The 49,597-nt window shown below is 45.8% G+C and carries 61 protein-coding genes and 2 tRNA genes; 5 read left to right on the forward strand and 58 right to left on the reverse strand.

What is annotated here, in order from left to right; all coding sequences use genetic code 11:
- Positions 1-249: 249 nt before the first annotated feature.
- Positions 250-4,428 (reverse strand): ATP-dependent RNA helicase HrpA, encoded by a 4,179-nt coding sequence (gene hrpA / locus C7N83_RS02535; RefSeq protein ID WP_106740413.1) that lies wholly within the window; start codon positions 4,426-4,428, stop codon positions 250-252.
- 312 nt (positions 4,429-4,740) lie between these two features.
- Here hrpA and C7N83_RS02540 point away from each other — a divergent pair.
- Positions 4,741-4,817 (forward strand) — tRNA-Met (locus C7N83_RS02540).
- 444 nt (positions 4,818-5,261) lie between these two features.
- Here the strand turns inward: C7N83_RS02540 and C7N83_RS14495 are convergent.
- From C7N83_RS14495 to C7N83_RS02565, 6 genes are all read right to left on the reverse strand, one after another.
- Positions 5,262-5,438, reverse strand: coding sequence for a hypothetical protein (locus tag C7N83_RS14495; RefSeq protein ID WP_170064775.1), 177 nt, complete (start codon positions 5,436-5,438; stop codon positions 5,262-5,264).
- 177 nt (positions 5,439-5,615) lie between these two features.
- The gene (locus C7N83_RS02545; protein ID WP_106740415.1) at positions 5,616-6,125 is read right to left on the reverse strand and encodes a c-type cytochrome; all 510 of its coding nucleotides are present in this window, start codon (positions 6,123-6,125) and stop codon (positions 5,616-5,618) included.
- A 209-nt stretch (positions 6,126-6,334) separates the two neighbouring features.
- Positions 6,335-6,805, reverse strand: coding sequence for a 23S rRNA (pseudouridine(1915)-N(3))-methyltransferase RlmH (gene rlmH / locus C7N83_RS02550; RefSeq protein ID WP_106740417.1), 471 nt, complete (start codon positions 6,803-6,805; stop codon positions 6,335-6,337).
- Positions 6,806-7,091: 286 nt separating this feature from the next.
- Complete coding sequence (gene rsfS, locus C7N83_RS02555) at positions 7,092-7,478, reverse strand: ribosome silencing factor (protein ID WP_106740418.1); 387 nt, start codon at positions 7,476-7,478, stop codon at positions 7,092-7,094.
- A gap of 91 nt (positions 7,479-7,569) precedes the next feature.
- The gene (gene nadD, locus C7N83_RS02560; protein ID WP_106740420.1) at positions 7,570-8,178 is read right to left on the reverse strand and encodes a nicotinate-nucleotide adenylyltransferase; all 609 of its coding nucleotides are present in this window, start codon (positions 8,176-8,178) and stop codon (positions 7,570-7,572) included.
- A 265-nt stretch (positions 8,179-8,443) separates the two neighbouring features.
- A complete protein-coding gene (locus tag C7N83_RS02565; RefSeq protein ID WP_106740422.1) occupies positions 8,444-8,779 on the reverse strand; it encodes a transposase in 336 nt (111 codons plus the stop codon).
- A gap of 449 nt (positions 8,780-9,228) precedes the next feature.
- On the opposite strand from C7N83_RS02565, the gene C7N83_RS02575 reads away from it, so the two are divergent.
- The gene (locus C7N83_RS02575) at positions 9,229-10,107 is read left to right on the forward strand and encodes an NUDIX hydrolase (protein ID WP_106740425.1); all 879 of its coding nucleotides are present in this window, start codon (positions 9,229-9,231) and stop codon (positions 10,105-10,107) included.
- Between the two features lie 165 nt (positions 10,108-10,272).
- Here the strand turns inward: C7N83_RS02575 and rplQ are convergent, their stop codons facing one another.
- The 30 genes from rplQ to tuf (C7N83_RS02725) all read right to left on the reverse strand — a co-directional run bounded on the left by rplQ (position 10,273) and on the right by tuf (C7N83_RS02725) (position 25,467).
- A complete protein-coding gene (rplQ, locus tag C7N83_RS02580) occupies positions 10,273-10,647 on the reverse strand; it encodes a 50S ribosomal protein L17 (protein WP_106740427.1) in 375 nt (124 codons plus the stop codon).
- Positions 10,648-10,671: 24 nt separating this feature from the next.
- On the reverse strand, positions 10,672-11,658 hold the full coding sequence (locus tag C7N83_RS02585; RefSeq protein ID WP_106740429.1) for a DNA-directed RNA polymerase subunit alpha: 987 nt from the start codon (positions 11,656-11,658) through the stop codon (positions 10,672-10,674).
- Between the two features lie 25 nt (positions 11,659-11,683).
- Positions 11,684-12,304, reverse strand: coding sequence for a 30S ribosomal protein S4 (rpsD, locus tag C7N83_RS02590; protein WP_106740431.1), 621 nt, complete (start codon positions 12,302-12,304; stop codon positions 11,684-11,686).
- Between the two features lie 19 nt (positions 12,305-12,323).
- A complete protein-coding gene (gene rpsK, locus C7N83_RS02595) occupies positions 12,324-12,719 on the reverse strand; it encodes a 30S ribosomal protein S11 (RefSeq protein ID WP_002216249.1) in 396 nt (131 codons plus the stop codon).
- A gap of 19 nt (positions 12,720-12,738) precedes the next feature.
- Complete coding sequence (gene rpsM, locus C7N83_RS02600) at positions 12,739-13,101, reverse strand: 30S ribosomal protein S13 (protein ID WP_106740432.1); 363 nt, start codon at positions 13,099-13,101, stop codon at positions 12,739-12,741.
- A gap of 66 nt (positions 13,102-13,167) precedes the next feature.
- The gene (gene rpmJ / locus C7N83_RS02605; RefSeq protein ID WP_003697674.1) at positions 13,168-13,281 is read right to left on the reverse strand and encodes a 50S ribosomal protein L36; all 114 of its coding nucleotides are present in this window, start codon (positions 13,279-13,281) and stop codon (positions 13,168-13,170) included.
- 19 nt (positions 13,282-13,300) lie between these two features.
- Entirely contained in the window at positions 13,301-13,519 is a 219-nt protein-coding gene (gene infA / locus C7N83_RS02610) for a translation initiation factor IF-1 (protein WP_003684714.1), read from the reverse strand.
- Between the two features lie 4 nt (positions 13,520-13,523).
- Positions 13,524-14,834: a preprotein translocase subunit SecY gene (secY, locus tag C7N83_RS02615; RefSeq protein ID WP_106740434.1), complete on the reverse strand. Its 1,311-nt coding sequence runs from the start codon at positions 14,832-14,834 to the stop codon at positions 13,524-13,526.
- 13 nt (positions 14,835-14,847) lie between these two features.
- A complete protein-coding gene (rplO, locus tag C7N83_RS02620) occupies positions 14,848-15,282 on the reverse strand; it encodes a 50S ribosomal protein L15 (RefSeq protein WP_106740436.1) in 435 nt (144 codons plus the stop codon).
- 1 nt (position 15,283) lies between these two features.
- Positions 15,284-15,469, reverse strand: coding sequence for a 50S ribosomal protein L30 (rpmD, locus tag C7N83_RS02625; RefSeq protein WP_106740438.1), 186 nt, complete (start codon positions 15,467-15,469; stop codon positions 15,284-15,286).
- A complete protein-coding gene (gene rpsE / locus C7N83_RS02630) occupies positions 15,462-15,980 on the reverse strand; it encodes a 30S ribosomal protein S5 (RefSeq protein WP_095502538.1) in 519 nt (172 codons plus the stop codon). The genes rpmD and rpsE overlap by 8 nt, the downstream gene beginning before the upstream one ends.
- Before the next feature lie 18 nt (positions 15,981-15,998).
- Entirely contained in the window at positions 15,999-16,352 is a 354-nt protein-coding gene (rplR, locus tag C7N83_RS02635; RefSeq protein ID WP_106740439.1) for a 50S ribosomal protein L18, read from the reverse strand.
- 15 nt (positions 16,353-16,367) lie between these two features.
- Positions 16,368-16,901, reverse strand: coding sequence for a 50S ribosomal protein L6 (gene rplF / locus C7N83_RS02640; protein ID WP_106740441.1), 534 nt, complete (start codon positions 16,899-16,901; stop codon positions 16,368-16,370).
- Positions 16,902-16,914: 13 nt separating this feature from the next.
- The gene (gene rpsH, locus C7N83_RS02645; protein WP_106740443.1) at positions 16,915-17,307 is read right to left on the reverse strand and encodes a 30S ribosomal protein S8; all 393 of its coding nucleotides are present in this window, start codon (positions 17,305-17,307) and stop codon (positions 16,915-16,917) included.
- A gap of 14 nt (positions 17,308-17,321) precedes the next feature.
- Entirely contained in the window at positions 17,322-17,627 is a 306-nt protein-coding gene (rpsN, locus tag C7N83_RS02650) for a 30S ribosomal protein S14 (protein WP_106740444.1), read from the reverse strand.
- A gap of 2 nt (positions 17,628-17,629) precedes the next feature.
- On the reverse strand, positions 17,630-18,169 hold the full coding sequence (gene rplE / locus C7N83_RS02655; protein WP_106740446.1) for a 50S ribosomal protein L5: 540 nt from the start codon (positions 18,167-18,169) through the stop codon (positions 17,630-17,632).
- A gap of 9 nt (positions 18,170-18,178) precedes the next feature.
- Entirely contained in the window at positions 18,179-18,502 is a 324-nt protein-coding gene (gene rplX / locus C7N83_RS02660; protein WP_106740448.1) for a 50S ribosomal protein L24, read from the reverse strand.
- Positions 18,503-18,514: 12 nt separating this feature from the next.
- Positions 18,515-18,883: a 50S ribosomal protein L14 gene (rplN, locus tag C7N83_RS02665; protein WP_002215434.1), complete on the reverse strand. Its 369-nt coding sequence runs from the start codon at positions 18,881-18,883 to the stop codon at positions 18,515-18,517.
- 224 nt (positions 18,884-19,107) lie between these two features.
- Positions 19,108-19,371: a 30S ribosomal protein S17 gene (gene rpsQ, locus C7N83_RS02670; protein ID WP_106740450.1), complete on the reverse strand. Its 264-nt coding sequence runs from the start codon at positions 19,369-19,371 to the stop codon at positions 19,108-19,110.
- Positions 19,371-19,562 carry a 50S ribosomal protein L29 gene (rpmC, locus tag C7N83_RS02675; RefSeq protein WP_106740452.1) on the reverse strand — a complete coding sequence of 64 codons (192 nt, stop codon included), beginning with the start codon at positions 19,560-19,562 and terminating at the stop codon, positions 19,371-19,373. Before rpmC ends, rpsQ begins: the two co-directional genes overlap by 1 nt.
- Entirely contained in the window at positions 19,562-19,978 is a 417-nt protein-coding gene (gene rplP / locus C7N83_RS02680; RefSeq protein WP_106740453.1) for a 50S ribosomal protein L16, read from the reverse strand. The genes rpmC and rplP overlap by 1 nt, the downstream gene beginning before the upstream one ends.
- The gene (rpsC, locus tag C7N83_RS02685) at positions 19,962-20,657 is read right to left on the reverse strand and encodes a 30S ribosomal protein S3 (RefSeq protein ID WP_106740455.1); all 696 of its coding nucleotides are present in this window, start codon (positions 20,655-20,657) and stop codon (positions 19,962-19,964) included. Before rpsC ends, rplP begins: the two co-directional genes overlap by 17 nt.
- A gap of 9 nt (positions 20,658-20,666) precedes the next feature.
- A complete protein-coding gene (gene rplV, locus C7N83_RS02690) occupies positions 20,667-20,996 on the reverse strand; it encodes a 50S ribosomal protein L22 (RefSeq protein ID WP_003675877.1) in 330 nt (109 codons plus the stop codon).
- Positions 20,997-21,004: 8 nt separating this feature from the next.
- Positions 21,005-21,283, reverse strand: coding sequence for a 30S ribosomal protein S19 (gene rpsS, locus C7N83_RS02695; protein ID WP_002215422.1), 279 nt, complete (start codon positions 21,281-21,283; stop codon positions 21,005-21,007).
- 5 nt (positions 21,284-21,288) lie between these two features.
- On the reverse strand, positions 21,289-22,122 hold the full coding sequence (gene rplB / locus C7N83_RS02700; RefSeq protein WP_106740456.1) for a 50S ribosomal protein L2: 834 nt from the start codon (positions 22,120-22,122) through the stop codon (positions 21,289-21,291).
- A gap of 12 nt (positions 22,123-22,134) precedes the next feature.
- Positions 22,135-22,443 carry a 50S ribosomal protein L23 gene (gene rplW, locus C7N83_RS02705; RefSeq protein WP_211296560.1) on the reverse strand — a complete coding sequence of 103 codons (309 nt, stop codon included), beginning with the start codon at positions 22,441-22,443 and terminating at the stop codon, positions 22,135-22,137.
- Entirely contained in the window at positions 22,440-23,060 is a 621-nt protein-coding gene (gene rplD / locus C7N83_RS02710) for a 50S ribosomal protein L4 (protein WP_106740459.1), read from the reverse strand. Before rplD ends, rplW begins: the two co-directional genes overlap by 4 nt.
- The gene (gene rplC, locus C7N83_RS02715; protein ID WP_106740461.1) at positions 23,060-23,704 is read right to left on the reverse strand and encodes a 50S ribosomal protein L3; all 645 of its coding nucleotides are present in this window, start codon (positions 23,702-23,704) and stop codon (positions 23,060-23,062) included. The genes rplD and rplC overlap by 1 nt, the downstream gene beginning before the upstream one ends.
- Positions 23,705-23,954: 250 nt before the next feature.
- Complete coding sequence (gene rpsJ, locus C7N83_RS02720; protein WP_002642322.1) at positions 23,955-24,266, reverse strand: 30S ribosomal protein S10; 312 nt, start codon at positions 24,264-24,266, stop codon at positions 23,955-23,957.
- A gap of 16 nt (positions 24,267-24,282) precedes the next feature.
- Positions 24,283-25,467, reverse strand: a complete 1,185-nt coding sequence (gene tuf / locus C7N83_RS02725; RefSeq protein ID WP_096294484.1) for an elongation factor Tu — start codon at positions 25,465-25,467, stop codon at positions 24,283-24,285.
- Between the two features lie 194 nt (positions 25,468-25,661).
- Between tuf (C7N83_RS02725) and C7N83_RS02730 the strand changes: the two genes are divergently transcribed.
- Complete coding sequence (locus C7N83_RS02730) at positions 25,662-25,898, forward strand: hypothetical protein (RefSeq protein ID WP_106740463.1); 237 nt, start codon at positions 25,662-25,664, stop codon at positions 25,896-25,898.
- A 571-nt stretch (positions 25,899-26,469) separates the two neighbouring features.
- Here the strand turns inward: C7N83_RS02730 and C7N83_RS14500 are convergent.
- The 4 genes from C7N83_RS14500 to rpsL form a co-directional block, all read right to left on the reverse strand.
- On the reverse strand, positions 26,470-26,625 hold the full coding sequence (locus tag C7N83_RS14500) for a hypothetical protein (protein ID WP_170064776.1): 156 nt from the start codon (positions 26,623-26,625) through the stop codon (positions 26,470-26,472).
- 151 nt (positions 26,626-26,776) lie between these two features.
- The gene (fusA, locus tag C7N83_RS02735) at positions 26,777-28,882 is read right to left on the reverse strand and encodes an elongation factor G (RefSeq protein ID WP_106740464.1); all 2,106 of its coding nucleotides are present in this window, start codon (positions 28,880-28,882) and stop codon (positions 26,777-26,779) included.
- An 18-nt stretch (positions 28,883-28,900) separates the two neighbouring features.
- Positions 28,901-29,371, reverse strand: coding sequence for a 30S ribosomal protein S7 (gene rpsG, locus C7N83_RS02740; protein WP_106740466.1), 471 nt, complete (start codon positions 29,369-29,371; stop codon positions 28,901-28,903).
- Positions 29,372-29,489: 118 nt separating this feature from the next.
- Positions 29,490-29,861 carry a 30S ribosomal protein S12 gene (gene rpsL / locus C7N83_RS02745; RefSeq protein WP_002218431.1) on the reverse strand — a complete coding sequence of 124 codons (372 nt, stop codon included), beginning with the start codon at positions 29,859-29,861 and terminating at the stop codon, positions 29,490-29,492.
- 342 nt (positions 29,862-30,203) lie between these two features.
- Between rpsL and C7N83_RS02750 the strand changes: the two genes are divergently transcribed.
- Positions 30,204-30,740 carry a hypothetical protein gene (locus tag C7N83_RS02750; RefSeq protein WP_211296561.1) on the forward strand — a complete coding sequence of 179 codons (537 nt, stop codon included), beginning with the start codon at positions 30,204-30,206 and terminating at the stop codon, positions 30,738-30,740.
- Between the two features lie 89 nt (positions 30,741-30,829).
- Complete coding sequence (locus C7N83_RS15130) at positions 30,830-31,009, forward strand: hypothetical protein (protein WP_211296562.1); 180 nt, start codon at positions 30,830-30,832, stop codon at positions 31,007-31,009.
- A 171-nt stretch (positions 31,010-31,180) separates the two neighbouring features.
- Here the strand turns inward: C7N83_RS15130 and C7N83_RS14135 are convergent, their stop codons facing one another.
- From C7N83_RS14135 to tuf (C7N83_RS02850), 17 genes are all read right to left on the reverse strand, one after another.
- On the reverse strand, positions 31,181-31,837 hold the full coding sequence (locus tag C7N83_RS14135; RefSeq protein WP_146135076.1) for a DNA methyltransferase family protein: 657 nt from the start codon (positions 31,835-31,837) through the stop codon (positions 31,181-31,183).
- Positions 31,838-32,468: 631 nt separating this feature from the next.
- Entirely contained in the window at positions 32,469-32,717 is a 249-nt protein-coding gene (locus C7N83_RS02770; protein ID WP_245911100.1) for a zf-HC2 domain-containing protein, read from the reverse strand.
- Entirely contained in the window at positions 32,717-33,298 is a 582-nt protein-coding gene (locus tag C7N83_RS02775; RefSeq protein ID WP_106740473.1) for a sigma-70 family RNA polymerase sigma factor, read from the reverse strand. Before C7N83_RS02775 ends, C7N83_RS02770 begins: the two co-directional genes overlap by 1 nt.
- A 114-nt stretch (positions 33,299-33,412) precedes the next feature.
- Positions 33,413-34,132 (reverse strand): HvfC/BufC family peptide modification chaperone, encoded by a 720-nt coding sequence (locus tag C7N83_RS02780; protein ID WP_106740474.1) that lies wholly within the window; start codon positions 34,130-34,132, stop codon positions 33,413-33,415.
- Positions 34,122-34,961: an MbnB/TglH/ChrH family RiPP precursor modification enzyme gene (locus C7N83_RS02785; RefSeq protein WP_170064777.1), complete on the reverse strand. Its 840-nt coding sequence runs from the start codon at positions 34,959-34,961 to the stop codon at positions 34,122-34,124. Before C7N83_RS02785 ends, C7N83_RS02780 begins: the two co-directional genes overlap by 11 nt.
- Positions 34,962-35,165: 204 nt before the next feature.
- Positions 35,166-35,477 carry an HvfA family oxazolone/thioamide-modified RiPP metallophore gene (locus tag C7N83_RS02790; RefSeq protein ID WP_106740477.1) on the reverse strand — a complete coding sequence of 104 codons (312 nt, stop codon included), beginning with the start codon at positions 35,475-35,477 and terminating at the stop codon, positions 35,166-35,168.
- Between the two features lie 124 nt (positions 35,478-35,601).
- Positions 35,602-36,081, reverse strand: a complete 480-nt coding sequence (locus C7N83_RS02795; protein WP_106740479.1) for an HvfX family Cu-binding RiPP maturation protein — start codon at positions 36,079-36,081, stop codon at positions 35,602-35,604.
- 203 nt (positions 36,082-36,284) lie between these two features.
- A complete protein-coding gene (rpoC, locus tag C7N83_RS02800; protein WP_106740480.1) occupies positions 36,285-40,460 on the reverse strand; it encodes a DNA-directed RNA polymerase subunit beta' in 4,176 nt (1,391 codons plus the stop codon).
- Between the two features lie 168 nt (positions 40,461-40,628).
- The gene (gene rpoB / locus C7N83_RS02805) at positions 40,629-44,807 is read right to left on the reverse strand and encodes a DNA-directed RNA polymerase subunit beta (protein ID WP_106740482.1); all 4,179 of its coding nucleotides are present in this window, start codon (positions 44,805-44,807) and stop codon (positions 40,629-40,631) included.
- Positions 44,808-45,004: 197 nt separating this feature from the next.
- Positions 45,005-45,376, reverse strand: a complete 372-nt coding sequence (rplL, locus tag C7N83_RS02810) for a 50S ribosomal protein L7/L12 (protein WP_106740483.1) — start codon at positions 45,374-45,376, stop codon at positions 45,005-45,007.
- Between the two features lie 57 nt (positions 45,377-45,433).
- Entirely contained in the window at positions 45,434-45,934 is a 501-nt protein-coding gene (rplJ, locus tag C7N83_RS02815) for a 50S ribosomal protein L10 (RefSeq protein WP_106740485.1), read from the reverse strand.
- 221 nt (positions 45,935-46,155) lie between these two features.
- A complete protein-coding gene (gene rplA, locus C7N83_RS02825; RefSeq protein WP_106740487.1) occupies positions 46,156-46,851 on the reverse strand; it encodes a 50S ribosomal protein L1 in 696 nt (231 codons plus the stop codon).
- The gene (gene rplK / locus C7N83_RS02830; RefSeq protein ID WP_106740488.1) at positions 46,851-47,282 is read right to left on the reverse strand and encodes a 50S ribosomal protein L11; all 432 of its coding nucleotides are present in this window, start codon (positions 47,280-47,282) and stop codon (positions 46,851-46,853) included. The genes rplA and rplK overlap by 1 nt, the downstream gene beginning before the upstream one ends.
- Positions 47,283-47,388: 106 nt before the next feature.
- Positions 47,389-47,922: a transcription termination/antitermination protein NusG gene (gene nusG / locus C7N83_RS02835; protein WP_106740490.1), complete on the reverse strand. Its 534-nt coding sequence runs from the start codon at positions 47,920-47,922 to the stop codon at positions 47,389-47,391.
- 1 nt (position 47,923) lies between these two features.
- Positions 47,924-48,187: a preprotein translocase subunit SecE gene (gene secE / locus C7N83_RS02840; protein ID WP_106740493.1), complete on the reverse strand. Its 264-nt coding sequence runs from the start codon at positions 48,185-48,187 to the stop codon at positions 47,924-47,926.
- Positions 48,188-48,328: 141 nt separating this feature from the next.
- A tRNA-Trp gene (locus tag C7N83_RS02845) sits at positions 48,329-48,404 on the reverse strand.
- An 8-nt stretch (positions 48,405-48,412) separates the two neighbouring features.
- Entirely contained in the window at positions 48,413-49,597 is a 1,185-nt protein-coding gene (gene tuf, locus C7N83_RS02850; RefSeq protein WP_096294484.1) for an elongation factor Tu, read from the reverse strand.

Below are 49,597 nucleotides of genomic sequence, written 5' to 3' on the forward strand. Positions count from 1 at the left end.
TCAAGCACTTGCTTGAGTTTGATAAAAGGAAATCTGCCGGTGTGCTTGCCGTCATGATTTGGACTTGTTGGTGGAAGAAGCTGCCCATGGAAAATTCCGCTAAATTCTTTTTAGGTGGATTTAGAGGAGTTTTAGGGGTTTTGCGAAGGTTTCAGGCTGTCTGAAAAGTTTCAGACAGCCTTTGGAATTGTGTTGCGTACCCTGAAAAAATACTCCCCATCATCGGAGCAGCTTGAATCCTGTTTCGGTTTAAGCCCATGACGCCGATTCTTTCAACAGCCGTTTCACGGAAACGGGGTATGGCGTTTTCAATTCCTGCGCAAACAAAGATACGCGCAATTCTTCCATCATCCATTTAAATGCGGCAATTTCAGACGGCACGGGCAGGCCTTGTTTGGCCAGGGTATCGACTTTGGCCTGCCACATTTGTTCCAATTGCTGAATTTCGGCTTCGCGTGCCTGGTCGCGGGCAGGGTTGCTGCCATATTTGTCTATGCGCAGGGTCATGGCTTTGAGATAAATGGGCAGGCGCGGCCATTGTTGCCACGGGGTTTGGCTGGAGAAGCCGTCAGCCAGTAAGGCATTGGTGCGTTCGCGCAGCAGGCGGCTCAATGGGTGTTTGCCGAGTTTGCCGTTGAGCTCGGCATAAGCTGAGGCCACCTCCTGCAGATAGCGGCTGACGGCTTCTTTCACGGCAGGCAGGCGGCTGCGGGCGCGTTTGATTTGTTCTTTAAACGCTTTTTCATCGCGCGGCAATTCGTCATCACCTATAAAGGCGCGGTTGCACACGGCTTGGGTGAGGTCTTCGCGCAAAACATCGGCGTTGATGTGGCGCAGCAACATGGCGGCCCGGGTGAAGCCCGGCAAGCCTTTGTTAAGGTCTTTAACATGTTCTTTTAACTGCAGTTTCATCAATTCAATCACGCCTTGACGGTGGGCTTGCCCGGCTGCTTCGGCAGTATCAAACAGGCGCAGGGCGATGTTGCCGTTTTTCTCTTTTTGCAAACCGGGATAGCCGGTGAGCTGCTGCTTGCCGTGTGCAAATTTGATGGATTCGGGCAGCTTGCCGATGTTCCACGTTTTCACATCGTCGCGCTCGAATTCTTGGGTGTTGTCGCGGAATGTCACCGCCGCTGCTTGGCCGAGTTGCTGTTGCAATTCGTGCAATTTGCGCCCACTGGCCAATTCTTGGCCGCCGTCATCGACCACGCGCAGGTTGAAATAGTTGAAATCCGGCAGTACGTACAACGCCCATTCGTCAAGGTTGATTTGCTCCAGAATCCGCATATCACCGGCGGTTTTGGCAATAAAGTGGGCAAGCTGCGGAATAATCGGCTCGCGGCGATTCGGTTCGCTTTCTAAAAACTGGGTCACAAATTCAGGTATGGGCACGCACACGCGGCGGATTTGTTTCGGCAAGGCTTTGACTAGCAGCTGCAATTTCTCGCGCAACATGCCCGGCACCAGCCATTCAAGTTCGGCGGCGTTCAGGCGATTGAGCACAGTCAGCGGCATGGTCATGGTCACGCCGTCAAGCGGGTGATTCGGCTCGAAGCGGTAAGTGAGTTTGAATTTGCCGTCGCCGGTTTTCCAGAATTTGGGAAACTGCTCTTCGGTAATGTGTGCGGCGGCGTGTTGCATCAGGTCGTCGCGACTGAGATAAAGCAGCTTAGGCTCGGCTTCTTCGGCAGCTTTGAGCCATGTTTGGAAGGTGCGGATATCGGCAAGGGGCAATGTTTTCACGGCGTTGCCACTTGCTTGGTGCCGCATTTTCAGGCAGCTATTTTGCTGTAGGTCTTCCTCTGAAATATTTCCCGCATGTGCCGTTTGGCTTGTTTCAAGCCGGCTTTGTAATGGCGGGCGGGCATCCACGCTACCCGCTTGTTTTTTTGAATCCGTTTTTTCAGACGGCTTGCCGGTTTCTACCAACTGCGGCAGCCTTTGATTGTAAAACTCAAACAATACTTCATCATCCACCAACACATCCTGCTTGCGCGCTTTGTGTTCCAACTCGGCCACTTCGCGAATCAATTTTTTATTATGGATGAAGAAATCCGCTTTCAAATCAGTTTCCTGCGCCACCAGTGCACCGCGGATAAAGATTTCGCGCGCTTCTTCAGGGGCGACTTTGCCGTAGGCAGTCGGGCGGCGCGGCAGCACAGTCAGGCCGTAAAGGGTGACGCGTTCGCCGGCAACGACTTCGCCGCGCTTTTGCTCCCAATGCGGCTCAAAATAATGGTAGCGCACCAAATGCGGCGCTTCCTGCTCAATCCATTCAGGCTTGATTTCCGCCACATCACGCGCATACAGGCGCATGGTTTCGGTGAGTTCGGCAGCCATCACCCATTTCGGCCTGCTTTTAAACAAGGCTGATGCGGGAAACAGATGGAAACGGCTGCCGCGTGCGCCGGTATAGTCGTGTCCGTCAGGCGATTTCATGCCGACGTTGGCAATCAGGCCGGTAAGCAGGGCGCGGTGGATTTGTTCGTATCCTGCTTCTTTTTGAGCACGGATTTTGGCGTGGTGATATTTTTTATCCAGTTGTTTTTGTTTGAATTGTGCCGATAAATCTTGGTCGGCTTTGTTTTCAGACGGCCTTAAATGCATTTGCGCAGGAGGCCGTCTGAATGCGCGTTGTTTGTCGGTCAAACCCATTTCGATGGCGATTTCGGCCAGCTGTTTGTGCAGCTCGCGCCACTCGCGCATACGCAGGTGTGACAGAAAATATTGGCGGCACCATTGCACCAGCTGTTTATTGGGCAAACCTTTATCACGCTCGCGCTGGAAGCTGTCCCAAATGTTGAGATAGACGAGAAAATCAGATTGCTTGTCGGTAAAGCGTTCGTGCGCTTTGGCAGCCGCCTCACGCGCTTCTAAAGGGCGTTCGCGCGGGTCTTGAATCGATAAGGCCGACACGATGACCAGCATTTCCTGCACGCAATCGTGTTTTTTCGCGGCCAGCAACATGCGGCCGATTTTAGGGTCGACGGGCAAACGTGCCATTTGTTCGCCGAGTTTGCTCAATTCGTTGTTTTCATTGACCGCACCGAGTTCCAGCAACACTTGGAAACCGTCGTTGATATAACGCCGATCCGGCGCTTCGAGAAACGGAAACGCGGCCACATCACCCAGCTTCAACGCAGCCATGCGCAAAATCACCGCCGCCAGATTGCTGCGGATGATTTCGGGGTCGGTAAACTCAGGGCGTTGGTTGAAATCTTCTTCCGAATACAGGCGCACAGCGACACCGGCCGACACACGGCCGCATCGGCCGGAACGCTGGCTCGCTGCCGCTTGCGAGACTTTTTCCACATGAAGCTGCTCGACTTTGGCGCGTGCGGAATAGCGTTTCACTCGCGCCAAGCCGGTATCGATGACATATTTAATGCCCGGCACGGTGAGCGAGGTTTCGGCTACGTTGGTCGCCAGCACAATGCGGCGTTTGCTGCCGGAAGGATGAAAAATTTTGTGTTGCTCAGCGTTAGACAAACGTGCAAACAGCTGCAGGATTTCGTCATTGCGGCGCAATGGTGATTGACGTAAGGCTTCTGCAGCTTCGCGGATTTCGCGTTCTCCTGGTAAAAACACCAAAATATCGCCTGCGCCATAGTGCGCCAATTCATCGGCGGCATCGACAATGGCATCGGCCAACTCGATTTCAGCTTCATCGGCTTCGTTCAACGGGCGGTAAAGGATTTCCACAGGAAAGGTGCGGCCACTCACCTCCAATACCGGGGTGCCGTCAAAATGCTTGGAAAAACGCTCGGCATCAATCGTGGCCGAGGTGATGATGACTTTCAAATCAGCGCGGCGCGGCAACAGCTGCTTGAGGTAGCCGAGCAAAAAATCAATATTCAGACTGCGCTCGTGCGCTTCGTCGATGATGATGGTGTCGTAAGCGGTGAGAAAACGGTCAGTTTGCGTTTCGGCCAGCAAAATACCGTCGGTCATCAGCTTTACATAGGCATTGCGCGAGGTGTTGTCGTTGAAACGTACTTTGTAGCCGACAGTTTCGCCAAGCGGGCTGCCCAATTCTTCGGCAATACGTTCCGCCACCGAACGCGCAGCCAAGCGGCGCGGCTGGGTGTGACCGATTAAACCTGCCGTGCCACGACCGAGTTCCAAGCAGATTTTCGGCAGCTGCGTGGTTTTGCCTGAACCGGTCTCACCGCAGATAATCGTCACCTGATGGCTTTGAATAGCGGTTTTGATGTCCTCCAAACGCTCATGTACCGGCAGATTACCCGCATATTCCGGCTTAGGCAGTCCGGCTTGACGGCTGAGGTACCGTTGGTGCGATTGTTGGTATTTTTGCCGCACCGCTTCTTTACCGCCAAACCGCTTGGGATTTTTCACCGCTTGGCGCAGAAAATGGCGGTCTTTGGAAAGGGTTTGGGACAAATCAGGTTGAAACGTGGCTTGAGGCATGAATCGTTCGGCTTAATTATAGCAAAATAAGGGATCATTATAGCAAAAGACGATACACATGATTAAAGCCCCTTTTGTTAAAGAGACTTTACGTTGGTTAAAAATACCCCTTCATGGGGCACCATATATAAGGCCGTCTGAAAAAGGCAGAAAAGCAGAAAGAAGCCACCCTGCCTGCCCGCAATTCTACTTAGTTTTTAGTTTACAGACGGCCTGATTGCTCTAAATTATGCCGCACAAACACAGATTGGAATATTTTTACCCCAAATGCTTGACACACCCGACCTTTCCCTTTATAGTTACAACTTCTGACGCGGGATGGAGCAGCATGGTAGCTCGTCGGGCTCATAACCCGAAGGTCGTAGGTTCGAATCCTGCTCCCGCAACCAAATTTAAAAACTCCCTTAGTTTGACCTAAGGGAGTTTTTATTTCCACCACACACATAATGTAGCAACATTCTTTTCACACCGGCACAAGGCCGTCCGAAAACCCTTTATATTTTCAGACGGCCTTTAGAATCAGAACTTATGGTGCGCCATGATTTACACATTACTGTATCCGATTTTACCAGGGAGCGTTGCATTTGTCCCCCGTCACCAGATAACCGTGCGTTTACTCATGCAATAATCACCGCTAATTAAGATTTGGCCATATTTATCCACCAAAATATCTTTACTGTTGACCTCTTTTGCCGCCCAGCTGTATGCGCAAACCCATTATAGTCGCCTGTTGGCCGTTCGGCAGATTAAGACGATGGTAGCATCGGTTACTTTCACGGCTTTGGTTTTGCCGGCAAACTAAGCCTTGTCTGTCGAATGTTTTTTGTTACCGGTCAATAAGCTGGATATTGATTGCCAGTTTCGCTGCCTTTGGTATACTGCACGCCGGCACTGATTTTAACATTACTACAAGACGGGCGGCCGCCGAGGCGGGCAATGTAACCGTCTTCCAACTTACCGTTGTCGGCACACAGTTGGCTGTCAGAAACCTTGGCAAAGGCTTCTAGCATAAGCCGGGTATTAGTTCGTCTTTTGCCAGATCTTGGCAGGTGTAGCAGCCACCCGGATTTTTATTGTCGCGCCGTGCGTATTACTCAATACCTGATTACTGGGCAACTACGCAAACAGGCCGTCTGAAACAGATTAAATTTTGTTTCAGACGGCCTGTTTGCGTAGCTTTTAAATGATTAGTTTTTCACACGGAAAGAATCGTGACAGGCTTTACAGCTTTGACCCACATCACCAAACGGTTTTTTCACTGCCTCCAAATTGCCTTCGGCAGCCGCTGTTTTCAACGCAACAGTAGCCGCCACGAATTTTTCAGCAGCTTGTTTGAATTCTTCAGGCTTGCTCCACACTTCAGGTTTGGCATCAGATTCTTCTTTTGCGCTCTCTTCAGTGTAATGCTCCCAAGGTTTGTCGGCATTTTCTGCCATGCTGTCGGCTGCCGCTTGGAATGCTGCTGCGTCAAACGGGGTTTCGCCCTTAATCATTTTACCCATGATGCTGGCAGCGTCTTTAAAGATGTCCATCAAACGTTCGCGCTCTTCCACTGCTGCTTTGGCGCTGCCCACAGGGGCTTCCGAAGTCGCCGCAGGAACAGGTGCTGATTCAGCAGGTTTGGTTTCGTTTTGACCGCCGCACGCACTCAACAGTAATGCCGCCAGCGTACCCATTGTCAACAAGGTTTTATTCATGGTTGTATTCCTTATGTGTTTTGTTTATGTGTTTTGTTTATGTGTTTTGTTTATTTGTTTTGTTTATTTGTTTTGTCATTAAAATGTATCAGAAATTTTCTCAAAATCAAGCAATTGATATAAATTTATATTTTTTAACATAATTTTCCAATCAAAAAGACCGTTTGCATATTCGGACGGCCTTAAATATATTGCATCAAATATCAAGGCTATTCGCGGTGATATGGATGGTGATTCAGAATAGAAACGGCGCGATAAAGCTGCTCAGTCAGCAGCACGCGCACCATACCGTGGGGCATGGTCAGGCTGGACAGACGCATCATCAAGCGGGCTTGCTGCTTGAGACAGTCGGTCATGCCGTCGGCTCCGCCAATCACAAAACACACATGTTCGCCGTTTTGCTCCCATGTTTTGAAGTGTTCGGCCAACTCGACTGAAGTCGGTGCTTTACCGCGCTCATCCAAGACCACCAAAAACGCACCTTGTGGAATAGCCTCGAGTATGCGCTTCTCTTCCGCCACCATGCCTTGCACGGCATTCACGCCCGCCCCGCGCTTTTCGGGCTTGATTTCTTTCAGGGTATAGTTCACTTCGCGTCCGAAGCGTTTGGCGTATTCATTAACGGCTTCATTGACCCATTTGGGCATTTTGGTGCCGACAGCTAAAACAGTAATGTTCATCTTCAATGATCTGAAAATCGGAAAACACAGGCCGTCTGAACGGTTTCAGACGGCTTAATCTGTAGAAAATTCCGGTGTTGTTTACATTTTTTGTTTTTTACCTGAAGATCTGTTTTGGGATTGTTGCATGTTGCCGGAATACTGAAAGGTACGGCAACACCGGACAGTTCCTAATGATACTCAGAAATCCTAAACAATCGTTTCGACAAAAACAAAAACTACTTTACATAAAAATCGTAAACAACCCATCCAACACCTAACCAATGATACACGTCAGATTTAGGGGTTAGTCGGCCGCATGCCAGGGTTTTTGCATGCCGGCTTCAAAAACGGGTTTTTCACCACCCCACAAGGTATCGATATCATAATAATCGCGCACGGCAGGCAACATGACGTGTACCACCAAATCGCCGGCATCGACCAAGGTCCATTCTCCGGTATCGCCTTCTTGGCTCAAGATTTCGAAGCCGGCTTCTTTTAAATCAACAGCCACGTTGTTGGCCAAGGCTTTGACTTGGCGGGTGCTGTCGCCAGTGGCCACAATCATGCGGGCAAACAGCGCGGTTTTTTCTTGGGTTTCCAACACGGAAATATCTTTGGCTTTCACATCTTCCAGCGCGTTGACTGCAATTTCGACCATTTTTTGCAAATCGAGTAATTCTTGTTCGTTCATTTCATTCCTAAGTTGCGTTTTTCAGACGGCATTATAGCTTATCTGGCTGAATTTTTGTTCAGACGGCCTGCAATGGTTGAGCGCATTCTGTTTAACGGTATAAACCGTGCTGCCGGATATAACGTGCCACTGCCTGCGGAATCAGGCCGTCTGAAAGTGTTTGATTTTCTAATGTGGCACGGATTTGGGTGGAACTAATATTGTATAACGGTGCCTGCAATATGCGTACGCTGCCGTTTTGTAAAGCCGCTCCCAGCCAAGCATGTAATTCGCGCGGCGTTTGGTTCAAGTTGCCGTCTTTACGCATGGCAACGGCGATATTGACCTGCCGCACCAGTGTTTGCCATTTTTTCCATGTGTGCAGCTTCATCAGGCTGTCGCTGCCCAAAAGCCACCATATCTTGGCCGTTGGGAACTGCTGCCGGAAAATCTGCACAGTGTCGAAGGTATAAGTTGCGCCTTCTCTGACCATGTCGCAATCGCTGAGTGCAAAACGCGGATCATCGGCAATGGCCAATTCTGTCATGATGAAACGGTGTTTAGCCGGCGTTTGTGTGCGTTGGGGTTTATGATAAGGGTCGCCGGCGGGTAAAAAAACCACCGTATCCAAGCCGGTTTCATCGGCGAATGCTTGTGCGATGTGCAAGTGGCCATTATGAATAGGATCAAAAGTACCGCCGAAAAGTCCAATGTTTTCCATATTGTATCAAAATGAAATTAAGTTAAACACATGCGGCCAATAATTCAAAGGCCGTCTGAAAATTTTATAAAGGCAATATTAAGGCTTCCTGAAAATTATTCGTCATAAAGGCAGCCGCAGTATGAGACATATTGAGGTAACGGCGCTTTCATGGTGTTTTTCAAACCGTCATATCGGGCCACAATACCACGATAGTGTTTTAATTTTTCAAAGGTATTTGAAACCAAGTGCCTGATTTTATAAATGTACCGGCCCATTGACACATTCAAACATCCCCTATCTTTTTGTAAGGAATCTTCTGCCTGACACCCTTATCGACAATCAACTGTCTGAATGCATCCGAATCACCGCCTTTATCTGCACCCAGCATTCCGGTTGATGACAAATCAAGCTCATCATCCAATAATTCCGGTGCCGCCGTAATATCGTTTACTGTTTCCCGTGTTATCTTAAAAGCAACAGGATTACTACCGGCAACAGCCAAATGAATCTTGGCGGTGTTACTGCCACGGCTGTGACCGACCGCAGCTTCCTTTCCAACCCCAGCCCTTGCATACTGATGGACTTTAATATGGCTGCCATCGATAAACGGCCATTCTATATCAGAACATTTTGATAAGGTATCGGATTAGTGATAAAAACACCTTTTCCGCCCATCTGTAATAAGTGCGGAGTAAGGAGTCAGGCTGGCTAAAGGAAGAGAAAACATCTTCCCAAGTCATGCCTGCCCTCATCCGATAGCGCATACCCCCTGCCGTCAAATGCAGATTTTTCTTGTTACAGACGACACCTGAATCCAGCAAAATAGGCAACCGCTTTGACCGGTATTCCTGTCCGAGGCATAGCAGATAAGTAATTCTTTGTTTGGCAGCATTATCTGCTTTTCTCTTGCCGTCTCTGTTTAGATGACAAGTCATTGTCAGGAAGCCTTAGCACGGCTTGCCCAATCATATGCCGCGTATCAAAATGGGGAGACTGGTAACATAGCAGTTACAAATCGAAATAAACCCGTTACAATCCGAAACACAAATGATAATAAGGTGAAACAATATGTCTGCAGTTCCTCAATTTTCTCGTGCCCTAAACAATAAAATCCAAGACAAACTATGGCAATGGGTGCAAGCCAATTATGGCTTGCACGGCTCATGGCAGACTTTATGGCTGAATGATTTACCCTTAGGCCGTCTGAATGCACAATGGCAAGCACAAATTCAAAAAGATTGGCAAGGCGAATCGGAATTGCGAGGCGGCCTACATTTACGTGCAGATAACTGGTTGAGCCTCGGCGATGCCCTTCAACACATGGCATACAACTGGAAGCAACTGGGCACATTGCACGGCTGGCGCGATGAACGTTTCGATGTTTGTCATGAAAATAAAATACTATTTCCGCTCGAACGCGCCGCATTCCGCCCGTTAGGCTTACTGAGCAAAGCAGTCCATTTAAATGGTTTCACGTTTAAAAACGGAGAATGGCAGCTGTGGATTGGCCGAAGAAGCAAACACAAAGCGGTTGATCCGAATAAACTGGATAACTTGGTCAGCGGAGGCGTATCCTGCGGCGAAGACATTACCGCAACCATGTTGCGTGAAAGTGAAGAAGAAGCGGGATTATCGGCTCACCATATGCAAGACCTGACTTTATGCAATCAGCTGCATAGCCTGCGTCCGGTCTCTCGCGGCCTTCACAATGAAGTTCTCTATATTTTTGACACCGTATTACCTGCGGACATCATACCTAAAAATCAAGATGGTGAAGTCGCCGACTTTGAATTACTGACCGTTGTCCAAGTAGTGGAAGCCATGTTGAGTGATATCATGATGAGCGATGCGCAATTGGTAATTTTAGATGTCTTTGACCGTTATGGATTGATTAATTCACAGCATGCTTTATCAAAATGGCTTAAATCAATAAAAACAAAGGGATAGAATATCCAGTTGTTTAAAACAAAAGTAAGTCTGTCTGAAAATGTTTTTAACCGATAATTTACTGCTGATTCGCGGGAGAAATTAAGCTAAAGGTAGAGTGTCAGTATACTCAAAAAGAAAAACACCATCTGTTAATCAACAAATGGTGTTTTTAACTTTTGTCGATTATTCAGCTGCTTCAGCCGCTTTATCAACAAACTCTACCAATGCCAAAGGCGCATTGTCACCTTTACGGAAACCGTATTTCAGTACACGAACATAGCCGCCGTTACGAGCAGCAAAACGCGGGCCGAATTCGTCAAACAATTTAACCACTACATCGCGATCGCGAGTACGGTCAAATGCCAAACGACGGTTTGCCAAAGAAGGTTTTTTACCCAAAGTAATCAAGGGTTCTACCACGCGGCGCAATTCTTTTGCTTTAGGCAAAGTGGTCACGATAGTTTCGTGAGTCAACAAAGAATTTGCCATATTGCGCAGCATCGCAGCGCGGTGGCTGCTGGTACGGTTTAATTTGCGGTTACCATTACGATGACGCATGTCATTATCCTTTAATCTTCAAACTTACGGCTTTTCTAAGCCTACAGGCGGCCAAACTTCTAATTTTGAACCTAATGTCAGACCTTTAGAGGCCAAAACTTCTTTGATTTCATTCAGAGATTTACGACCCAAATTCGGAGTTTTGAGAAGCTCGGTTTCAGTGCGTTGAATCAAATCGCCAATATAATAAATATCTTCAGCTTTCAGACAATTAGCTGAACGTACAGTTAATTCCAAATCATCTACTGGGCGCAACAAAATAGGATCAATTGGAGGAGCTTTTTCTTCAACCTCCTCAACCGGCGTACCTTGCAAATCAGCAAAGATAGACATTTGGTCAATTAAAATACGTGCGGCACTGCGTACGGCTTCTTCCGGATCAATAGAACCATCGGTTTCAATATCTAAAACCAATTTATCCAAATCGGTACGTTGCTCTACGCGTGCAGGTTCAACTTCAAAGCTAACACGGCTGATGGGCGAAAAACTCGCATCCAACTGAATTGCACCAATCTGTTTATGTTCATCACGAACAACACGACGGCCTGAAACTGATTGATAACCACGGCCTTGCTCAACCTTGACTTCCATTTCAACTTGGCCGTTATTGGCCAAGTGGCAAATGACATGTTCAGGGTTCAAAATTTCCACATCATGCGGCAATTCGATGTCACCGGCAACAACTGCACCAGCACCTGACTTTTTCAAAGTTAACTGAACTTGGCTACGACCATACAGCTTAAATACGATCCCTTTAATATTCAATAAAATGTCTACGACATCTTCTTGAACACCGTCAACGGTAGAATATTCATGCAATACGCCGGTAATAGCCACTTCAGTTGGCGCAAAACCATTCATGGATGACAGTAAGATACGACGCAAAGCATTACCTAAAGTGTGACCAAAACCACGTTCAAACGGCTGCATTGAAACTTTTGCGCGTGTAGTAGACAAAATATCTACATCAATTTGACGAGGTTTTAAAAATTCGGTTGTGCTATTTTGCATTTAACTGTCCCTCACTGCGCTAGCATTATTTAGAGTAGAACTCTACCACCAGCTGTTCATTAATATCGCCAGTCAATTCTGAGCGATCAGGCATATTTTTGAATACACCTTCCAATTTATCTGCATCAACTAAAACCCAGCCAGGCAAACCAATTTGAGTCGCCAAACTCAGAGCTTCTCGGATACGCACTTGTTTTTTAGCTTTCTCGCGAACAGCCACAATATCACCGGCTTTAACTTGAAAAGAAGGAATATTCACAACTTGTCCGTTAACGGTAATCGCTTTGTGGGAAACCAATTGGCGGGCTTCTGCACGGGTTGAGCCGAAGCCCATGCGATATACGACATTGTCCAAACGAGATTCCAACAATTGTAGCAACAATTCGCCTGTAGAACCTTTGCGGCGTGAAGCTTCTGCAAAATAACGACGGAATTGACGTTCCAATACGCCGTAGATACGACGGATTTTTTGTTTTTCACGTAATTGCAAACCGTAGTCTGACAAACGTGGTTTTTTAGCACCGTGCTGACCAGGTGCAGAATCTATTTTGCATTTTGATTCCAAAGAGCGACGGGCACTCTTTAGAAACAGATCCGTACCTTCACGGCGTGCTAATTTACATTTAGGGCCAATATAACGTGCCATGTTTCAAATCACTCCAATATTAAATACGACGTTTTTTAGGTGGACGGCAACCGTTATGAGGCAACGGGGTAACGTCAGTAATGCTGGTAATCTTGAAACCAAGAGCGTTGAGCGCACGTACAGAAGATTCACGGCCTGGACCCGGGCCTTTAATACGAACTTCTAAATTTTTAACGCCATACTCTTGGGCAACTTTACCAGCCGCTTCTGCAGCCACTTGAGCTGCAAACGGTGTACTTTTACGTGAGCCTTTAAAACCAGCGCCGCCAGAGGTAGCCCAAGACAATGCATTGCCTTGACGGTCAGTGATTGTAATGATGGTATTGTTAAAAGATGCATGAACATGCACAATACCTTCGCTTACGGTTTTACGTACTTTTTTACGTACACGCGAAGCTGTGTTTGCTTTAGCCATTAATCAATTTCCTTAAAAATTATTTCTTGCCGGCAATCGCTTTGCGCGGACCTTTACGGGTGCGTGCATTTGTGCGAGTGCGTTGACCGCGACAAGGTAAGCCGCGACGATGACGGAAGCCACGATAACAACCCATATCCATCAATCGTTTGATACTCATCGTTACTTCACGGCGCAAATCACCTTCAACTTGATATTTAGCGACTTGCTCACGCAAAGCGTCCAATTGAGCCTCGTCCAAATCTTTCGCTTTTACAGTAGGTGCAATATTTGCAGCCTCACAAATCGATTTAGCACGAGTCGCACCAATACCGTAAATAGCTTGCAAGCCAATAACGATATGGGCATTATTAGGGATATTTACCCCTGCAATACGAGCCATATTTTTTCCTTTTTGGGCAAAGTGTGTCACTATACCACAAAATCAAATTAGGAGAAATAACCTCTCTTAACCTTGACGTTGTTTGTGACGTGGATCAGTACAAATCACACGAACTACACGATTACGACGAATAATTTTGCAGTTACGGCAAATTTTCTTTACAGAAGGTTGTACACGCATTTTTTTTCCTTTATACAGTCTATCTTGCTCTGAATACAATACGAGCACGGGTTAAATCATAAGGCGTCAACTCAACGGTTACTTTATCTCCTGGAGAAATTCGGATGTAATGCATCCGCATTTTTCCAGAAATATGACCTAAAACCACATGGTCGTTCTCGAGTTTAACTTTGAATGTTGCATTCGGCAAAGTTTCAAGAATTTCGCCTTGCATTTGTATGGTATCTTCTTTAGCCATAGTCTTACTTACGTGATAATGATTTCAGATCGGGACGATTCATTAACCTTTCATATTGCTGGGTCATTCGATATGAATTAATTTGAGTACTAAAATCCATTGTAACCACAACCAAAATTAATAGCGAAGTGCCACCCAAATAGAAAGGAACATTTAATGCCGTCGTTAAAAACTCCGGAATCAAACAAATGATGGTAATGTATAAAGCACCAAACAGGGTCAAATGCAATACTATCTTCTCTAAGTATCTAGAGGTTTGACCACCAGGACGAATACCTGGCACAAAAGCCCCACTCTTTTTCAAATTTTCTGCCATTTCTTTCGGACTGAATACCAATGCCGTATAAAAATAACAGAAAAAAATAATCGTTGCTGCAAATATCAGAATATAAAGCGACTGGCCACGTTGAAGCATGGAGGCAATTTTGTGCAACATACTGTTAGTATTATTCGAACCAAACCAGCTTAACAAAGTAGAAGGGAACAAAATGATACTGGAAGCAAAAATTGGAGGAATCACCCCAGCCATATTTAATTTGAAAGGCATGTGCGTATTTTGGACTTGTGTAACGTGACCAAATTGACGTTTGGCATAATGAACAGGGATCTTACGCTGAGCACTCTCAAAATAAACAACAATATAAATCAATAATAATGCACCGATTACAATAGAAACAGCCATCAGCATACTCATAGCGCCTTGGCTGGTTAAAGTCCATAACTGAAGAATACCTGACGGAATACCGGCAGCAATGCCTGCTGTAATAATCAATGAAATGCCGTTACCAATACCTCTTTCTGTTATTTGCTCGCCTAACCACATTAAAAACATGGTACCAGTGACCAAACACATTACTGTCGAGATATAGAATTCCAACTGATTCGCGACCACAATACCTTGTTGAAAAACAAAAGTTGCCACACCAAAGCTTTGCAGGATAGCCAGCAATACAGTACCATAACGTGTATATTTCGTAATAATCTTACGGCCAACCTCACCTTCTTTTTTCAATGTCTTTAAAGAAGGTAGAATTTCAGAAGCAAGCTGTACAATAATCGAAGCCGAAATGTATGGCATAATACCGATTGCAAATATACTAAAGCGCTCTAACGACCCCCCTGAGAACATATTTAACATTCCCAAAATACCGTTTCCAGCGCTTTCATATAACTTAGCTAATGCAACAGCATCTACACCCGGCACTGGAATATGAGCACCAATACGGAAAACGACCAATGCTCCAATTAAGAACAATAGACGTTTTTTCAAGTCTCTGAATTTAGATAAACCTGAGGAAGATTGTTGACTAGCCACTGTAATTTAAGCCTTATTCTTCAACTTTACCACCAGCAGCTTCAATTGCTGCTCGTGAGCCTTTAGTTACTTTAATGCCTTTCAAAGTAACTGCTTTAGAAATTTCACCAGAAACAATTACTTTAACATTAGTTGCATTAGCAGGAACCAGACCTGTTTGTTTCAATACCAACAAGTCAATCTCTGATACTGCAACTAAAGCCAATTCACTCAAACGAACTTCTGCATTTGCAGAAGCAGTAAAAGACTTGAAACCACGTTTTGGCAAGCGGCGTTGTAAAGGCATTTGACCACCTTCAAAACCTACTTTATGAAAGCCACCAGAACGGCTTTTTTGACCTTTATGGCCACGACCACCGGTTTTCCCTAAGCCACTACCAATACCGCGACCAACTCGGCGAGCCGAATAGGTTGAACCTTCAGCTGGCCGGATAGTATTCAAAAACATATTAAGACTCCACTTTCAACAAATAGCTGATTTTATTAATCATACCACGGTTTTCAGGGGTATCCAAAATCTCAACAGTATGCTCACGGCGACGAAGGCCCAAACCGTGCGCACAAGCACGGTGAGATTCAATAGTACCAATTAAACTTTTAACCAAAGTAACTTTGATTTTCTTCTGCTCAGTCATGACCAGCTCCTAAAATATCTTCTACTGTCAAACCGCGCTTAGCAGCAATATCAGCAGGGGTATATAATTTTGATAAGCCGTCTAATGTAGCACGCACAATGTTGTAAGGATTGGTAGAACCATGTACTTTAGCTGAAATGTTATGAATACCCATTGCATCAAATACTAAACGCATTGGACCACCAGCCTTAACACCACTACCTTCTTTTGCAGGCTGCATAAATACACGGGTAGCACCATGACGACCAATTACTTCATGATGAATAGTACCGTTCTTCAAAGGTACTTTAATCATAGAGCGACGAGCTTGATCCATTGCTTTTTGAACAGCCACAGGCACCTCTTTAGATTTGCCTTTACCCATACCAATGCGACCATCGCCATCACCAACTACAGTCAGCGCAGAGAAAGCCATAATACGGCCACCTTTAACAACTTTTGTTACACGGTTTACAGCAACCATTTTTTCAATTAAGCCGTCGCCGCGTTCTTCAATTTCATGTTTTGCCATCTGAAAGTCTCCAAATAATTAGAAGCTTAAACCATTTTCACGTGCAGCTTCAGCTAATGCTTTCACACGGCCGTGATATTGGAAACCAGAACGGTCAAAAGCAACTTTCTCTACACCTGCTGCTTTTGCTTTTTCTGCAATACGTTTGCCAATCAATGCAGCTGCTTCAACATTACTGCCTGATTTTAAGCTACTGCGTACTTCAGATTCTAAGGTAGAGGCTTGAGCCAATACTTGATCACCTTCAGCATTAATTACTTGAGCATAAATATGATTATTAGTGCGGAATACGCATAATCTTACCATTTTCAAGTCCGCAATACGAGCACGGGTTTTGCGTGCGCGACGGAGTCGGGTTGCATGTTTATTCATTTTAGTGAACCTCAATTATTTTTTCTTGGCTTCTTTCATCACTACTACTTCGCCCACATAGCGTACACCTTTACCTTTATAAGGCTCAGGAGAACGGAATGCGCGAATTTCAGCAGCAACTTGACCAACGATCTGTTTATCCGCACCAGTCAACACGATTTCAGTTTGACTAGGAGTTTGCACAGAAACACCTTCAGGCATTTCATAGATGATTGGATGAGAAAAACCCAAAGATAAATTCAAAGTTTTACCTTGCGCTTGTGCGCGATAACCTACACCAATTAATTGAAGTTTTTTCTCAAAACCTTCAGAAACACCTTTGACCATATTATTAACTAAAGCGCGGGCAGTGCCGGACATAGCATTTGCTTGTTTAGTATCATTTGCCGCAGAAAAAGTTAATTTATCATCATCTAATTTGATAACAACATTAGAGCTAAAAGGAAACGACAACTCGCCATTTTTACCTTTAACTACCAATTCGTCTGTTCCAAAATTCACTTCCACACCAGCAGGAACAGTCACTGGATTTTTAGCTACGCGTGACATTTATATTTCTCCACTAGGCAACGATACACAACAACTCACCACCCACCCCTTCAGAGCGTGCTTTACGATCAGTCATTACACCTTTAGAGGTACTTATAATAGCAACACCTAGACCATTCTTTACACTTGGAATGTCGCTAGAAGCTTTATAAATACGCAAACCAGGACGTGAGACACGTTTAATTTGCTCAATAACAGGGCGACCTGCATAATATTTCAGTTGAATTTCCAATACTGGTTTTGCATCAGCAGAAACTGCAAAGTTCTCGATATACCCTTCTTCTTTCAAAACTTTTGCGATTGCACATTTCAGTTTTGAAGAAGGCATGGCAACTGCAACTTTATTAGCACGTTGCGCATTGCGGATACGAGTCAACATATCGGAAATAGGATCATGCATACTCATTATTAATACTCCTATTACCAGCTAGCTTTTACAACACCCGGAATTTCGCCACGCATAGCGATTTCACGGATTTTAATACGACCCAAACCGAATTTACGGAAAGTGCCACGAGGGCGACCTGTCAAAGCACAACGGCGACGTTGGCGCACAGGCGCTGCATTACGCGGAATCGCTTGAAATTTCAAACGAGCCTCGAAACGATCTTCATCAGAAGCATTTGAATCATTAATAACAGCAAAAATCTCTTTGCGTTTAACTGCATATTTTTTCGCTAAAGCTTGACGTTTCAGCTCACGATTAATAAGTGCTTTCTTAGCCATGGTTAACCTTTGAACGGAAATTTAAATAAAGACAACAAAGCCCTCGCTTCTTCATCAGTTTTGGCAGTAGTAGTAATGGTGATATTCAAACCACGCAGAGCATCAATTTTATCGTATTCAATTTCCGGAAAAATGATTTGCTCGCGCACACCCATATTGTAATTACCACGACCGTCAAAAGACTTACCATTCACACCGCGGAAGTCTCGTACACGAGGCAATGCGATAGTAACTAAACGATCTAAAAATTCAAACATTTGATTACGGCGCAATGTAACTTTACAGCCCACAGGATAGTTATCACGAATTTTAAAGCCTGCAATAGACTTACGAGCAATAGTTACCACTGGTTTTTGACCAGCAATTTTTTCCAAATCTGATACAGCGTGTTCCATTACTTTTTTATCGGCAACAGCTTCACCAACACCCATATTCAAGGTAATTTTCTCAATACGAGGAACTTCCATAATGGATTTGTAACCGAACTGTTTTACCAATTCAGGAATTACCGTATCTTTATAATACTCTCTCAAGCGAGCCATGATATCTCCTTATGCTCCGATGATAGAACCATTAGACTTAAAGAAACGAACGCGCTTCACTTTACCTTCGCCCTCAATCAATTTAATACCAACACGATCAGCTTTATTGGTTTCAGGATTTAAAATCGCAACATTAGAAATTGCCAAGGGCATTTCTTTAGTAATAACACCACCTTCAACACCACGTATAAGGTTTGGTTTTTGATGGCGTTTTACTAAATTTACACCTTCAACAACGATTTTATCACCTACAACACGAACTACTTGACCTTGTTTGCCTTTATCTTTACCAGCTATAACGATTACTTTATCGCCTTTAATAATTTTGTTCATCGCTTCTTTTCCTTATAAAACTTCAGGTGCCAATGAAACAATTTTCATGAAACGTTCAGTACGTAATTCACGAGTAACTGGACCAAAAATACGGGTACCTAGAGGCTCAAGCTTATTATTTAATAATACAGCTGCATTGTTATCAAATTTAATCAATGCACCATCCGGGCGACGAACACCTTTAGCAGTGCGAACAACTACTGCATTGTATACATCACCTTTTTTAACACGGCCACGAGGCGCAGCATCTTTAACTGCAACTTTAATAATATCGCCAACCGAAGCATAGCGACGCTTAGATCCGCCCAATACCTTGATACACATAACGCGACGCGCACCAGAGTTATCAGCCACATCTAAGATGGTCTGCATTTGAATCATGTTATTACCTTTAAATTAACCAACTTAATTTACCTTTTTCATTTGATTTATAACTAAGCCAAGCTTCTATCAAATGAAACCTGTTAGGTTCTAGTAAACCAGTCTTGGACCCCGACGGGAAGAAACTTTCAGAAGAATACTAAAAGATAAAAAACGAAGTCTACACGCAAATTAGATTTGCTGCAATACTTCGTTTCTTACTAAGTGCATTACTGTATCAAAAACTAAACAGTACGCGCCTTCTCAGCCAGCTCTTTAACAATCCAAGATTTGGTTTTTGACAATGGGCGAGACTCCGCAATTACCACGATGTCACCAACGCCATACTCATTGTTTTCATCATGCGCATGAACTTTGGAAGACAAACGAATAATTTTACCGTATAAAGGATGTTTTACTTTACGCTCAACCAACACGGTTACAGTTTTATCCATTTTGTTGCTTACCACTTTGCCTTGCAAAGTACGAACATTTTTTTCTACGCTCATTACTTAGCACCTTTTTCAGTTAAAATGGTTTTAATACGGGCAATATTGCGACGCACACGTTTTAATTCACTTGGTTTACCCAATTGACCAGTGGCATTTTGCATACGCAAACCGAATTGCGCTTTAAACAAGTCAAGCAAATCAGCATTCAACTGCTCAATAGATTTGCCTTTCAATTCATTTGCTTTCATTATTGACCTACCTGTCTTACTACAAAGCTTGTAGGAATAGGCAATTTTGCCGCAGCTAACTCAAAAGCTTCACGAGCTAGTGCTTCTGGTACGCCATCCATTTCATACAATACTTTGCCTGGTTTGATTTCAGCAACGTAATATTCAACATTACCTTTACCGCCACCCATACGAACTTGAATAGGTTTTTCAGTAATCGGTTTGTCAGGAAATACACGAATCCAAATACGACCACCACGCTTGATGTGGCGAGTCATCGTACGACGTGCAGCTTCAATTTGACGAGCAGTCAACCGGCCACGACCTACTGCTTTCAAACCAAATTCGCCGAAACTTACTTTGTTACCACGAGTAGCGATACCGGTGTTACGGCCTTTGTGCTGCTTACGGTATTTTAGTCTAGTTGGCTGCAGCATGACGACCACCTGCCTTTCTTTGTTTCTTGTTTTGCTCAGGTTTATCAGCAGCTTTATCATTACCCTCCGTGTAAACCCAAACTTTCAAGCCTAATACACCATAAGTAGTGTTGGCTTCACTAGTCGCATAATCAACATTAGCACGCAAAGTATGCAAAGGCACACGGCCTTCACGATACCATTCACTACGTGCGATATCTGCACCATTCAGACGGCCAGAAGTCATAATCTTAATGCCTTTTGCACCAGCACGCATTGCATTTTGCATAGACCTCTTCATTGCACGACGGAATTGGACACGTTTCTCCAATTGCTGAGCAATACTGTCTGCAATAATTTGAGCATCCAATTCAGGCTTACGGATTTCTTCAATATTTACGTGAACCGGGACACCCATTAAGGCTTGCAGATCGCGTTTCAAAATTTCGATATCCTCACCTTTCTTACCAATAACCACACCAGGACGAGCGGAATGAATGGTAATACGTGCAGATTTAGCAGGGCGCTCAATCATTACACGACCAACAGAGGCATTTGCCAAACGAGTCCGCAGATAATTACGAACATCAATATCTTGTTTCAGTACGGTCGCAAATTCGTTGCTCTTAGCGAACCATTTTGAAGACCAGTCTTTAGTTACCGCCAGGCGAAAGCCTGTAGGGTTAATCTTTTGTCCCATAGCTTTTCCTTAGTTGCCCACTGTCACATTAATATGACAAGTTTGTTTTTCAATGCGGTTACCGCGGCCTTTTGCACGCGCTTGGAAACGTTTCAAGCTAGGACCTTTGTCAACGAAGATAGTTACCACTTTCAACTCATCAATGTCCGCACCATTATTGTGCTCGGCATTCGCAATCGCTGATTCCAAAACTTTCTTAATCAATTCAGCACCTTTTTTTGGGCTGAATGTCAAGATATTCAAAGCCTGGGCAACGTCTTTACCACGGATTAAATCAGCTACCAAGCGAGCTTTTTGAGCTGAAATACGGGCATTTTTATGTTGTGCATTCACTCTCATGATTCACCTTATTTCTTTTTAGCCTTTTTATCAGCCAAATGGCCTTTAAAGGTACGGGTCAATGAGAATTCACCTAATTTGTGGCCGACCATGTTATCGCTGATAAATACCGGAACATGGGTGCGGCCGTTATGTACAGCAATAGTCAAACCGATAAAATCAGGCAAAATGGTAGAACGACGCGACCAAGTTTTAATTGGGCGTTTGTCGTTGCTTGCACGAGCAGCATCTACTTTTTTCAGCAAATGCAGGTCTACATATGGGCCTTTTTTCAATGAACGAGCCATATTAATTAACCTTTATTTGAGTAACGACGACGAATAATCATATTATCCGTGCGTTTGTTATTACGAGTACGGTAACCCTTAGCAGGAGTACCCCATGGGCTAACTGGTTCGCGAGCTTCACCAGTACGGCCTTCACCACCACCATGAGGGTGATCGACAGGGTTCATCACAACACCCCGGACAGTAGGACGGATACCGCGCCAACGATTGGCACCGGCTTTACCGATTTTTTTCAGGCTTTGTTCTTCGTTACCCACTTCACCGATAGTAGCTCGGCAATCAACATGGATTTTACGTACTTCTCCTGAGCGCAAACGTACTTGAGCGTATACACCTTCTTTTGCCAACAAGACAGCAGAAGCACCGGCAGAACGTGCAATTTGAGCACCTTTGCCAGGTTTCATTTCGATGCAATGAATGGTTGTACCAACAGGAATGTTACGAATTGGCAAAGTATTACCAACTTTAATCGCGGCTTCAGCACCTGAAACCAGTACAGCACCGGCTTGAATACTACGTGGCGCAATGATGTAACGACGCTCACCATCTGCATAACACAACAAAGCGATGAAAGCAGTACGGTTAGGATCGTACTCGATACGCTCTACTTTTGCAGGGATACCATCTTTATTACGTTTAAAGTCGACTACGCGGTAGTGTTGTTTATGGCCGCCACCTTTATGGCGGGTGGTGATATAACCATTGTGGTTACGACCGGCAGTAGAATGTTTCTTTTCTAGCAAAGGCGCATAAGGTGCACCTTTGTGCAAGCCTTCTGCAACTACGCGAACCATGCCGCGACGACCTGCAGAAGTTGGCTTCATTTTAACGATTGCCATTTTCTATATTCCTTATTCTGCAGCTGCAGCAGCGGCTTCCAAATTTAACTCTTGGCCAGCAGCCAAGCTCACATAAGCTTTTTTAACATCGCTGCGACGGCCCAAAGTACGACCAAAACGTTTAGTTTTACCTTTAATGGTAACAGTAGTCACAGAAGCAACTTCGACACCAAACAGCAATTCAACAGCTGCTTTGATTTCAAGTTTAGTTGCATTTGCCAATACTTTAAACGTCATTTGATTACGTTTTTCAGCCAATACGTTGCTTTTTTCAGAAACGATAGGTGCCAAAATCACTTGAGTCAAACGTTGTTGATTCATACCCATTGCTCCTCTAATTGTGCAACCGCATCTTTAGTCATGATTACTTTTTTATAACGCAACAAGCTGTAAGGATCAACTTGCTGAGCCTCTAGAACCAGTACATTCGGTAAGTTGCGTGAAGCCAAATAAATGTTCTCATCCAACTGTTTGGTCACAAACAGCACTTGCTCCAAACCCAAGCTTTTCACTTGTTCAGCGAATTCTTTGGTTTTAGGTGTATTTGCATTCAATGCATCAATAGCAAACAGACGTTCGTCACGGGCCAATTGAGACAAAATAGTTGCCATACCGGCACGGTACATTTTACGGTTCACTTTTTGAGTGAAGTTTTCGTCAGGTTTGTTAGGGAATGCACGACCACCTTTGCGCCATAACGGAGATGAAGTCATGCCTGAACGGGCACGACCGGTACCTTTTTGGCGCCATGGTTTTTTAGTTGAATGCTTTACTTCAGCACGAGTTTTTTGTGCACGGTTGCCTGAGCGGGCATTTGCCAAAAACGCATTTACAAGCTGATGTACCAATGCTTCATTGTATTCGCGAGCGAACAAAGCATCAGAAACGGTTAAGCTACCTGAAACCCGTCCTTTGGTGTCAATAACTTTTAATTCCATTACGCACCTACTTTCACGCTTGGACGTACCACGACATCACTGTTAACCGAACCAGGAACCGCACCCTTAACCAACAGCAATTGGCGTTCAGCGTCTACACGCACAACTTCCAATTTTTGAACAGTTGATTTGACATTGCCGTATTGACCTGCCATGCGCTTACCTTTGAATACGCGACCAGGATCTTGAGCCATACCGATAGAACCAGGGACACGGTGAGAACGAGAGTTACCGTGAGAGGTACGTTGAGAATCAAAGTTATGACGCTTGATGGTACCGGAGAAACCTTTACCTTTAGAGGTACCGGTTATATCAACCAATTGACCTACTTCAAACATTGAAACTGTGATTTCGTCACCGACTTTCAATTCAACCAGTTTTTCTTCAGTCAAAGCAAACTCAATCAAACCGCGACCAGCTTCAACACCTGCTTTAGCAAAATGACCGGCTTCAGTTTTGTTGATACGATTCGCTTTTTTCTGACCAAAGGTAACTTGTACGGCAGTGTAGCCGTCAGCATCTTTGGATTTTACTTGTGTAACGCGGTTAGCAGACATATCCAAAACGGTTACCGGAACAGAAACACCCTGTTCGTTAAACACGCGGGTCATACCAACTTTGCGTCCAACCAGACCTAAAGTCATGATTATTTTCCTTTTAGCAAAGGGACAAGCTACGATTGGCTTGTCTTCGGACAAAGATAAAAACTTGGCATAGATCTACCAAGTCCATTATTATAAATCTATTTTCAAAAAATATCCAATAAAAACTTAACGTTTTCATCAAAAAGGCCGTCTGAAAATTACGACAATTCCTTTTCAGACGGCCTTACTCTACAAATGGGTATAAAAATAAAACCGAACGGTTTTGCCTGTTCGGTTTTCAAAGTAACAATTATTGAACTTTGATTTCTACATCAACACCGGCCGGCAAATCCAACTTCATCAGTGCGTCAGTGGTTTTGTCAGTCCAATCCACGATGTCCATCAGACGCAAGTGGGTGCGGATTTCCAATTGTTCACGCGAGGTTTTGTTCACGTGTGGAGAACGCAAGATATTGAAACGTTCAATTTTAGTTGGCAAAGGAATCGGACCTTTTACCACAGCACCAGTGCGTTTAGCAGTTTCAACGATTTCTTGAGCAGAACGGTCAATCAAGCTGTAATCATAAGCTTTCAAACGGATACGGATTTTTTGGTTTGCCATTTATCGATGTCCTTTATTAAGCAATAATAGAAGATACAACACCGGCACCTACGGTACGGCCACCTTCACGGATCGCAAAACGCAAGCCTTCTTCCATCGCGATTGGGGCAATCAGTTCTACAGTGATGGCTACGTTTTCACCAGGCATTACCATTTCTACGCCTTCTTCCAAAGTTACCGCACCGGTAACGTCAGTTGTACGGAAGTAGAATTGTGGGCGGTAGTTAGCGAAGAATGGCGTATGACGACCACCTTCTTCTTTGCTCAATACGTATACTTCTGCTTTGAATTTGGTATGCGGAGTGATTGAGCCTGGTTTGGCCAATACTTGACCGCGCTCAACTTCTTCACGTTTGGTACCACGCAGCAATACGCCTACGTTGTCACCTGCTTGACCTTCATCCAGCAATTTACGGAACATTTCCACACCGGTACAAGTAGTTTTCGCAGTGTCTTTCAAACCAACAATTTCGATTTCATCACCTACGTGGATGATACCGCGCTCTACGCGACCGGTTACTACCGTACCACGACCGGAGATCGAGAATACGTCTTCGATTGGCAACAAGAATGGTTTGTCAACGGCGCGTTCCGGAGTTGGAATGTAGCTGTCCAATGCGTCAGCCAATTCAAAGATTTTCGCTTCGTAAGCAGCATCGCCTTCCAAAGCTTTCAATGCAGAACCTTGGATGATCGGACAGTCGTCACCCGGGAAGTCATAGCTTGACAACAAGTCACGGATTTCCATTTCAACCAATTCCAACAACTCTTCATCGTCAACCATATCGCATTTGTTCATGAACACCAAGATATATGGTACGCCTACTTGGCGGCCCAACAAGATATGCTCACGGGTTTGCGGCATAGGACCGTCGGCAGCAGATACCACCAAAATCGCGCCGTCCATTTGTGCGGCGCCGGTAATCATGTTTTTCACATAGTCAGCGTGACCCGGACAGTCTACGTGAGCGTAGTGACGGGTTTCGGTTTCGTATTCTACGTGAGAAGTGTTAATGGTAATACCGCGGGCTTTTTCTTCCGGTGCGTTGTCGATTTGGTCGTAAGCTTTCGCAGCACCACCGAATTTTTTAGCCAAAATAGTAGTCAACGCAGCAGTCAGCGTGGTTTTACCATGGTCAACGTGACCGATGGTGCCAACGTTTACGTGCGGTTTGCTACGTTCGAATTTTTCCTTAGCCATAAGCTAATTCCTTTTCAATAAAGATCGATTAAAGAACAAAGTCGGATATTCCGACACAAAATCGGGCAGCGCGTTATGCACCACCCTTAAAATGCAGAATTTGTGATTATAGATGTTTTCTCAGAAAAATCAAAGGGAATTTTTCTGTTGTATACACAATAATCAACCTATCCACTACTACCAACCTTGCTGATATGCTTGCAGTACTCTACCAAATCCTGAATCAGAATTATTTATATGAATATAATGATAGTTATGTTCAATTTAGTCAAGATAAAATTGGTGTAGCAGATGCATTGATGGTTAATGGGTTGGTTGATATTGACTTAAAACCTATTTTGTCAGAATTAATGTGGGATACAGAGAAATATTTAGAGAATATTTGGGGTTTATCTAAAGGCTTAATATTTGGGGTTTATCTAAAGGCTTAATGATTTCTCCTCACGGTGTGGTAGCAGGCTTTCCTGTATATGTTGCTCTTAATAGATGCAAGAAGTGGATGGCTGTTTGACAAAAGTAAGCAAGATTTACACACAGGTTTCAATTAACAAGAATGATAATCTTGATGAAATAAGCTATCAATAAGAGAATATACGCTGTAATTTACCAGTAATTTTAGAAATGCAACTGGATGAATTTTATTGGTATTTTTCAGGTCTTCTTTCTGATGAACCAACTCAAAGTCAATACAGAGGGTTGTACTACGAGTCATGTTGAGGATTGGAGGCATGGTCAGTAATGTGTTTTGATATTGATACATTTTTTGAGTCGAAGAAGCGAGAGGAAGTAGCAGCTACATATCTGGAAAATGATTTTCTTCTAACAGAAGAAGAGCGTCGGGTAAAATATGCGGCTCACTGGGTTCTGATGGCTTTAACACGCGCTATACTATGTTCATATCCGTGAATAAACTGAATCGGCATGATTATATTGCGAAAACTCTGTTTTCCCATTTTTAAAAAATGTCTAGGTTTATTCTCAACAGCAATAATCAACAGTAAATCAATCTGCGTTGACTAAATTCTTAATACGGGGTTGATGGATAAAAATAACTGTTGAGTCTTTTGCATAGCGAAAATGCTGATCTTTCATCCAGTTCTCGATAAATAACTTCTCATCAATCTCATAAATATTTTCACCACAGCTCAGATATTTCATTCTCAACTCCTTATTGCAATTAATATGTCTTCGGATTATAGTAATTTTTATAGTTATTAACAAACAAAAAACCGGATTCCCCATCACTGGAAAATCCGGTTTGATTCTTTTCAGACGGCATAAATCATATCATGCCGTCTGAAAGGCTGGATCAGCCTTTACGTGCTTCAGTTACAGCAGCAGCTACGTTTGCAGGAGCTTCGGCATACTTTTTGAACTCCATAGAGTAAGTGGCACGGCCTTGGGTCGCAGAGCGCAGGTCGGTTGAGTAACCGAACATTTCTGCCAGAGGAACCTCGGCACGGACTTTTTTGCCGCCGATACCGTCATCATCCATACCCAATACGATACCGCGACGACGGTTCAAATCGCCCATTACGTCACCCATGTATTCTTCAGGGGTCTCCACTTCAACAGCCATGATTGGCTCCAGCAATGCCGGAGAAGCACGACGCATACCTTCTTTAAAGGCCTGGGAAGCAGCCAATTCAAATGCCAGTTGAGATGAGTCGACATCGTGGGAAGAACCGAATACCAAACGTACGCGGACATCTACCACAGGGAAGCCTGCTACCACACCGTTAGGCAAGGTATCACGAATACCTTTATCAACTGAAGGGATGAATTCGCGAGGAATCACACCGCCTTTAATTTCGTCGATAAATTCGTAGCCTTCACCACCTGGCTCCATAGGTTCCAATTTAATCACAACGTGACCGTATTGACCTTTACCACCGGATTGCTTGGCGTGTTTGTATTCAGATTCCACTTCTTTGCGGATAGTTTCGCGGTAAGCTACTTGAGGCGCACCAATGTTGGCATCTACAGCAAACTCACGTTTCATACGGTCCACAATAATTTCCAAGTGCAGTTCACCCATACCGGAAATAATGGTTTGGCCTGATTCTTCATCGGTGCGTACACGGAATGAAGGGTCTTCTTTCGCCAGACGGTTCAGGGCGATGCCCATTTTCTCTTGGTCGGCTTTGGTTTTCGGCTCAACGGCAACGTGGATTACAGGCTCTGGGAATTCCATGCGTTCCAAAATAATTGGGGCATTTTCAGCAGCCAAAGTTTCACCGGTAGTCACGTCTTTCAAACCGATCGCTGCAGCGATATCGCCGGCGCGTACTTCTTCGATTTCGTCACGGTCATTGGCAGTCATTTGTACCAAACGACCGATGCGTTCGCGAGTACCTTTAACAGAGTTAATCACGCTGTCACCTGATTTCAGAACACCAGAGTAAACACGGATAAAGGTCAAGTTACCCACGTATTTGTCGTTCATCATTTTGAACGCCAAAGCTGAGAACGGAGCGTCGTCACTGGCTTCACGGCTGTCGGCTTCTTCAGTGTTAGGTTTTACACCTTGTACCGGTGGAATGTCGGTAGGGGCCGGCAGGAATTCGACAACCGCATCCAACATACGTTGGACACCTTTATTTTTAAATGCAGAACCACATAATACCGGTTGGATTTCGCCCGCCAAAGTACGTTGACGCAAAGCAGCAACGATTTCTTCTTCAGTCAGCTCGCCTCCTTCCAGGTATTTGTCCATCAATTCTTCAGAAGCTTCGGCAGCGGCTTCAACCATATTACCGCGCCATTCCTCAGCGATATCAACCAAATCAGCAGGAATGCCGCCGTATTCGAAAGTTGCGCCTTTGTCGGCTTCGTTCCAAATAATAGCTTTCATTTTCAGCAGGTCAACCACGCCTTCAAAACCGTCTTCCGCACCAACCGGTATCACTACTGGTACTGGGTTTGCGCGCAGGCGGGTTTTCATTTGTTCAACCACGCGGAAGAAGTTGGCACCTTGCCGGTCCATTTTATTTACAAATGCCAAACGAGGCACTTTGTATTTGTTAGCCTGACGCCATACAGTTTCAGACTGAGGCTGTACACCACCTACCGCACAGTAAACCATTACAGCACCATCCAATACACGCATAGAACGCTCTACTTCTACGGTAAAGTCCACGTGTCCCGGGGTATCGATAATGTTGAAGCGGTGTTCTTTAAACTGACCACCCATACCTTTCCAGTATGCAGTTACGGCAGCAGAAGTAATGGTAATACCTCGTTCTTGCTCTTGTTCCATCCAGTCGGTAGTAGCAGCACCATCATGCACTTCACCAATTTTGTGGGTCAGACCAGTGTAGAATAAAATACGTTCGGTAGTAGTGGTTTTACCTGCGTCAATGTGGGCAGAAATACCAATGTTACGGTACAAGCTAATCGGGGTCTTGCGAGCCATTTCAATAGCCTTTCAAAATTAGAAACGGAAGTGAGAGAACGCTTTGTTCGCTTCAGCCATACGGTGTACTTCTTCACGTTTTTTCAACGCACCGCCGCGGCCTTCAAAAGCGTCGATCAACTCGCCTGCCAAACGCAGGTCCATTGATTTCTCACCACGTTTACGGGCGGCATCGCGCACCCAGCGCATTGCCAAAGCCAAGCGGCGTGAAGGACGAACCTCAACAGGAACTTGGTAGTTTGCACCACCTACACGACGGCTTTTCACTTCCACGATAGGTTTGGCATTGGCAATAGCTTCGTTAAATACTTCAATGGCGACTTTGCCGGTTTTTTTCTCGATTTGCGCCAAAGCACCGTAAACGATGCGTTCAGCAACCGATTTTTTACCGTCGATCATCAATACGTTCATGAATTTGGTCAGCTCAACGCTACCGAATTTAGGATCCGGCAATACGTCGCGCTTGGGGACTTCTCTACGTCGTGGCATTTTAATTTCCTTTAATCTATTCAGTCGGGTCAATTCCCATGAATACCCAAATGAGCATTCACTTACTCGGCCGTTATTCAGCTTAGGCGGCCGACGTGCCTATTGTAAGCCCCAATAATTATTTAGGACGCTTAGCACCGTATTTAGAACGGGCTTGTTTACGGTCTTTGACACCGGCGGTATCCAAAGAACCGCGTACGGTGTGGTAACGTACACCCGGCAAGTCTTTTACACGACCGCCACGAATCAGTACCACGCTGTGTTCTTGCAGGTTGTGGCCTTCACCACCGATGTATGAAATCACCTCGAAACCGTTGGTCAGGCGGACTTTACATACTTTACGCAATGCAGAGTTAGGTTTTTTAGGAGTAGTGGTATATACACGGGTGCACACGCCGCGTTTTTGCGGGCAGGCTTCCAGTGCAGGCACTTTGTTTACGTACACGGGCTTTTGACGGCCTTTGCGTACCAATTGGTTAATAGTTGGCATATTTTCTCGTCCTGTTGAGTTAAATACTTACCGACACCATGTCGACAAGAGCGGAATTATAGTTTTTTGACAAGGGTGTAGTCAAGTGTCTGTCGCGCTAAACTTTTATTTTGCAATATTTTTACACGTTAATATGACATCAGGCCGTCTGAAAATACTATTCCGCTACTCTGTGGATTCGCAATTATGGCGGATTTGTTTGACAGCTTTGTTTCAGACAGCCTTTTTTACAGCGAAGGCCGTCTGAAACAGATACAGACTTTTTCCATAAACATGCATCTTGCTCTCTCCCTTAAATTCGATTAATCTATCATCATTCATTCCCAATTACCCCAAAGCCTTATGCAGACTGCCATTGCGCTCGAAATCCTGCCCCACGACCTGCCCGATAACGCGGAAGAGCGCATCAGCATGGGCTGTGCCGATATTTCCGAAAACGAAATCCGCGAGCAGTTCCCTGAAATTCTGAATATCCTGCTGATTGACCGCACCACATCGACCACCCGCAAAACGCGCAACATCATCTGGGCAAACGACAATTATCTTGAATACGGCGAAACAGCCTATGCCGCCACCGCACAAATTTTACCCGAACTCATCACCGGCGATTACGGCAAACTCATCATGCCGCGCGCCTTAAAAACCGCCGAACAGCAAAAACAGCGCACTAAAACCAAAGCCGAAGTATTCACCCCCACCCATATCGTCAAGCAACAAAATGACGTGCTTGACCGCGACTACCAAAACGACGACATCGAAACCTACGTCCGACGCAAATGGCTGGAAATCACCTGCGGCGAAGCACCTTACTATGGCGAGCCGTTACGATATGGAAACCAGCAAAATCATACCGCTATCCGAACGTGTCGGCTTTATTGACCGCAAGCTGCAACGCATCAATGCCGAAATCAGCGACAAAGCCGAATGGCAGCGGCTGATGCTGGAAGCCTACAAATCCGGCTACGGTTTTGAATGGAACGGCGATTCCTTATTGTTGGCACGCGAAAACCTGCTCTATACCTACCGCGATTATTATTTGGCCAAATGGGGCGAAGAACCGCTTTACGGCCTGTTTAAACAAATCGCCGAAATCATCAGACCAACACGAAATCGACTTTATCGAAAGCAAAGTCAAAGCGATGGAATAAACCCCAAAATGCCGTCTGAAACTCATGTTCAGACGGCATCTTTTGTAGATACAGTCAGCCGCCCCAAGCGGCGTAACCGTACGTTCGCCGGTTATGCCGTATATAGTTGTCTGAATGGTCGAAAACGGTGGCAATCGAATGCTCGCCTGCTGCGTCTTTTCGGGATTGTGGTTATACGGGTTCATCGGCCAGCTCCAAATAATGGGTCATCGGTAATTCGTGGTTGTGCGGCACAATCCGCGCCGGTTCGCCGTGGTCGCCGAACAAATAGCCCTGCGTGCCTCCGCCGCCGGTGGTTTCAACGGCGGTTTCCAGTTCAAACAATATCGGCTTGACCTTGCCGCGCCCGTTGGCGACAAACTGCCATTGCGTCAGCACAATCGGTTCGCCTGCTTCATCGCAGTAATTGAGCGCATCGCCGCAAACGATATTACGCTGCAACACATGGCGGATGACTTTTTCGATTTTTGGGAAGTGTCCGACAGATTTGTGTTTCGGCAGATACAGGTCTGTTACCGTGTGCACCAACCGTTCGCGGCATTCGGCGGCGTTGTCGGGCAGCAGTTCGATACCGTACAAGCTGCACACGGCCTGCACGGTTTTCATTTCGTATTCAAACGGGCTGTTGCGGTATTTTTGGTTGAGCAGCACCATGCGGCGGCGCAGGATTTCGGCTAAGAAATTGCCGTTGCCGCAGGCGGGTTCGAGAAAGGTTTTGTCCATGTCTTCGATTTGGCTCTGCACCAAATCGAGCATGGCATTGACTTCGCGCGGATTGGTAAACACTTCGCCGTGTTTGGCCACGCGTTCTTTGGATTTAACCTGCACGGCACACCTCCGCACAGGCAGACAAACAGCCCGAACGCCATAACCGTGTGTTCAGACGGCATGACAGTCGGGCTGTTTGGAATGGAAATAGGGATAATGAAAATGGGGATAAGGCCGTCTGAAAACGACGGCCGAAATTCAGCCTAGGCAGGCAGGCAGGCAGGCAGGCAGGCATTTTAATCATGAGTTATTAAAAGATAAAGGGGTTTTAATATTTCAGACCTGTTATCTGAATGGTATTTAGACAGCCTGAACAGATATAAAATCATATCATATTTATGGCGGGTAAAAGTGAGAAAATGCAGCATTTGATGCCGTATTGAATGCCGTCTGAATCCAATTATTTTCAGACGGCATCATGTGTAGGATGAACATCCTTGCCCGCCATTCTTGCACTTGTCTCAAGGTGGGCAAGAATGCCCACTTTACCTCTGTTTCAGACAGCCTCAACCCCATAAAAGGCCGTCTGAAACCCAACAAAAAAAAACCGCAAGTTGAAAGACTTGCGGTTTTGTCTATACCGGCCTTAAAGCAACAGCTTATTCGGTAGCATTCTCACCTTCTGCTTCAGCAACCGGCGCTATTTCCTACAATGTCAGTCTGAAAAGTTTTCAGACTGACATTTTCAAATCTAACCCGGCTCTTGCCATTGCTGCATCATTTCACGGATTTTGCGCAGCTGGCGACTGTATTTTCGGCAATGCGGACAATAAGTCAAATGGATATACAAAGCCATACGCTCTTTCCAGTCGAGCTTGCGGTCTTGGCTTTCCGAATAAAGCGCGCAGGCCTCTTTGCACTGGATCATCAGTGAGTGCCCGAATGGTTTGTACGGCGGATGAAACGGATGTTTGTTGCTCGAATTGTTGTACTTTTTCATCAGGCGGCTCCAAACCAATTGTGTTGTAGGCAGTCGCGCAATCCGTTACGGGCGCGGTGCAAAATGGCGTAGCAGTTGTTTGGGGTGATATCGAAATCGCGGCAGATTTCATCGACTTCCATGCCCATGATTTCACGCAAGTAAAAAATGCGGGCGGTGTTTTCAGGCAGATCACCAAGGCATGTTTGTAGGGTTTGGAAGAATTCCCGACGTTCCAGATTATCTTCGGTAGGGTTGCCCTGCCATTCCACTGGTGACGATGCTTCATGCCAGTGTCCACTCTCATCGAAACCGGCTTGGTAGCAGCTGTCAATACGGATAGCTTGTTCGCTGTCATCAAGGCTCACCAGCTCGCGATGGCTGCGGTAATAATCAATGATTTTGTTTTTGAGAATACTCATCACCCAAGTGCTGAGCGAGGCGTCTTCCCGATATTGCCCTTGTTTGCCGACTGCAACCGACAAGGCTTCTTGCACCATATCTTCAGACAGACTGTCGTCACGCAGCTGCATGCGTGCAAATTTGATCATGGCAGGCCGTAATACGGCAATTTTGCTACTGAATTCGTCGGTTTTTATCATTTTTTATTTGCGGGGAACCCTGCCGGTTTCTTTTTCAAAGTGAGTATTGTGTTCAGGCTACCGGTTGCACCGGCAAAGCACTGCCCATGCCAAAACGGCTTGCTTTTACTGCTTTCAAACCGGCACTAATACGTTTTCACCCAACCAGTGTGCTATCCGGGCGCGCAGCAAAGGTTCGGCATCGCGGTTGCCGGTCAGCTCGCTCAAAAAGGCAAGTAAATTGCCGATGCTGTCGTTTTGCTCTTGAAAATGTTGCAGCAGCAACACATCAATCTCACCTATGGCCTGATAACAGGTTTCATCATCCGCATTGCGCCAAGTAAGCACATTAGGCTGCCCTACTTCGAAACGCGCCAGATGGCTGCTGACGAAATCTACCGAGTATGGTTTCAAACGGCCGCCTTGCGCCCAAGTGAGCAAGCTGTCATCATTAATATCCTGCCTCGCCACATTTTCACGCAACGTTGTTTCGGCATGCAGCAAGTCGGCTTCAAATTCCATCATAGCCAGTACGTTCAGCGGCAAAGGCCTGTCTGAAAGCGATAAGATAAACTGCAAAAATTGCTCAGGAATGTCTTTGAAATAAGGTGATTCAGGCTTGCCTTCGCTAAGAAAACGGTTGCACAGGTTCTGCCACGTTGCTTCATCTGCAAAACCTATGCTTTCGCTGAAGCAGCGGTTCAAAAATGAAGCAATGTTATTATGCACCAAGCGGCGGTATACGGAGACGCCTCTGCCATCCAAACCTTCAGGCACAGCAGATTCAGGATTGCCTACTGTGGCAGCCAAGCCGAATTGGAACCGCTCTGCATCCCATTTTGTATCAGGCTGCATGGTTTTGCTTTCTCAGTGTTTGCTGCATCTGTGCAATGCGCGCTACTTCGGCCTCCAATTGGGCAAACGGCGGAAAATTGCTGTCGCGCTCCAACAAACACGGCGGCGGATTGACAAATTTAGTACAGGCGTAGGCGAATAAATCCCACACATCGCCGCACACGGCTTCTGCATGCGTATCAATCAGAATATCTTCGCCTTTATCGTGTCCTGCCATGTGCATATACACCACACGGCCCAAGTCGGTTTGATCGATAAAAGCACGACCCTCGGTTTGGCCGTGATTCACGGCGTTGACATAAATATTGTTGATATCAAGATGGATATCGCAATCTGCTTCGTGGGCAACTGCATTCAGAAATGCAACTTCCGTCATTTCATTATTCGGCGACAGCAAATAGGATGAGGTATTCTCAATCGCGATGCGCATTTCCAAAATTTCCTGTGTGCGCCGGATGCGTGCGGCAGTATTCAGAATGGTCTCTTCATTAAACATAAGCGGCAGCAGATCATAAAGATGTCCGAAATGGCTGCAATAGCTCAAATGTTCTGAAAAAAAATCGATTTTATAGCGGCGCATAAAGGCTTTCACTTCATGCAAAAAATCTTCCTGCAAAGGATCACGCCCACCCAATGACAGTGACAAACCATGACAAGCAATCGGGAAACGCTCGGCTACCTCATCAAACTGCTTGCGCGCGGCGCCACCCATGCGTATCCAGTTTTCAGGTGCCACTTCAATAAAACTGATGGCGCTTTTTTCCTTATCCAAACTGAGAAAGTTTTCTGCCAGATCGCGCTTGTAACCTAAACCCGCACCTTGAAGTATCGTACCCATACACTATTCCTTTCAATACGGTCAAACAAACCTACTTCCCAAACCAAGCCGGCAGAACCAAGCCACATCTTGACACTTTAAAGACTCCGGCAAACTGCGCTCTTTATAATTTGCAACGCTGCCGGGCTGTTTTGGGTAAGCAAGTCTCAGACAAGGGTTGCTGCATGCCAACGCAGCAACCCTCGAACCGCCTGCTTATTTGGTTTTTTTGCCACTAACCGGTTTTTTAACAGCGCCACACTTGCCTTCACCGCAAGCACCTTCTTTGGCTTTGCTGGGTTTGGTTGCCGCACCGCACTTGCCTTCACCGCAAGCACCTTCTTTGGCCTTACTACGTTTGGTTACCGCACCACATTTGCCTTCGCCGCAAGCGCCTTCTTTGGCTTTTTGAACCTGTTCAGTTTTGGCTTTGGCGGCTTTCGAAGCAGTTTGGGTTTGCGCATAAGCTGCAGTACCTGCCAAAGCTAAAACACTTGCCAAGGCAACCAAAGATGATGATTTTTTCATAGTTTGAACTCCGATATAAATATAAATACATTTAAATTAAATAAAAGACAGAAAACATGCCTTCCATCACTGAAAAACAACCCGGCAGTCAACCCACCTTGCTATTTTTATTTTCGAGACGATATCACACAAAAATTCGGGGCAATCTGCGTTTTAGCCAGAAATCGGCCGACCATCTTCCGGAACCCTGCAACACAACGCACAGCAGCACCAAACAATAAATCAAAGCCATTTTATAGCCATTGTCACACACATTGTACCCATTTTCCGCATGCACGGCATACCAAGCTACAGCAGTCAAAACCAGCAACGAAAATGCAGCATAACGCCCGAACAGCCCCAACACCAGCAATATCGGCGCCACCAGTTCAAAACCTGTCGCCAACGACCAATTCAGGTCGGCAGGTATCAGATTGAACGGGAAAGGAAAAGCATCCTGCAAATCCGCAAACCAGTTTTGCCCGTTCCATTTTTCCAGTCCGGCCTCGAAAAACTCATAAGCAGCAAACAGGCGTAGGGTGAACAAGGAAGCATCTTTGCCCGACGTGTACAAAAAACTGCTGCTTACAGATTGGGATGGATGTAATTGGGTTTCGTTTGCCATGTTGTACTCGTTCCTTTTATTGACTCTGTAACCTGTTAGACGGACATCTCTTCCGATTCTTATACCGATTTTTTAATAAATTTATATCTTATTGTTTTATATTAAAATTTTATAAAATTGAAATTATAAGGCTACTTAAAGTGCCTGCCTGAAAAACCGCCGGCTGAAAACAACCGGCGGCTTTTTTCAAGTACACAACGGGTTTATTCGGGCAACTCTTCACTGATTTTCCCGGCTTCATTCTGCTCCGTCCACTCATTACGGCGGCTGCGGTGGTAGGTCAAGCCGGTACCTGCCGGAATCAGACGGCCTACAATTACGTTTTCTTTCAAGCCACGCAGTTCGTCCTGTTTACCCATAATCGCAGCTTCAGTCAGTACGCGCGTGGTTTCTTGGAAAGATGCGGCAGAGATGAAACTGTCGGTTGACAACGAAGCTTTAGTAATACCCAACAACACGTTTTCGAAGCGTGCCGGTTCTTTACCTTCTGCGATAGCTTTTTCGTTGGCCAACATCACGTCGCCGCGCTCAACCTGTTCGCCGGTGATGAAACCGGTTTCGCCCGAGTCGGCAATGTTCACGCGGCGCAGCATTTGGCGGATGATGACTTCGATGTGTTTGTCGGAAATCTTTACACCTTGCAGGCGGTAAACTTCTTGTACTTCTTGCACAATGTACCGTGCCAATGCTTCGATACCTTGCAGACGCAAAATGTCATGCGGATCAACCGCGCCGTCAACGATGGTTTCTCCACGGTTTACCACTTGGCCGTCGTGTACCAGAATCTGTTTCTCTTTGGAAATCAGAGTTTCATAAGCCACGCCGTCAACGTCGGTGATAATCAGACGTTGTTTGCCTTTTGTTTCCTTACCGAACGATACGGTACCGGTGATTTCAGCCAGCATCCCGGCATCTTTCGGAATACGCGCTTCAAACAATTCAGCTACACGCGGCAGACCGCCGGTAATGTCGCGGGTTTTAGACGAAGCCTGCGGGATACGCGCCAATACGTCACCCTTACCAATTTCCTGACCTTCGCGTACAGTAATCACTGCACCAACCGGGAAAGCCATTGATACGGGAGTTGAAGTACCCGGAATGCAGATTTCCAAACCGTTTTCATCCAACAGTTTCACTGTCGGGCGCAACAATTTAGACGTACCCGCAGAACGGCGTTTACCGTCAATCACGACCAAAGTAGACAAACCGGTCACATCGTCGGTTTGCTTGGCAACGGTTACGCCTTCTTCGATATTTTCGAATCTCACCAAACCGGCGTGTTCGGTAATCATCGGACGGGTGTGCGGATCCCAAGTCGCCAAGGTCTGACCGGCTTTAACGGCTTCACCGTCTTGCACCAGCAAGATGGCGCCGTAAGGCACTTTATGACGTTCGCGCTCGCGACCGATATCGTCGTGAATGACTACTTCGCAAGAACGGCCGATGACCACCAATTCACCTTTATTGTTGGCAACATAGCGCATTTGACTGCTGAAACGTGCCGTACCGTTGGATTTGGCTTCCACTTGGCTGGCGGCAGCTGCTCGGGACGCGGCACCACCGATATGGAAGGTACGCATGGTCAACTGGGTACCTGGTTCGCCAATTGATTGAGCGGCAATCACACCAACCGCCTCGCCTGCGTTTACCAGCTTACCGCGTGCCAGGTCACGCCCGTAACATTGTGCACACAAGCCGTGGCGGGTTTTACAGGTAATCGGGGTACGTACTTTAACTTCATCAACACCAGAGTGATCAATCAGATCGACCAGTTTCTCGTTCAACAGGGTACCGGCTTCTACCAGTGTTTCTCCACTAGATGGATCAACGACATCAGAAGCAGTCACACGCCCTAAAATACGGTCGCGCAAGGCTTCAATCACGTCACCGCCTTGTACCACGGCTTTCATCACAAAGCCGTCTGAAGTACCACAATCGTCTTCTACCACCACCAAGTCTTGAGTCACATCAACCAAGCGGCGGGTCAAGTAACCGGAGTTGGCGGTTTTCAAGGCGGTATCGGCCAGACCTTTACGCGCACCGTGGGTCGCAATAAAGTATTGCAATACGGTCAAGCCTTCGCGAAAGTTGGATGTAATCGGCGTTTCGATGATTGATCCGTCCGGTTTGGCCATCAGGCCGCGCATACCGGAAAGCTGTTTAATCTGCGCTGCCGAACCACGAGCCCCGGAGTCAGCCATCATGTAGATGGAGTTAAAAGACTCTTGATCCACTTCTTTACCTTCGCGGTCAATGACTTTTTGGGTAGACAGGTTATCCATCATCGCTTTGGCGATGCGGTCACCGGCACGACCCCAAATATCGACCACTTTGTTGTAACGTTCGCCGTTGGTCACCAAACCTTGACGGTATTGGTCCTCGATTTCCTTCACTTCGGCTTGAGCCTCCTCCAACAATACGGCTTTTTCCTTTGGAATTTCCATATCGTCGACCGCAATTGAGATACCTCCTTTGGCGGCATAAGCAAAACCGGTATACATCAAATGGTCGGCAAAAATGACCGTGTCACGCAAACCGCATAAACGGAAAGATGCATTAATCAGCTTGGAAATTTCTTTTTTCTTCAATGCTTTGTTAATGTACTCAAACGGCAGGCCTTTAGGCAGAATTTCGCTCAACAAGGCGCGGCCTACGGTGGTTTCGTAGCGGTTAACCACCGGTTCCAATTCACTGTTTTCGTTTTTCATCCATTCACGCAGGCGGACGGTGATTTTGGTACCCAGCTCCACTTGTTTGGTGTGGTAGGCGCGGTGTACTTCTTTCACGTCGGCAAACAGGCTACCTTCTCCTTTGGCATTGATGCGGTCACGGGTCATGTAGTACAGACCCAATACGATATCTTGAGAAGGTACGATAATCGGTTCGCCGTTGGCCGGAGATAAGACGTTGTTGGAAGCCAACATTAAAGTGCGCGCTTCCATTTGTGCTTCCAAGCTCAATGGAACGTGGACGGCCATTTGGTCGCCGTCAAAATCGGCGTTAAACGCGGCACACACCAACGGATGCAACTGAATCGCTTTGCCTTCAATCAAAATCGGCTCAAATGCTTGAATACCCAAACGGTGCAATGTTGGTGCACGGTTCAGCATGATTGGATGTTCGCGGATGACTTCTTCTAAGATGTCCCATACTTCCGGCACTTCTTGTTCAACCAATTTTTTAGCAGCTTTAACTGTGGCCGCCAAACCTTGTTTTTCCAATTTGTGGAAAATGAACGGTTTGAACAACTCCAATGCCATTTTCTTCGGCAAACCACATTGATGCAGACGCAGATAAGGGCCCACGGTAATCACCGAACGGCCTGAATAGTCCACACGCTTACCCAGCAGGTTTTGGCGGAAACGGCCGCCTTTACCTTTAATCATGTCGGCCAATGATTTCAACGGGCGCTTGTTGGCACCGGTCATAGCTTTACCGCGACGGCCGTTATCCAACAGGCTGTCTATTGCTTCTTGCAACATGCGTTTTTCGTTACGCACGATGATGTCTGGTGCGCTCAAATCCAACAAACGTTTCAGACGGTTATTACGGTTAATCACACGGCGGTACAAATCGTTCAAATCGGAAGTGGCAAAACGTCCGCCATCCAAAGGTACCAACGGACGTAAATCAGGCGGCAGAACCGGCAGCACATCCATAATCATCCACTCGAGCTTCATGCCTGAGCGGTGAAATGCTTCCAATACTTTCAAACGTTTGGCGATCTTTTTGATTTTGGTGTCCGAACTGGTCGATTCCAATTCTTGACGCAACACACCGATTTCACCTGCTACATCCAATGACCGCAGCAATTCGCGGATACCTTCGGCACCCATCTTGGCATCGAAATCGTCACCGTATTCGTCCAATTTGTTGTAGTAATCGTCTTCGGTCAATAATTGGCGGCGTTGCAGCGGGGTCATGCCCGGGTCGGTTACCACAAATGCTTCAAAGTACAATACACGCTCAATGTCACGTAGGGTCATATCCAATACCATGCCTAAACGTGACGGCAGCGATTTCAAAAACCAAATATGGGCAACCGGCGCAGCCAGCTCGATATGGCCCATGCGTTCGCGGCGCACTTTAGATAGCGTCACTTCCACGCCACATTTTTCACAGGTTACGCCTTTAAATTTCAGGCGTTTGTATTTACCGCACAAACATTCGTAGTCTTTTACCGGGCCGAAAATCTTGGCACAAAACAAACCGTCGCGTTCAGGCTTGAAGGTACGGTAGTTGATGGTTTCCGGTTTTTTCACTTCACCGTAAGACCAAGAACGGATGGTATCCGGGGAAGCAATGCCGATTTTAATGGCATCAAACTCTTCTTCCATACCCGCTGTTTGTAACGGATTAAATAAGTTTAACAAATTCATTTTTGCTCCTTGAAGGAAGTATTTTTACCGCTTGGCGGATAAAGATTTGGATAGAACGGCATAGCTTTTCAGACGGCCTTTAAACATTTTTTGTTATATCCGTTCAAAGCGTTGTGTTCTTTAACAGACGGCCTGTTAATCATAAAAAAGGCCGTCTGAAAATGTCGTTTAGTAACGTTCCAAATCAATATCCAAGCCCAATGAGCGAATCTCTTTGACCAATACGTTGAAGGATTCAGGCATACCGGCGTCAATTTTGTGTTCGCCTTTGACAATATTTTCATACATTTTGGTACGGCCTGTCACATCATCGGACTTCACGGTCAACATTTCTTGCAGCGTGTAAGCGGCACCGTAAGCTTCCAGTGCCCAAACCTCCATCTCACCGAAACGTTGTCCGCCGAACTGCGCTTTACCGCCCAACGGCTGTTGGGTCACCAAGCTATAAGGGCCTGTAGAACGGGCGTGCATTTTCTCGTCAACCAAGTGGTGCAATTTCAAGTAGTGCATCACCCCCACGGTCACGCGGCGGTCAAAGGCTTCGCCTGAACGGCCATCGTAAAGGGTAATTTGGGTTTTGGTGTCGTTAAAACCTAGCTTTTCCACTTCAGGATCATCGCTTGGATAAGCCAAGTTCAACATATCGCGGATTTCAGACTCTTTGGCGCCATCAAATACCGGAGAAGCAAAAGAAGCACCTTTGCGCAAGTTAGACGCCAATTCGATGATTTCATCATCACTCAAGCTGTCAAGATCTTCTTGTTTGCCACTGTTGTTATACAACTTATTCAAGAATTCGCGCAATTCGCTGGCTTTACGCTGTTCTTTGAGCATGCGGTCTATGCGTTCGCCAATACCTTTTGCCGCCCAACCCAAGTGGACTTCCAAAATCTGACCGATGTTCATACGTGATGGTACACCCAATGGATTCAACACGATGTCTACAGGACGGCCGTCTGCCATGTAAGGCATGTCTTCCACCGGCAGAATGCGCGATACCACACCTTTGTTACCGTGGCGGCCGGCCATTTTGTCACCGGCTTGCAGACGGCGTTTGATGGCGATAAATACTTTCACCATTTTTTGCACGCCCGGCTGCAATTCGTCGCCTTGAGTCAGCTTTTTCTTCTTCACTTCATACAACTCGTCCGCTTCTTCGCGTTTTTGTTGCAGGCTCAGTTTAATCAGTTCCAACTGTTTGGCCAAATCTTCATCAGCCAAACGGATGTCGAACCAATCGTGTTTGCTGGTGACAGAAGCCAAGTATTCTGCAGTAATTTCGCTGCCTTTAGCCAATTTCATCGGACCACCGTTGGCTTTTTGGCTAACAATCATGCGCTCGATGCGGTCGAAAGCATCGTTATCGAAAATACGCAGTTGGTCGCTCAAGTCTTGGCGGTAGCGTTTCAGCTCGGAATCGATAATCGACTGGGCACGTTTGTCGCGTTGGATACCTTCACGGGTAAACACTTGCACGTCAATCACGGTGCCGCTCATACCGGTCGGCATACGCAATGAAGTATCTTTTACATCCGAGGCTTTTTCACCGAAAATCGCACGCAGCAGTTTTTCTTCAGGCGTCAATTGGGTTTCGCCTTTAGGAGTCACTTTACCCACCAATACGTCACCGGCTTCCACTTCTGCACCAATATAAACGATACCTGAGTCGTCCAAGCGGTTTTGCATGCGCTCCGACAAATTCGGAATATCGCGGGTAATATCTTCTGCACCTAATTTGGTGTCACGCGCTACTACGTTCAATTCTTCAATGTGAATCGAGGTGTAACGGTCATCCGCAGCCACTTTTTCAGACAACAAAATCGAGTCTTCGTAGTTGTAGCCGTTCCAAGGCATGAACGCAATGGTCATGTTTTGACCCAGCGCCAACTCACCCAAATCAGTAGAAGCACCGTCGGCCACCAAGTCGCCACGTTGCAATACGTCTCCTGCTTTCACGGCCGGACGTTGGTTGATGTTGGTTGACTGGTTGGAACGGGTAAATTTCACCAAATTGTAGATGTCAACACCGACTTCGCCGGCAGTCGCTTCATCATCATGCACACGAATCACCACACGGTTGGCATCCACATATTCCACCACGCCGCCTCGACGGGCAACAATAGCAGTTGCCGAGTCAATGGCTACCGAGCGTTCGATGCCGGTACCGACCATCGGCTTTTCAGGGCGCAGGCAAGGCACAGCTTGACGTTGCATGTTGGCACCCATCAATGCACGGTTAGCATCATCGTGTTCCAAGAACGGAATCAGGGAAGCCGCTACCGACACTACTTGACCGGTTGCCACGTCCATGTATTGCACGCGGTCAGGCGTAGCCATGATGGTTTCGCCTTTTTCACGACAAGTAACCAAATCGCCGGTCAACTTGCTTTCTGCATCCAATTCGGCATTGGCCTGCGCAATCACATAGCGGCCTTCTTCGATAGCTGACAGATAGTCAATTTCAGTCGTTACTTTGCCGTCAATCACACGACGGTATGGCGTTTCCAAGAAGCCATAATCATTGGTGCGTGCGTAAACAGACAGCGAGTTAATCAAACCAATATTCGGACCTTCAGGTGTCTCAATCGGACATACGCGACCATAGTGAGTCGGATGTACGTCACGCACCTCAAAGCCGGCACGCTCGCGGGTCAAACCACCCGGCCCCAAAGCAGAAACACGGCGTTTGTGTGTTACTTCAGACAATGGGTTGGTTTGGTCCATAAATTGGCTCAATTGACTCGAGCCGAAAAATTCTTTAATCGCAGCAGAAACCGGTTTGGCATTAATCAAGTCATGCGGCATCAAGTTTTCAGACTCTGCTTGGTTCAAACGCTCCTTCACGGCGCGCTCAACACGTGCCAAGCCGCTGCGGAATTGGTTTTCTGCCAATTCCCCGACAGAACGCACGCGACGATTGCCCAAGTGGTCAATATCGTCCACTTCGCCATGGCCGTTACGCAATTCAACCAAGGTCGCAATTGAAGCCACAATATCTTCAATGCTCAGTACGTAATCGCCTTTTTCAGCCGCACCGGCAAAGGTTTCGTTCAACAAACGGCCATACCAAGATCCTTGCTGCGTTTCAGACAATTTTTGCTCGTAAGTACGGGTATTGAATTTCATACGGCCTACACGAGACAAATCATAGCTATCTTCGCTGAAAAACAAGCGGTTAAAAAGCATTTCAACGGCTTCTTCGGTAGGCGGCTCGCCTGGACGCATCATGCGGTAAATCGCCACACGGGCAGCTTGTTGGTCGGCTGTTTCATCAGTGCTCAAGGTGCTGGAAATATAACCGCCTTGATCCAATTCATTGATGTACAGAGTGGTCATTTGTTCGATACCGTGAATATCCAGTTTCGCCAGCAATTCTTCTGTAATTTCATCATTTGCAACAGCTAATACCTCGCCGGTATCTGGCACAATCAAATCGACAGCTAAGACTTTACCCAATAAAATCTCAGGATCAACGTCCAAGCGGGTCAAACCGGAATTGGCAATATCACGGATATTCTTAGCCGTTATGCGTTTACCTTTGGCTACCAAGACATTACCGTCGGCATCAACGATATCGGTTTTGGCTGTTTCACCTTTCAAACGGGCTGGAATCAGTTCAGTCTGCACCCCGCCTTTTGACAAGAAGAAGGTTTCTTTGTCATAGAAGGTATCCAAAATCTGTTCATTGTTGTATCCCAAAGCTTTCAACAAAATCGTTACCGGCATTTTACGGCGGCGGTCAATACGGAAATACAGCAAATCTTTCGGATCGAATTCAAAATCCAACCATGAACCACGGTAAGGAATAATACGGGCAGAGAACAACAATTTGCCCGAAGAATGGGTTTTACCACGGTCATGCTCAAAGAAAACACCCGGAGAACGGTGTAATTGGGAAACAATGACACGTTCGGTACCATTGATGACAAAAGAGCCACTTGGTGTCATCAACGGGATTTCACCCATATATACTTCGTTTTCGCGCACTTCTTTTACCGTCGGCTTAGAAGCTTCTTTATCCAAAATTACCAAACGGATGCGTGCACGCAAAGGAGCGGCATAAGTAATGCCGCGCAATTGGCATTCAGAGATATCAAACAGCGGATCGCCTAAGGTGTAATGGACAAATTCCAAACGCGCATAACCATTGTGACTGACAATTGGAAAAATAGAATTAAACGCGGCTTGCAGACCATCATCGGTGCGTTGGGCGAAAGCATTTTCTAATTGCAAAAATTTTGCATAAGAATCAATTTGAGTTGCAAGCAAAAAAGGAACTTCCAATACGTTCTCTCGTTTGGCAAAACTCTTACGGATACGTTTTTTCTCGGTAAACGAATAGTTCATATACACTCCGAAGGGTGGCTTTGAATAGAAATGCCGTCTGAAAAAGGCGGACGACTATTTTGTGATATTATTTACATTTATTTATATTTATTTCGAATTATAAATGCAAATAAATGCAAATAATTATTTTCTATATAATTAAAATGCAAAATAAGGCTGGCAGATATCTGCCAGCCTTGACTGAAAGTATCAAATAATTATTTGATTTCGACTTTGGCGCCGGCGTCTTCCAATTGTTTTTGGATGTCTTCAGCTTCAGCTTTAGAAATACCTTCTTTCAGTGTTTTGGGCGCGCCGTCAACGATGTCTTTAGCTTCTTTCAAACCCAAACCAGTGATAGCACGAACAACTTTAATCACGCCAACTTTTTGATCACCGGCAGAAGCCAAAACAACGTCAAACTCAGTTTTTTCTTCAGCAGCAGCGGTACCAGCCCCAGCAGGACCGGCAACAGCAACGGCAGCAGCAGAAACGCCGAATTTTTCTTCAAAAGCTTTAACCAATTCGTTTAATTCCATAACGGTTAAAGAACCAACGGCTTCCAAAATGTCTTCTTTAGTAATAGCCATGCTATTTAAACTCCAAATATTGTATTAAAAATTAAATTTCAGATGAAACAAAATCGATTAAGCAGCTTCTTCGCTAGCTTTTTTCTCAGCCAATGCAGCCAAACCGCGTGCGAAACCAGCAACAGGCGCCTGCATAACATACAACAGTTTAGACAACAATTCTTCACGGCTAGGAATAGAAGCCAACTCGCTCACTTGAGCAGCGTCCATTACGTCACCATTATAAGAACCGGCCTTAATAACGATTTTTTCATCTTTTTTCGCGAATTGATGCAGCACTTTTGCAGCAGCCACAGCATCTTCAGAAGCAGCGTAAACCAGCGGACCTACCATGTGATCTGCCAAATCTGCAAATGAAGTTCCTTCTACTGCGCGACGAGCTAAAGTATTTTTCAGAACACGTAAATATACACCTTCTTTACGTGCATTTGCACGCAGCTCGGTCATGCTGGCAACACTGATACCGCGATATTCTGCAACCACCAGAGTTTGAGCGTTAGCAATTGCTACACTAATCTCTTCAACAGCTACTTTCTTGGCTTCAATATTGAGACTCAAGGTCTACCTCCTACTGTTTATCAACAGAATACTTCATCAGTATTCCACCAGCGCGGTAACCTAAAAAGACATCTTAACAAGCTTTCTTGTAATTTGTTTCAGGACTACCGTCTGCGTAGGGCAATAATGATTAAATCTTACGATCCCTACGGTCTTGGACATCTACTTAATATTTTAAGTAGCCCAAATCCAGGCAGCCTAAAAAGGCCGCCTGAAAATTCTTAGTTGTTCACGCTAGAAGTATCTACGCGAACACCCAAACCCATTGTGCTGGAAACGGCAACTTTACGTAAGTATTGACCTTTGGCAGCAGCAGGTTTTGCTTTAACGATAGCATCCAGCAATGCGTCAAAGTTTTCTTTCAAATCAGCTTCGACAAATGAAGCACGACCGATGGTAGCATGCACGATACCTGCTTTATCAGTACGATATTGCACTTGACCGGCTTTGGCGTTTTTCACGGCTTCAGCCACATTAGGAGTCACAGTACCGACTTTAGGGTTAGGCATCAAACCACGCGGACCTAAAATAGTGCCTAATTGACCTACGATGCGCATTGCATCCGGAGAAGCAATCACAACGTCAAAGTTCAAGTTACCGCCTTTAATTTCAGCAGCCAAATCATCGAAACCGACTACATCTGCACCCGCTTCTTTAGCTGCTTCAGCATTGGCGCCTTGAGCAAATACAGCCACACGAGTGGTTTTACCTGTGCCTTTAGGCAATACTACTGAACCGCGAATCACTTGGTCGGATTTACGAGGATCTACACCCAAGTTGAATGACACATCAACTGACTCATCAAATTTGGCAGTTGCGGCATTTTTTACCAAAGCAATCGCTTCATCAATCGCATACAATTTGTTTGCTTCAACAGAAGAGCGCAAAGCTTTCAAGCGTTTAGAAACTTTAGCCATTATACACCCTCCACATCCAAGCCCATTGAACGGGCTGAACCAGCAATAGTACGTACCGCTGCATCCAAATCAGAAGCTGTTAAATCAGGCTCTTTGGTTTTCGCGATTTCTTCCAACTGAGTACGAGTTACTTTACCCACTTTATTAGTCAATGGATTTGCACTACCTTTTTGCAGGCCGGCAGCTTTCTTCAATAAGATAGAAGCTGGAGGTGTTTTCATCACAAATGTGAATGATTTGTCTGCAAATGCAGTAATCACAACAGGAATTGGCAAGCCAGGTTCCATACTTTGGGTTGCAGCATTAAATGCTTTACAGAATTCCATAATGTTCAAACCACGTTGACCCAATGCCGGACCAACTGGAGGGGATGGGTTGGCCTTACCTGCACCAATTTGCAGTTTAATGTAGCCTACAATTTTCTTTGCCACTTAAAGGACTCCTAAAAGACGGGTATAACGCGGAACCATTCCGCTTCCCAAAAACGAATTTTTTATTATAAAACCTAATGTATTTTAATTCAAGACATTAATTTGATTAAATCTTTTCAACCTGACCGAATTCCAGCTCGACAGGTGTTTCACGACCAAAAATCTGTACGGAGACACGCAGCTTATTGCGCTCATAATTGACTTCATCCACCATGCCGTTAAAGTCAGCAAAGGGACCGTCATTTACACGAACCGGTTGACCCACTTCAAATTCAACTTTTGGTTTTGGTTTTTCAACACCAGTACGAACCTGTTGCATAATAACATCAGCTTCACGCTGAGAAATTGGCAATGGCCGGTTGGCGGTACCGCCAATAAAACCGGATACGCGTGGCGTACTTTTTACCAAATGCCATGAATCATCAGTCATTTCCATTTCAATCAAAACATAACCGGGATAAAATTTGCGTTCACTAATCGTACGACGGCCATTTTTGATATCGACCACCTCCTCAACTGGAACCAAAACTTGGCCAAAATACTCTTCCATACCCTCACGGGCAATACGCTCTTTCAATGTTTTTTGAACATTTTTTTCAAAGCCGGAATAAGCCTGCACCACATACCAACGTTTTGACATTTTATCCCCTCTTCAATAACAAATCAAAAAATAACCATGAAACTGCTGTATCTACTGCATAAATAAACGCAGCTAGAATTGCTACAAAAATAATCACGAATGCGGTCATTTTGACCGCATCATCACGAGCCGGCCAAACTACTTTCTTGAATTCCAACCAAGAACTCCGAAAATAAGCGAATAAACCTTCACGTTGCGGAGAGAATACGTTACTACCCGATTCGGCAATCTTTTCCGCTTTATTTTCAGGCATACGATCAGCCATTTCAAACTCACTTTCCATAGCATTTATAATGACAAACAATATAAAATCATACTTTTATAGTGATGCAATGGTTAAAAATAAATCCATTATAGAAATAAAATAGAAAAATTAACCGGCACTAAGGCCGGTTAATTTTTGATTTGGCAGGCCAGGAGGGTCTCGAACCCCCAACCCTCGGTTTTGGAGACCGATACTCTACCAATTGAGCTACTGGCCTTCTAAAACTTAAGCAATAATAGAAGATACAACACCGGCACCTACGGTACGGCCACCTTCACGGATCGCAAAACGCAAGCCTTCTTCCATCGCGATTGGGGCAATCAGTTCTACAGTGATGGCTACGTTTTCACCAGGCATTACCATTTCTACGCCTTCTTCCAAAGTTACCGCACCGGTAACGTCAGTTGTACGGAAGTAGAATTGTGGGCGGTAGTTAGCGAAGAATGGCGTATGACGACCACCTTCTTCTTTGCTCAATACGTATACTTCTGCTTTGAATTTGGTATGCGGAGTGATTGAGCCTGGTTTGGCCAATACTTGACCGCGCTCAACTTCTTCACGTTTGGTACCACGCAGCAATACGCCTACGTTGTCACCTGCTTGACCTTCATCCAGCAATTTACGGAACATTTCCACACCGGTACAAGTAGTTTTCGCAGTGTCTTTCAAACCAACAATTTCGATTTCATCACCTACGTGGATGATACCGCGCTCTACGCGACCGGTTACTACCGTACCACGACCGGAGATCGAGAATACGTCTTCGATTGGCAACAAGAATGGTTTGTCAACGGCGCGTTCCGGAGTTGGAATGTAGCTGTCCAATGCGTCAGCCAATTCAAAGATTTTCGCTTCGTAAGCAGCATCGCCTTCCAAAGCTTTCAATGCAGAACCTTGGATGATCGGACAGTCGTCACCCGGGAAGTCATAGCTTGACAACAAGTCACGGATTTCCATTTCAACCAATTCCAACAACTCTTCATCGTCAACCATATCGCATTTGTTCATGAACACCAAGATATATGGTACGCCTACTTGGCGGCCCAACAAGATATGCTCACGGGTTTGCGGCATAGGACCGTCGGCAGCAGATACCACCAAAATCGCGCCGTCCATTTGTGCGGCGCCGGTAATCATGTTTTTCACATAGTCAGCGTGACCCGGACAGTCTACGTGAGCGTAGTGACGGGTTTCGGTTTCGTATTCTACGTGAGAAGTGTTAATGGTAATACCGCGGGCTTTTTCTTCCGGTGCGTTGTCGATTTGGTCGTAAGCTTTCGCAGCACCACCGAATTTTTTAGCCAAAATAGTAGTCAACGCAGCAGTCAGCGTGGTTTTACCATGGTCAACGTGACCGATGGTGCCAACGTTTACGTGCGGTTTGCTACGTTCGAATTTTTCCTTAGCCAT

It is taken from the genome of Neisseria iguanae, from assembly GCF_003013245.1.
Classification (GTDB): Bacteria; Pseudomonadota; Gammaproteobacteria; order Burkholderiales; family Neisseriaceae; genus Neisseria; species Neisseria iguanae.

Bases quoted from the DNA above. Each gene is read 5' to 3' on its own strand.
- rplB (WP_106740456.1), bottom strand. From the start codon at position 22,122: ATGGCAATCGTTAAAATGAAGCCAACTTCTGCAGGTCGTCGCGGCATG.
- rsfS (WP_106740418.1), bottom strand. From the start codon at position 7,478: ATGAACGAACAAGAATTACTCGATTTGCAAAAAATGGTCGAAATTGCA.
- rpsK (WP_002216249.1), bottom strand. From the start codon at position 12,719: ATGGCTAAAGCAAACACAGCTTCGCGTGTACGTAAAAAAGTACGTAAA.
- rpsN (WP_106740444.1), bottom strand. From the start codon at position 17,627: ATGGCTAAGAAAGCACTTATTAATCGTGAGCTGAAACGTCAAGCTTTA.
- rpsG (WP_106740466.1), bottom strand. From the start codon at position 29,371: ATGCCACGACGTAGAGAAGTCCCCAAGCGCGACGTATTGCCGGATCCT.
- C7N83_RS14500 (WP_170064776.1), bottom strand. From the start codon at position 26,625: ATGAAATATCTGAGCTGTGGTGAAAATATTTATGAGATTGATGAGAAG.
- C7N83_RS02750 (WP_211296561.1), top strand. From the start codon at position 30,204: ATGCAGACTGCCATTGCGCTCGAAATCCTGCCCCACGACCTGCCCGAT.
- rplF (WP_106740441.1), bottom strand. From the start codon at position 16,901: ATGTCACGCGTAGCTAAAAATCCAGTGACTGTTCCTGCTGGTGTGGAA.
- fusA (WP_106740464.1), bottom strand. From the start codon at position 28,882: ATGGCTCGCAAGACCCCGATTAGCTTGTACCGTAACATTGGTATTTCT.
- C7N83_RS02790 (WP_106740477.1), bottom strand. From the start codon at position 35,477: ATGAAAAAATCATCATCTTTGGTTGCCTTGGCAAGTGTTTTAGCTTTG.
- C7N83_RS02730 (WP_106740463.1), top strand. From the start codon at position 25,662: ATGCTTGCAGTACTCTACCAAATCCTGAATCAGAATTATTTATATGAA.
- nusG (WP_106740490.1), bottom strand. From the start codon at position 47,922: ATGTCAAAACGTTGGTATGTGGTGCAGGCTTATTCCGGCTTTGAAAAA.
- rplW (WP_211296560.1), bottom strand. From the start codon at position 22,443: ATGAATCAACAACGTTTGACTCAAGTGATTTTGGCACCTATCGTTTCT.
- C7N83_RS02795 (WP_106740479.1), bottom strand. From the start codon at position 36,081: ATGGCAAACGAAACCCAATTACATCCATCCCAATCTGTAAGCAGCAGT.
- rpsE (WP_095502538.1), bottom strand. From the start codon at position 15,980: ATGGCAAAACATGAAATTGAAGAACGCGGCGACGGCTTAATTGAAAAA.
- C7N83_RS02545 (WP_106740415.1), bottom strand. From the start codon at position 6,125: ATGAATAAAACCTTGTTGACAATGGGTACGCTGGCGGCATTACTGTTG.
- infA (WP_003684714.1), bottom strand. From the start codon at position 13,519: ATGGCTAAAGAAGATACCATACAAATGCAAGGCGAAATTCTTGAAACT.
- secE (WP_106740493.1), bottom strand. From the start codon at position 48,187: ATGGCTGATCGTATGCCTGAAAATAAAGCGGAAAAGATTGCCGAATCG.
- rplN (WP_002215434.1), bottom strand. From the start codon at position 18,883: ATGATTCAAATGCAGACCATCTTAGATGTGGCTGATAACTCTGGTGCG.
- rpoC (WP_106740480.1), bottom strand. From the start codon at position 40,460: ATGAATTTGTTAAACTTATTTAATCCGTTACAAACAGCGGGTATGGAA.
- rplR (WP_106740439.1), bottom strand. From the start codon at position 16,352: ATGAATAAACATGCAACCCGACTCCGTCGCGCACGCAAAACCCGTGCT.
- tuf (WP_096294484.1), bottom strand. From the start codon at position 25,467: ATGGCTAAGGAAAAATTCGAACGTAGCAAACCGCACGTAAACGTTGGC.
- rpsS (WP_002215422.1), bottom strand. From the start codon at position 21,283: ATGGCTCGTTCATTGAAAAAAGGCCCATATGTAGACCTGCATTTGCTG.
- rpsQ (WP_106740450.1), bottom strand. From the start codon at position 19,371: ATGAGCGTAGAAAAAAATGTTCGTACTTTGCAAGGCAAAGTGGTAAGC.
- rpmJ (WP_003697674.1), bottom strand. From the start codon at position 13,281: ATGCGTGTACAACCTTCTGTAAAGAAAATTTGCCGTAACTGCAAAATT.
- rplO (WP_106740436.1), bottom strand. From the start codon at position 15,282: ATGTTTTTGAATACTATCCGGCCAGCTGAAGGTTCAACCTATTCGGCT.
- rplE (WP_106740446.1), bottom strand. From the start codon at position 18,169: ATGGCTCGCTTGAGAGAGTATTATAAAGATACGGTAATTCCTGAATTG.
- hrpA (WP_106740413.1), bottom strand. From the start codon at position 4,428: ATGCCTCAAGCCACGTTTCAACCTGATTTGTCCCAAACCCTTTCCAAA.
- rplD (WP_106740459.1), bottom strand. From the start codon at position 23,060: ATGGAATTAAAAGTTATTGACACCAAAGGACGGGTTTCAGGTAGCTTA.
- rpsD (WP_106740431.1), bottom strand. From the start codon at position 12,304: ATGGCACGTTATATTGGCCCTAAATGTAAATTAGCACGCCGTGAAGGT.
- rplQ (WP_106740427.1), bottom strand. From the start codon at position 10,647: ATGCGTCATCGTAATGGTAACCGCAAATTAAACCGTACCAGCAGCCAC.
- C7N83_RS02575 (WP_106740425.1), top strand. From the start codon at position 9,229: ATGTCTGCAGTTCCTCAATTTTCTCGTGCCCTAAACAATAAAATCCAA.
- rpsM (WP_106740432.1), bottom strand. From the start codon at position 13,101: ATGGCTCGTATTGCAGGGGTAAATATCCCTAATAATGCCCATATCGTT.
- rpsC (WP_106740455.1), bottom strand. From the start codon at position 20,657: ATGGGACAAAAGATTAACCCTACAGGCTTTCGCCTGGCGGTAACTAAA.
- rplX (WP_106740448.1), bottom strand. From the start codon at position 18,502: ATGAACAAAATTATTAAAGGCGATAAAGTAATCGTTATAGCTGGTAAA.
- rlmH (WP_106740417.1), bottom strand. From the start codon at position 6,805: ATGAACATTACTGTTTTAGCTGTCGGCACCAAAATGCCCAAATGGGTC.
- rpmD (WP_106740438.1), bottom strand. From the start codon at position 15,469: ATGACTGAGCAGAAGAAAATCAAAGTTACTTTGGTTAAAAGTTTAATT.
- rpoB (WP_106740482.1), bottom strand. From the start codon at position 44,807: ATGAACTATTCGTTTACCGAGAAAAAACGTATCCGTAAGAGTTTTGCC.
- rpsL (WP_002218431.1), bottom strand. From the start codon at position 29,861: ATGCCAACTATTAACCAATTGGTACGCAAAGGCCGTCAAAAGCCCGTG.
- C7N83_RS02585 (WP_106740429.1), bottom strand. From the start codon at position 11,658: ATGCAAAATAGCACAACCGAATTTTTAAAACCTCGTCAAATTGATGTA.
- C7N83_RS14495 (WP_170064775.1), bottom strand. From the start codon at position 5,438: ATGCTAGAAGCCTTTGCCAAGGTTTCTGACAGCCAACTGTGTGCCGAC.
- rplP (WP_106740453.1), bottom strand. From the start codon at position 19,978: ATGCTGCAGCCAACTAGACTAAAATACCGTAAGCAGCACAAAGGCCGT.
- rpmC (WP_106740452.1), bottom strand. From the start codon at position 19,562: ATGAAAGCAAATGAATTGAAAGGCAAATCTATTGAGCAGTTGAATGCT.
- C7N83_RS02770 (WP_245911100.1), bottom strand. From the start codon at position 32,717: ATGAAAAAGTACAACAATTCGAGCAACAAACATCCGTTTCATCCGCCG.
- C7N83_RS02780 (WP_106740474.1), bottom strand. From the start codon at position 34,132: ATGCAGCCTGATACAAAATGGGATGCAGAGCGGTTCCAATTCGGCTTG.
- rplV (WP_003675877.1), bottom strand. From the start codon at position 20,996: ATGAGAGTGAATGCACAACATAAAAATGCCCGTATTTCAGCTCAAAAA.
- C7N83_RS02775 (WP_106740473.1), bottom strand. From the start codon at position 33,298: ATGATAAAAACCGACGAATTCAGTAGCAAAATTGCCGTATTACGGCCT.
- tuf (WP_096294484.1), bottom strand. From the start codon at position 49,597: ATGGCTAAGGAAAAATTCGAACGTAGCAAACCGCACGTAAACGTTGGC.
- nadD (WP_106740420.1), bottom strand. From the start codon at position 8,178: ATGGAAAACATTGGACTTTTCGGCGGTACTTTTGATCCTATTCATAAT.
- rplA (WP_106740487.1), bottom strand. From the start codon at position 46,851: ATGGCTAAAGTTTCTAAACGCTTGAAAGCTTTGCGCTCTTCTGTTGAA.
- rplC (WP_106740461.1), bottom strand. From the start codon at position 23,704: ATGACTTTAGGTCTGGTTGGACGCAAAGTTGGTATGACCCGCGTGTTT.
- rpsH (WP_106740443.1), bottom strand. From the start codon at position 17,307: ATGAGTATGCATGATCCTATTTCCGATATGTTGACTCGTATCCGCAAT.
- rpsJ (WP_002642322.1), bottom strand. From the start codon at position 24,266: ATGGCAAACCAAAAAATCCGTATCCGTTTGAAAGCTTATGATTACAGC.
- rplL (WP_106740483.1), bottom strand. From the start codon at position 45,376: ATGGCTATTACTAAAGAAGACATTTTGGAAGCCGTTGGTTCTTTAACC.